Origin of the sequence: Bradyrhizobium oligotrophicum, from assembly GCF_051168495.1 — a bacterium.
Classification (GTDB): Bacteria; Pseudomonadota; Alphaproteobacteria; order Rhizobiales; family Xanthobacteraceae; genus Bradyrhizobium; species Bradyrhizobium oligotrophicum_A.
In genome coordinates this window covers 1-57671 of sequence record NZ_JBNPVB010000024.1, presented here as the reverse complement: position 1 = coordinate 57671, position 57671 = coordinate 1, and the positions used below count along the sequence as shown (strand labels likewise).

The 57671-nt window shown below is 65.9% G+C and carries 41 protein-coding genes and 1 tRNA gene (1 of these 42 running past the window's edge); 19 read left to right on the top strand and 23 right to left on the bottom strand.

Annotated elements, in window-relative coordinates:
- Positions 1–256, top strand: the 3' portion of a protein-coding gene (locus ACQR1B_RS31640) for an NUDIX domain-containing protein (protein ID WP_434836774.1). The gene continues 206 nt to the left of window position 1, outside the view; only the last 256 of its 462 coding nucleotides appear in the window; the start codon falls outside the window, past its left edge; its stop codon occupies positions 254–256.
- 27 nt (positions 257–283) lie between these two features.
- Here ACQR1B_RS31640 and ACQR1B_RS31635 read toward each other — a convergent pair whose 3' ends face one another.
- The 3 genes from ACQR1B_RS31635 to ACQR1B_RS31625 all read right to left on the bottom strand — a co-directional run bounded on the left by ACQR1B_RS31635 (position 284) and on the right by ACQR1B_RS31625 (position 5367).
- Positions 284–1981: a methyl-accepting chemotaxis protein gene (locus tag ACQR1B_RS31635; protein WP_434836775.1), complete on the bottom strand. Its 1698-nt coding sequence runs from the start codon at positions 1979–1981 to the stop codon at positions 284–286.
- Between the two features lie 865 nt (positions 1982–2846).
- Complete coding sequence (locus tag ACQR1B_RS31630; protein ID WP_434836776.1) at positions 2847–4049, bottom strand: MFS transporter; 1203 nt, start codon at positions 4047–4049, stop codon at positions 2847–2849.
- A gap of 82 nt (positions 4050–4131) precedes the next feature.
- Positions 4132–5367 (bottom strand): MFS transporter, encoded by a 1236-nt coding sequence (locus ACQR1B_RS31625; protein WP_434836777.1) that lies wholly within the window; start codon positions 5365–5367, stop codon positions 4132–4134.
- A 403-nt stretch (positions 5368–5770) separates the two neighbouring features.
- Between ACQR1B_RS31625 and ACQR1B_RS31620 the strand changes: the two genes are divergently transcribed.
- A complete protein-coding gene (locus ACQR1B_RS31620) occupies positions 5771–6271 on the top strand; it encodes a ParB N-terminal domain-containing protein (RefSeq protein WP_434836815.1) in 501 nt (166 codons plus the stop codon).
- A gap of 57 nt (positions 6272–6328) precedes the next feature.
- Here ACQR1B_RS31620 and ACQR1B_RS31615 read toward each other — a convergent pair.
- Positions 6329–6418, bottom strand: a tRNA-Ser gene (locus tag ACQR1B_RS31615).
- Positions 6419–6642: 224 nt separating this feature from the next.
- On the opposite strand from ACQR1B_RS31615, the gene ACQR1B_RS31610 reads away from it, so the two are divergent.
- Complete coding sequence (locus ACQR1B_RS31610; RefSeq protein WP_434836778.1) at positions 6643–6987, top strand: hypothetical protein; 345 nt, start codon at positions 6643–6645, stop codon at positions 6985–6987.
- A gap of 42 nt (positions 6988–7029) precedes the next feature.
- Here ACQR1B_RS31610 and ACQR1B_RS31605 read toward each other — a convergent pair whose 3' ends face one another.
- The 4 genes from ACQR1B_RS31605 to ACQR1B_RS31590 form a co-directional block, all read right to left on the bottom strand.
- Positions 7030–8490: a trehalose-6-phosphate synthase gene (locus ACQR1B_RS31605; RefSeq protein ID WP_434836779.1), complete on the bottom strand. Its 1461-nt coding sequence runs from the start codon at positions 8488–8490 to the stop codon at positions 7030–7032.
- Between the two features lie 233 nt (positions 8491–8723).
- On the bottom strand, positions 8724–9533 hold the full coding sequence (otsB, locus tag ACQR1B_RS31600; RefSeq protein ID WP_434836780.1) for a trehalose-phosphatase: 810 nt from the start codon (positions 9531–9533) through the stop codon (positions 8724–8726).
- 7 nt (positions 9534–9540) lie between these two features.
- The gene (locus ACQR1B_RS31595; protein WP_434836781.1) at positions 9541–11055 is read right to left on the bottom strand and encodes an MFS transporter; all 1515 of its coding nucleotides are present in this window, start codon (positions 11053–11055) and stop codon (positions 9541–9543) included.
- 405 nt (positions 11056–11460) lie between these two features.
- Positions 11461–13500 (bottom strand): methyl-accepting chemotaxis protein, encoded by a 2040-nt coding sequence (locus ACQR1B_RS31590; RefSeq protein WP_434836782.1) that lies wholly within the window; start codon positions 13498–13500, stop codon positions 11461–11463.
- Positions 13501–13804: 304 nt separating this feature from the next.
- On the opposite strand from ACQR1B_RS31590, the gene ACQR1B_RS31585 reads away from it, so the two are divergent.
- The 4 genes from ACQR1B_RS31585 (at position 13805) to ACQR1B_RS31570 (ending at position 18903) form a co-directional block, all read left to right on the top strand.
- The gene (locus tag ACQR1B_RS31585; protein WP_434836783.1) at positions 13805–14290 is read left to right on the top strand and encodes a (2Fe-2S)-binding protein; all 486 of its coding nucleotides are present in this window, start codon (positions 13805–13807) and stop codon (positions 14288–14290) included.
- Between the two features lie 123 nt (positions 14291–14413).
- A complete protein-coding gene (locus ACQR1B_RS31580; protein WP_434836784.1) occupies positions 14414–16759 on the top strand; it encodes a xanthine dehydrogenase family protein molybdopterin-binding subunit in 2346 nt (781 codons plus the stop codon).
- Positions 16760–16778: 19 nt separating this feature from the next.
- Positions 16779–17579 carry an FAD binding domain-containing protein gene (locus ACQR1B_RS31575; protein WP_434836785.1) on the top strand — a complete coding sequence of 267 codons (801 nt, stop codon included), beginning with the start codon at positions 16779–16781 and terminating at the stop codon, positions 17577–17579.
- Positions 17580–17790: 211 nt separating this feature from the next.
- On the top strand, positions 17791–18903 hold the full coding sequence (locus ACQR1B_RS31570) for a CaiB/BaiF CoA transferase family protein (protein ID WP_434836786.1): 1113 nt from the start codon (positions 17791–17793) through the stop codon (positions 18901–18903).
- A 316-nt stretch (positions 18904–19219) separates the two neighbouring features.
- Here the strand turns inward: ACQR1B_RS31570 and hppD are convergent, their stop codons facing one another.
- Complete coding sequence (gene hppD / locus ACQR1B_RS31565; RefSeq protein WP_434836787.1) at positions 19220–20338, bottom strand: 4-hydroxyphenylpyruvate dioxygenase; 1119 nt, start codon at positions 20336–20338, stop codon at positions 19220–19222.
- Between the two features lie 122 nt (positions 20339–20460).
- Here hppD and ACQR1B_RS31560 point away from each other — a divergent pair, with 122 nt between their 5' ends.
- Entirely contained in the window at positions 20461–20940 is a 480-nt protein-coding gene (locus ACQR1B_RS31560; protein ID WP_434836788.1) for an Lrp/AsnC family transcriptional regulator, read from the top strand.
- Positions 20941–21029: 89 nt separating this feature from the next.
- Entirely contained in the window at positions 21030–21341 is a 312-nt protein-coding gene (locus ACQR1B_RS31555) for a DUF1272 domain-containing protein (RefSeq protein ID WP_434836789.1), read from the top strand.
- 82 nt (positions 21342–21423) lie between these two features.
- Here the strand turns inward: ACQR1B_RS31555 and fahA are convergent, their stop codons facing one another.
- Positions 21424–22695: a fumarylacetoacetase gene (gene fahA, locus ACQR1B_RS31550; protein WP_434836790.1), complete on the bottom strand. Its 1272-nt coding sequence runs from the start codon at positions 22693–22695 to the stop codon at positions 21424–21426.
- Positions 22696–22791: 96 nt separating this feature from the next.
- On the opposite strand from fahA, the gene ACQR1B_RS31545 reads away from it, so the two are divergent.
- Positions 22792–22929, top strand: coding sequence for a hypothetical protein (locus ACQR1B_RS31545; RefSeq protein WP_434836791.1), 138 nt, complete (start codon positions 22792–22794; stop codon positions 22927–22929).
- Between the two features lie 3 nt (positions 22930–22932).
- On the opposite strand, the gene hmgA is transcribed toward ACQR1B_RS31545, so the two are convergent.
- The 4 genes from hmgA to ACQR1B_RS31525 are packed head-to-tail and all read right to left on the bottom strand — an operon-like array spanning position 22933 to position 27130.
- The gene (hmgA, locus tag ACQR1B_RS31540) at positions 22933–24279 is read right to left on the bottom strand and encodes a homogentisate 1,2-dioxygenase (RefSeq protein ID WP_434836792.1); all 1347 of its coding nucleotides are present in this window, start codon (positions 24277–24279) and stop codon (positions 22933–22935) included.
- Complete coding sequence (locus ACQR1B_RS31535; protein WP_434836793.1) at positions 24279–25235, bottom strand: MBL fold metallo-hydrolase; 957 nt, start codon at positions 25233–25235, stop codon at positions 24279–24281. Before ACQR1B_RS31535 ends, hmgA begins: the two co-directional genes overlap by 1 nt.
- 27 nt (positions 25236–25262) lie before the next feature.
- Positions 25263–25487, bottom strand: a complete 225-nt coding sequence (locus ACQR1B_RS31530; RefSeq protein ID WP_434836794.1) for a DUF2783 domain-containing protein — start codon at positions 25485–25487, stop codon at positions 25263–25265.
- Positions 25488–25498: 11 nt separating this feature from the next.
- Positions 25499–27130: an FAD-dependent oxidoreductase gene (locus tag ACQR1B_RS31525; RefSeq protein ID WP_434836795.1), complete on the bottom strand. Its 1632-nt coding sequence runs from the start codon at positions 27128–27130 to the stop codon at positions 25499–25501.
- Between the two features lie 172 nt (positions 27131–27302).
- Here ACQR1B_RS31525 and ACQR1B_RS31520 point away from each other — a divergent pair, with 172 nt between their 5' ends.
- On the top strand, positions 27303–27860 hold the full coding sequence (locus tag ACQR1B_RS31520) for a MarR family winged helix-turn-helix transcriptional regulator (protein WP_434836796.1): 558 nt from the start codon (positions 27303–27305) through the stop codon (positions 27858–27860).
- A gap of 167 nt (positions 27861–28027) precedes the next feature.
- Here the strand turns inward: ACQR1B_RS31520 and ACQR1B_RS31515 are convergent, their stop codons facing one another.
- Both ACQR1B_RS31515 and ACQR1B_RS31510 read right to left on the bottom strand, forming a co-directional pair.
- Positions 28028–30478, bottom strand: coding sequence for an adenylate/guanylate cyclase domain-containing protein (locus ACQR1B_RS31515; RefSeq protein WP_434836797.1), 2451 nt, complete (start codon positions 30476–30478; stop codon positions 28028–28030).
- A 265-nt stretch (positions 30479–30743) separates the two neighbouring features.
- Positions 30744–32864: an AsmA family protein gene (locus tag ACQR1B_RS31510; RefSeq protein WP_434836798.1), complete on the bottom strand. Its 2121-nt coding sequence runs from the start codon at positions 32862–32864 to the stop codon at positions 30744–30746.
- 212 nt (positions 32865–33076) lie between these two features.
- On the opposite strand from ACQR1B_RS31510, the gene ACQR1B_RS31505 reads away from it, so the two are divergent.
- Positions 33077–33751: a Crp/Fnr family transcriptional regulator gene (locus ACQR1B_RS31505; RefSeq protein ID WP_434836799.1), complete on the top strand. Its 675-nt coding sequence runs from the start codon at positions 33077–33079 to the stop codon at positions 33749–33751.
- Positions 33752–34113: 362 nt separating this feature from the next.
- Positions 34114–35748, top strand: coding sequence for a glycosyltransferase family 39 protein (locus ACQR1B_RS31500; RefSeq protein WP_434836800.1), 1635 nt, complete (start codon positions 34114–34116; stop codon positions 35746–35748).
- A 13-nt stretch (positions 35749–35761) separates the two neighbouring features.
- Here the strand turns inward: ACQR1B_RS31500 and ACQR1B_RS31495 are convergent, their stop codons facing one another.
- The 4 genes from ACQR1B_RS31495 to ACQR1B_RS31480 all read right to left on the bottom strand — a co-directional run bounded on the left by ACQR1B_RS31495 (position 35762) and on the right by ACQR1B_RS31480 (position 42337).
- Positions 35762–38911 carry an efflux RND transporter permease subunit gene (locus tag ACQR1B_RS31495; protein WP_434836801.1) on the bottom strand — a complete coding sequence of 1050 codons (3150 nt, stop codon included), beginning with the start codon at positions 38909–38911 and terminating at the stop codon, positions 35762–35764.
- The gene (locus ACQR1B_RS31490) at positions 38911–39837 is read right to left on the bottom strand and encodes an efflux RND transporter periplasmic adaptor subunit (RefSeq protein WP_434836802.1); all 927 of its coding nucleotides are present in this window, start codon (positions 39835–39837) and stop codon (positions 38911–38913) included. The genes ACQR1B_RS31495 and ACQR1B_RS31490 overlap by 1 nt, the downstream gene beginning before the upstream one ends.
- Before the next feature lie 173 nt (positions 39838–40010).
- Positions 40011–40685 carry an OmpA family protein gene (locus tag ACQR1B_RS31485; RefSeq protein WP_434836803.1) on the bottom strand — a complete coding sequence of 225 codons (675 nt, stop codon included), beginning with the start codon at positions 40683–40685 and terminating at the stop codon, positions 40011–40013.
- Positions 40686–40828: 143 nt separating this feature from the next.
- Positions 40829–42337, bottom strand: coding sequence for a caspase family protein (locus tag ACQR1B_RS31480; RefSeq protein WP_434836816.1), 1509 nt, complete (start codon positions 42335–42337; stop codon positions 40829–40831).
- Positions 42338–42658: 321 nt separating this feature from the next.
- Between ACQR1B_RS31480 and ACQR1B_RS31475 the strand changes: the two genes are divergently transcribed.
- The 4 genes from ACQR1B_RS31475 to ACQR1B_RS31460 all read left to right on the top strand — a co-directional run bounded on the left by ACQR1B_RS31475 (position 42659) and on the right by ACQR1B_RS31460 (position 50797).
- Complete coding sequence (locus ACQR1B_RS31475) at positions 42659–43465, top strand: N-acyl homoserine lactonase family protein (RefSeq protein WP_434836804.1); 807 nt, start codon at positions 42659–42661, stop codon at positions 43463–43465.
- A 618-nt stretch (positions 43466–44083) separates the two neighbouring features.
- Entirely contained in the window at positions 44084–47464 is a 3381-nt protein-coding gene (gene hsdR, locus ACQR1B_RS31470) for a type I restriction-modification system endonuclease (protein ID WP_434836805.1), read from the top strand.
- Between the two features lie 508 nt (positions 47465–47972).
- Positions 47973–49463, top strand: coding sequence for an N-6 DNA methylase (locus tag ACQR1B_RS31465; RefSeq protein WP_434836806.1), 1491 nt, complete (start codon positions 47973–47975; stop codon positions 49461–49463).
- Entirely contained in the window at positions 49460–50797 is a 1338-nt protein-coding gene (locus ACQR1B_RS31460) for a restriction endonuclease subunit S (protein WP_434836807.1), read from the top strand. Before ACQR1B_RS31465 ends, ACQR1B_RS31460 begins: the two co-directional genes overlap by 4 nt.
- Before the next feature lie 3 nt (positions 50798–50800).
- Here ACQR1B_RS31460 and ACQR1B_RS31455 read toward each other — a convergent pair whose 3' ends face one another.
- Positions 50801–51703 carry a restriction endonuclease gene (locus ACQR1B_RS31455; protein ID WP_434836808.1) on the bottom strand — a complete coding sequence of 301 codons (903 nt, stop codon included), beginning with the start codon at positions 51701–51703 and terminating at the stop codon, positions 50801–50803.
- Positions 51704–51988: 285 nt separating this feature from the next.
- Positions 51989–53095, bottom strand: a complete 1107-nt coding sequence (locus tag ACQR1B_RS31450) for a L,D-transpeptidase (protein WP_434836809.1) — start codon at positions 53093–53095, stop codon at positions 51989–51991.
- Positions 53096–53302: 207 nt separating this feature from the next.
- On the opposite strand from ACQR1B_RS31450, the gene ACQR1B_RS31445 reads away from it, so the two are divergent.
- On the top strand, positions 53303–54193 hold the full coding sequence (locus tag ACQR1B_RS31445) for an efflux RND transporter periplasmic adaptor subunit (protein ID WP_434836810.1): 891 nt from the start codon (positions 53303–53305) through the stop codon (positions 54191–54193).
- A gap of 95 nt (positions 54194–54288) precedes the next feature.
- On the opposite strand, the gene ACQR1B_RS31440 is transcribed toward ACQR1B_RS31445, so the two are convergent.
- A complete protein-coding gene (locus tag ACQR1B_RS31440; protein ID WP_434836811.1) occupies positions 54289–55149 on the bottom strand; it encodes a caspase family protein in 861 nt (286 codons plus the stop codon).
- A gap of 461 nt (positions 55150–55610) precedes the next feature.
- Here ACQR1B_RS31440 and ACQR1B_RS31435 point away from each other — a divergent pair, with 461 nt between their 5' ends.
- Positions 55611–57335 (top strand): hypothetical protein, encoded by a 1725-nt coding sequence (locus tag ACQR1B_RS31435; RefSeq protein ID WP_434836812.1) that lies wholly within the window; start codon positions 55611–55613, stop codon positions 57333–57335.
- The last annotated feature ends 336 nt before the right edge of the window (positions 57336–57671 follow it).

Sequence of the window (57671 nt, the reverse complement as noted above, 5' to 3'; positions counted from 1 at the left end):
GCCGCTCGTTGCGCTCGGCGAGATCAGGCAGCGCGGCGGCAAGGTGGTCGATGCGTTCGCCGCCGAGATCGATCTCGATGCCGATGCCATCAGCAGCAACGAATTCGAACTCGAATGGCCGCCGCGCAGCGGCCGCATGCAGCGCTTTCCCGAAGTCGACCGCGCCGCCTGGTTCGACCTCGCCGAAGCGAGAGCGCGCATCAATCCGGCGCAGGCCGCGCTGCTCGACCGTCTCGTCGGGATCAGCGGAGGGTGAGCCGTCACCTTCCGCTGTGTCCGCGCCTCAGGCGGCGCGGACGTTGCCGAGGAAGCGCCCGGTCTGGGTCTTGAGCTGATCCGACTGGCTGCCGAGTTGCGACGCCGCGCTCAGCACCTGCGCCGCGGCGGCACCGACCTGGCCGGACGCCTCGCGCACCCCGACGATGTGCTGCATGACGCCCTGGGTGCCCTGCGCCGCCTGCTGCACGCTGCGGGCGATCTCCTTGGTCGCGGCGCCCTGCTCCTCGACCGCGGCTGCGATCGCGTCGGTGATCTGGTTCATCTGGCCGATGGTCGCGCCGATCTCGCGGATCGCGACGACCGTCGAGCCGGTGGCGTCGCGGATCGCCTCGATCTGGCTGGTGATCTCCTCGGTGGCCTTGGCAGTCTGTGCCGACAGCGCCTTGACCTCGTTGGCGACCACCGCGAAGCCCTTGCCGGCCTCGCCGGCCCGCGCCGACTCGATGGTGGCGTTGAGCGCCAGCAGGTTGGTCTGGCCGGCGATGGTCTGGATCAGCGCCATCACCTCGCCGATCTTCTGCGAGGCATGCACCAGCCTGTCGACCATCGCCTCCGTCCGGCTCGCCTGCCCGACCGCATTCTGGGCGATCGAGGCGGACTGCGTGACCTGCTTGGCGATCTCCTGGATCGACGACGACAACTGCTCGGCCGATGCCGACACCATCTGCACGTTCTTGGCGGTCTGCTCGGCGGCGGCCGCCACCTTGGCGCTCTGATCACTGGTGCCCGAGACGATGCTCGACATCGACTGCGCCGAGGTCTGCAATTCGCCGGCGGCGCCCGCCGTGGTCTGGATCACGCCGCCGATCGAGCGTTCGAACTCGTCGGCAATGCGGGCCAGCACGGTGCGGCGCTCCTCGGCGGCCTGCTGCTTGGACTGCTCCTGCGCGGCCCTCATGCGCTCGCTTTCGGCGAGATGATCCTTGAATATCTGCAGGCTGCGCGCCATTCGGCCGATCTCGTTCCTGCGGTCCGTGAACGGCACCTTGATGCCGAGATTGCCCTTGGTCAGTTCGTCCATCACGGCACAGGTGCGGTCGAGCGGTACGACGACGCTGCGTCCGAGCCAGAACGCGACGACCGCGGCGACCAGCAACCCTGCGATGGCGCCGAGGCCGGCCCACAGCGCGCGCTGATAGACGGCGGCATCGATGTCGTCGATATAGACGCCGGCCTGGATCGCCAGCATCTTGTCGCCGCTGCCATAAGCGCCGACATAGGACATCTTCGGCAGCTCGTTACTCCCCCCGGCACGCGGCACCTTGTATTCGACGACGCCGCCGCCGGCGCGCGCCGCGCGCACGATGTCCTGGATCAACAGCTTGCCGGTGGAATCCGTGTAACCCCAGCGGTTGACGTTGATGTATTCCGGTTTGGCGTGGACATAGGTGACCCCGGCGTCGGATGGGCCGGTTCCGTAGACGCCGAGATAGTCGTTGTATTGTCCCCAGCGCATCGCGCCGATCGCGGCGAAGGCCTGCTGGCGGGCCTGATCAGGCGCGATCTTTCCGGCTGTCGCGGCGGCGTCATAATAGCTCAGGATCTTCACCGCGGACTCGACCAGGCCGCGGACCATGGTCTGGCGTTCCTCGAGCACGGTTCCACGCAGCATCATGATCTGCATGGCAGAGACGGCGAACAGCGCAATCGACATCACGGCAATGATCGCCGCCAGACGCTGGTAAACGGTCAGGTGTCGCATTTTCTTGTTCTCGCTGGGTGCAATATACGCACAGTAACATTCGTACATTAATTGTTTGCTATTCTTGCAGCGGCGACCATGAACTAATTAGCTTCCGGCACGCGCGTCCCGCGTGGAGGACATGGCGATCGCTCGACCGGAAGTAGCTGATATCAACCTGCGATGGCAGGTTTGTCATCATCCATCCGACCCGGGGAGCGTGAAGAGCCATGTGCCAGAGACCCATGTGCCCGTGAGGGCCGTGTGTCCATGAGGGCCCTGCGCCCGTGAAAGCGATGAGTTCGCAGCAAGGCCATGTTCGCAGCAAAGCCATCTTCGCAGCAAAGCCATGCGTTCGCAGCGTCGCGACGCATTCAGCGTCCGAGACATGTCCAGCGATCCCCTCTGAAATAGAGGGTGCAGGGAAGACCAGGCATCGGCTGATTCCTGCGGCCCCCGTGCGGAAAAGAATGCACGGGGCAGGAACCACAGGTTCAACCGGATGGCCCGGCCTTCCCTGCGCGACGGCTTTACAACTTATACGCGCTCTCCTCGGTGCACCGGGCTTGTTGGCCACCGTGTCGCACGACGCGCTCACGCGCGTCATGCTGGATACCAGCGTCGGGGTATCAGGACCACGCGACTTCGCCGTTCGCACCGGCTGCACTCGTCAGTCGCCGCCAGCACGCCCATCGCATCCCACCCCAACGCTTCTGACGATGCGCAGCGCCCCTCGTCGCCGAGGCGGGACGGGCACATCCAACCACGAATTCCGATAAAACGAAAGTCTAAAATTTGAGCAGGACGGCGCGACCGCGCCGATGTGCTTGAGGCTGCGGGCGAACTTCGTTTCTGGCCGCGACGGAGCGTGCTCGGATGTCGGCGATCAGGCCGCCGTCACTTGCGCCGGCCGGCGCCGGCGGAGCAGCAGCAGGATCACCACCGCGGCGCAGGAGCACACCAGGCTCAGCGCGAGCGGCGCGTTGCTGCCATAGCGGAGCAGCAGTTCGACGAGGATCGGCGCCGACACCGCCGAGAGCAGGTTGAGCGGCATGGCGATCTGGGCGGAGGCCCTGGCGAACGCCTCGTTGTCGTAGAACACCAGCGGCATGGTCGCGCGCGCCACGGCGAGCGCGCCGCTGCCGAGGCCATAGATCAGGATGAAGGCGGCGATGGCGGCATGCGAGCCGCCGCTCAGCATCAGCAGCAGCATCGCCACCGGCAGCGCCAGTCCGGCGACGATCGCGGTGGTGATGCCGTCCCAGCGGCCGCCGCCGAGGAAATCGATCGCGCGGGCGCTGATCTGGATCACCCCCAGCATCGAGCCGAAGCCGATCGCCTCGGCGGTGGACAAGCCTTCCGCCTTCAAGAGCTCGATCAGCACCGCGCCGAGGCCGAACGCCACGAAGGCGTTGAGTCCGGAGGCGCCGACCAGCAGATAGAAGGTGCTGCGCGCCGGCATTGCCGCGGGGATCGTCGCCGGCGCGTCCGACGACGGCGGCAGATGATCATGGACGCGACGCGGCAGCAGGAACACGAACAGCGGCAGCGACACCAGGAGCAGCAGGCCGGCATAGACGAGACAGGTGCTGCGCCAGCCGATCTGCGCCGACAGCGCCGAGGTGAGCGGCCAGAAGATGCTGCTCGACAGGCCCGTGACCAGCATCAGCGCGCCGATGGCGCTGCGGGCGCGCAGGCCCGCGATCTCGTTGAGCACGATGTAGGACGCGGTCGAGAGCGTCGCGCTGCCGGCGATGCCGAGCAGCAGCCAGGCCGCAAAATAGGAGAGCGGCCCCTGCGCGGCCGCCAGCAGCGCATAGCCGGGCGCCGCCAGCACGGTGCCGGCGATCATCACCCGCCGGCCGCCATGCTTGACGAACGGCCGCGCCAACAGCGGCGAGCACAGGCCCATCGACATGTAAAGCACCGACGTGCTGGCGAAGATCGCGGTCAGGTCCATCGCCAGATCGGCCGCCATGGCGCGGCCGATCACCGCCGGCAGGCTGAGCGTGCCCCAGGCGATCAGCTGGGTAATGGCCAGGACGATCAGGACGCGCAACAGGGAGGGGTCGGCGATGACGGGCGGCATTTCGGGGGGATGGCACGGCAGGACGGATGGCGCCTGGACGCGACGCACGGCGCGACCTTGCTTTTAGAGCATTCCGGCCGGGTCAGCCCCGCTGTTTCGGAATTGCCGCCAGCCACGGATGGGAGGCTCGCGGCGATGCGCCGGGCGCCGGCCGCCGACGCCGGAGCAGCAGCAGCATGAGCAGCGCCGCTGAGGAGCACAGCAGCGTCACACCCAGCAGCGCGTTGCTGCCGTAGCGGGTGAGCAGCGCGACCAGGATCGGCGCGGAGACGGCCGAGAGCAGGTTGAGCGGCAGCGCCATCCGGGCGGATGCCTTGGCGAACGCCGCCTTGTCATAGAAGACGAGCGGCATCGTGGCTCGCGCCACGGCCAGCGCGCCGCTGCCGAGGCCATAGATCAGGATGAAGACCGCGGCCACCGCATAGGATCCGCCGGCCACGATCAGGAGCAGCATGGCCACCGGCAATGCGCCGCCGGCGGCGAGCGCGGTGGTGATGCCGTCCCAGCGGCCGCCACCCAGCAGATCGAGGGCGCGGGCGCTGATCTGAACGACGCCCAGCATCGATCCGAGACCGATCGCTTCCACGGCCGTGAGTCCCTCGGCCTTCAGCAGTTCGATCAGCACCGCGCTCAGCCCCATCGATACGAAGGCGTTGAGACCGATCGCCACGACCAGGAGATGGAACGTGCCCGGCGAGGGTGCCTCCCCCGGGAGCCCCGCGGCGCTGGCCGGAGCCAGCCCATGATCGGGCCGCCCCTGCGGCAACACGAAGATCAGCAGAGGTAGCGAAACGAGCAGCAGCAGGCCGGCATAGACGAGGCATGTGCCGCGCCAGCCGATATGGGCCGCGATGACCGAGCCGACCGGCCAGAAAATGCTGCTCGACAGGCCGGTCACCAGCATCAGCGCGCCGATCGCGCTACGCGCCCGCGATCCGGCGACCTCGTTCAGCACGATGTAGGCAGCCGTCGACAGCGTCGCGCTCCCGGAGATGCCGAGCAGCAGCCAGGCTGCAAAATAGGCGATAGGTCCGTGCGCTGCCGCCAGCAACGCATAGCCGGGCGCGGCCAGCAGCGTGCCCGCGATCATCACAAGCCGGCCGCCATAGCGGACGAACGGACGCGCCAGCAGCGGTGAGCACAGGCCCATCGCCATGTACAGGACCGAGCTGCCGGCGAAGACCGCGGTCAGGTCCATCTCGAGATCGGCCGCCATGTCGCGGCCGAGCACCGCCGGCAGACCGAGCGTGCCCCAGCCGATCAATTGCGTGATGGCCAGCACGCCGAGAGCCGTCAGGACTTTTCGTTCTGAGATCAACGTTCGGCACCGCAATGTCACGATCCTGCCCGGGCGACACTAAGCAGAGATCATGACAGTCGAAGCGACCTGGACCGTTCCCGCATTGGAATGCTTCAAGATGGCCGGGGGTACGGCGGCACGACCAGCTGGCATGAGGTGGCGCAGCGTCGCCGGACGGCCTTGCAAGGAGAGCAGCGACACCCGACGCCGCATCCGGCAGGCGCGAAGCGAGACCCGCTGTCTGCACTGTCCCATAGCGGGATCGGCGGATGGCCGCTCTTGCGGCACGTGAGGGAATGTTACTACTGTGCGGGCTCGTGCCTTGGGGGTCCCGTCCTTCGCGATGACCGGTTGTGGACTGGATCCATTGCGAGTTTCGTCGGCTTCACGGGACAGGCCCGATCGTTACGGAGCAGAAGCTGTGTCGAAACCGGAAAGCTTCCCGATCGAAAAGATCTACGTCCCCGAGAAGAGAAGGAAGGCCCTCAAACCCGACGTGGTGCAGGAACTGGCGGAGAGCATTCTGGACATCGGACAGCAGGACCCGATCGTCGTTCGGCGCGAGAAGGACCGCTTCGTCCTGGTCGAAGGGCTGCACCGGCTGGAAGCGTGCAAGGCGCTCGGGGAACGCGCCATCACCGGACTGCTGGTCTCGGCCGAGGAGGCACGTCAGAAGCCATCGTCGCAGGATGACGACCCGGAACGGCAGAAGATGGAGCGGCTGCGAAAGCTCCGTCTCGAAAAGGAGGCGGCGGAGAAGCTGGCCGCAGCTGCGCCGCGTCCGCGAGAACTCCAGGACAGGAGCGTCCGCAGCAACGTGACAGCAACCTCCAAACCACCACGCGGCGACCGTGCGGCATCGACACCCAGGACGTTGTCGGATTGGATCAAGCAACAGGAGCGCAGCGGCGGCCGCTACTGACGAGCCAGCGGGCGCCAGCTCCGACCGACGATCGTAGCCCGCATGTTGCGCGCCGACTGGCGGAGAGAGTGGGATTCGAACCCACGGTACGGTTTCCCGCACACACGCTTTCCAAGCGTGCGCCTTAAGCCACTCGGCCATCTCTCCGGCGGCCTTCTCTTGGCGGGGTCGGCCGCGTTTTGCAAGCCGGGCGGAGCGCTTTCGGCCAAATTTCCTCCAAATCGTTGATAAGGATCGAAAATTGGCTGTGTCCCCGGGGCGATTCGGGGCCGTTTCAGGGCTCCGGACGCGGCGGGTGAACCAACCGTTGCGGTGTCACGACCACTGATTTGCGGCTCCCGATCGGGGCCGCCCCACGAGGGACCGCCGCCATGCCGTCATTCACCCCTGCCCGCCTCGCCATTCTGCTGACGGCGGTCGTGAGCCTCGCCGCTACCAGCGCGGCGCGGGCCGATCAATGCACCAAGCAGGGTGTCGACGTGACCTGCGACGACGGACGCAAGGGGATCTGGCAGGGCGACGCCATCCTGTGGCCAGACGGGACCAAGTCCAGCCTGAAGCCGCATCCGTCCGTCATCGTCGGCAACAAGGCGTCGGTGGTCGTCGGGCCCGGCGTGTTCGTCGGCCAGGGCAAGGGCATGGTCCCGATGGACAATCCGAGTTCGCCGAACAAGCTGCGCTGCGCCGTGCTCGACGGCGTCTCCTACTGCCACTGAACGCCGCCGCAACCCGCTGCAGCGACGATCAGCGCCATGCGTTCAATGGTAGCGCTGCCCGGGCGACAGCATGCGACCGCTCAGCAATCCCGCAGGCGCCGCCGGCAGCGGCTCGATCTCGACCTCGGCGGCGTCACCGTCCTGCAGCGCTTCGACGAAATCGGCAAACCATTGCTGGATCGAACGGCCGCGCAGCTTCGTCATCATGACCTCATGGCGCATGCGCCGCTCGTTGAGCGGCATCGACAGCGCCATCGCGATCGTCCGCGCCATTCCGTCGATGTCATGCGGATTGACCAGCAGCGCCGTGTCGAGCTCGTTGGCGGCGCCGGCAAATTTCGACAACACCAGCACGCCGGGATCGACCGCACTCTGTGCGGCGACATATTCCTTCGCCACCAGGTTCATGCCGTCGTGCAGCGGCGTCACGACGCCGACCTGCGCGCTGCGATAGAGGCCGGCCAGCACACCCTGGCCGTAGCCCTTGTTGAGATAGCGGATCGGCGTCCAGTCGACCTCGCCGTGGCGGCCGTTGACGTCGCTGACAAGGCGCGCCATTTCGCTCTGCAGATTGCCATAAGCCTCGATCGATTCGCGCGACGGCGTTGCGATCTGCAGCAGCGACACCGCGCGCAACAGCGTCGGATGCATCGTCCACATCCGGTCGAAGGCATTGATGCGGTTGACGAGGCCCTTGGAATAATCGAGCCGGTCGACGCCGATGGCGAGCTTCTCGCCATGCAGGCTGCGGCGCAGCCGCGACACGTCGGGATGCGATGCCGCCTTCGCGGCGGCGGCGGCGAACTTTTCGGCGTCGATGCCGATCGGAAATACGTCCAGCCGGGTGCGGCCGTGACGCGATTTGACGATCCCGTCGCGCACCTGCAGGCCGAGATCGGCGCGCAGACAGGCGATGAAATTCTCGCGGTCGTCCTCGGTCTGAAAGCCGATGAGATCATAGGCGAGCATCGCGGTGACGAGATCGCGGTGATTCGGGACGCTGTCGATGACGCTGCGTGCGGGCCACGGCGTATGCAGGAAGAACCCGATCGGGCTCTTGATGCCGAGCGCTCGCAATTCCGCGCCAAGTGACAGGAAGTGATAGTCCTGAATCCAGAACAACGTATCCGGCTTGTGGAACCGCAGCAGCGCGCGCGCCACGAAGCCGTTGACCTCGCGATAGGAGCGATAGTCGTCGTGCGAGACGCTGATCAGATCACTGCGCGAATGCAGCGCCGGCCACAGCGCCGAATTGGCGAAGCCTTCATAATAGCCGGCATAGTGCGCAGCCGGCAGATCCAGCAGCGTCACGGCGCCTTTGCCCAATTGTTCGATCTGCGCGATCGGTTCCCGCTGCGCGCCGTCGCGCACACGGCCCGATGAACCCACCCAGACTGCCCCTGAATTTTCCACAACAGGCAGCAGAGCTGCCGCAAGTCCGCCGGTCATTGGCTCGTTGGCCTTGCCACGCGCCACCCGATTCGAAACCACGACGAGGTTCACAGCTCCCTCCTGTTGGTCATGTCGGTTAACAGCTGTTCATCTATATGGTTCCGGGCCACCCTTTCAACCAATTGAAACCAAATTCGGGCAACTGCGCGGTGCAATCACAGCGCAGTTGGGATCAGAGCATTTCTAATCAAGAACAGCGCACATCTTCGCTGAGAACGACACGCAGATGGAACTAACAATGGAACTATGATCGTGCTGCAGCGGCGCGGCAGCGTTGATGCATCTCAGTTCCCCGTGAGCCTTGCCAGGAACGCGCGAACGTCGTCCGGTGCGTCGAAATGTCCATCGACGCCGAGCGCGCGGCGGCCGACAGAGAACGACAGGCCCGCGAAATCGGGCATGATCGCAAAGACGGTCTCATCGGTGACGTCGTCGCCAATGAAGAACGGTCTGCGTCCCTTGAACGGCGCGTGCTGCATCAGTTCGCGCACGCCGGTCGCCTTGGTGAAGCCGGCATGCTTGATCTCGCAGACGCATTTGCCGGGCAGCACCTCGATCGCCGCACCCGGCAGCTCGGCGCGAATGCGTGACACCTCTTCGTAGATCGCCTTCTCGGCCTGCGGCGCGAGGCGATAGTGCAGCGCCAGCGAGTAGCCTTTGTCTTCGAGCAGAATGCCGGGACTGAGTTTGGCGATCGCAGCCAGCCTGCGCTTCAGCTCCTTGTCCATCGGCGGGGCCTGGATGGCATCGGCCTCGCCGGCAATGGCCAACCGCATTTCCGCGCCGTGGCCGCCCACGGCCGGATAGACGGCCGGCGCGAAGATCAGATCGATATCGTTGAGCGAGCGACCGCTGACCAGCGCCAGCGCGCCCGAGGTGCGTTCAAGCAGTGCAGTCAACGTCTCCGTCAATGCCGGCGGCACCCACACCTCGCGCGGTGTCGGCGCGAGATCGAGCAAGGTGCCGTCGATGTCGAGCAGGATCGCGACCTCGCGAAGATGCGGCACGAGGCTCAGGGGTGCCGGGACTGCGGCGGGCGCGTCGTTGGATGGCGCGGACATTTGTCGTGCGATCAGTTCGGAATTCTCGGACATTGCCAGTCTACTCCATGACGGCGAGCGGACGCGCCACCTCTTCGAGCGACTTGCGCTCGGCCGCGATCGCATACAACCAGGCGACGACCGCCGCCACCACCATCAGCGCCGCACCGGACAGATAGCCGGCGAAGACGGCGCCGCGCGCGCCACTGTCGAGCAGGACGCCGAACAGCGCCGGCCCCGCGACGCCACCGATGCCGGTGCCGATGGCATAGAACAGCGCGATCGCGAGCGCCCGCACTTCGAGTGGAAAATTCTCCGACACCGTGAGATAGGCCGCGCTCGCCGCCGGTGACGCGAAGAAGAAGATGACCATCCATGCGGCGGTCTGCGTCTGCGCGCTCAGGACCCCGATCGAGAACAGATAGCCGGTCAGCGCCAGCAGCACGCCGGAGGCGCCGTAAGTGAAGGTGATCATGGCGCGGCGCCCGAGCGTATCGAACAGGCGGCCGAGCAGCAGCGGCCCGAGCACGTTGCCGGCTGCGAACGGCAGGATGTACCAGCCGACATGATCGGATTTGATGCCATAAAAATCGGTGAGCACCAGCGCGAAGGTGAAGAAGATCGCGTTGTAGAAGAACGCCTGCGCGATCATCAAGGTGAGGCCGACCAGCGAGCGTTGGCGGTAGACCGAGAACAGCGTGTGTGCCACCTCCCGCAACGGCGTGTGGTCGCGCATGCGCAGCCGCATCGTCGGCAATTCCTTGGCGCGCGCCTCGCGGTCATGGCCGGTGACGTCGCGTTCGATCTCGGCCACGATCCGATGCGCCTCTTCGGGATGCCCGTGAATCATCAGCCAGCGCGGACTTTCTGGAATCCACATCCGCATCACCAGCACGACGAGGCCGAGACCGGCGCCGATGCCGTAAGCCAGCCGCCAGCCGAGATCGGGGCCTGCAATGTCGGGATCGAGCAGCACGATGGCGCCGACGGCGCCGAGGGCGGCGCCCAGCCAGAAGCTGCCATTGATTAGGAGATCGGTCCAGCCGCGATAGCGCGCCGGCACAAGTTCCTGGATGGTGGAGTTGATCGCGGTGTATTCGCCGCCGATCCCGGCACCGGTGAGGAAGCGAAACAGCGCGTAGGTCGCGACGTTCCAGGACAGCGCGGTCGCCGCCGTCGCGGACAGATAGAGCGCCAAGGTGATGAAGAACAGCTTCCGTCGACCGATGCGGTCGGTGAGCCAACCGAAGCCGAGCGCGCCGATGACGGCGCCGGCGAGATAGGCGCTGTTGGCAAGGCCGATGTCGAGATTCGAGAAGCGCAGCGCAGGGCTCTGCTTCAGCGCGCCCGACAAGGCGCCGGCCAAGGTCACCTCGAGCCCGTCGAGCACCCAGGTGATACCGAGCGCGAGCACGACGCGGGTATGGAACGGGCTCCAGCGGAGATCGTCGAGCCGGGCGGGAATATTGGTCTCGATGACCCGGTCGCTGGCGAGCGCGTCACGCGGCGTCTCGCCGGATTGCGGCGCTGACGTGACGACACGGAGATTGGGTGCGGATACCTGCCGGGGTGCCATGGAATCCCAATGCGACGGCGCAGGTCGCACCGCATGTTTGACCAGAGAGGATGAAGCAAATGCGGCGGCAAAGCGCTGCCACTGCGACTCAACGTCTCGCAGGGTGCGGGGTTCCCGGGAATGCGGCGCGGGAACTATACTCGATCTTCCGGTAACGGGTCTCGTTCGTGACGTATCCCGGTGGAGCCTCAATCAAAGTGTCGTCCCGGGCAAGTGAGCGCAGCGAGCGCGACCCGGATCCACACCGCGTGATCCCTGATTGAGCCGCGCAACTGATACCGTCCGCCAAACCACTGCTGCGGCCTAGGGTCCCCGCGTTCGCGGGGACGACAGCGAATGCCGGGTGGGCTGATGCCACCTCGCAGGCATTTGCGGCCCGACCAGCCTAACTCCGTCCCGGCAAGCCTACGCCGCGCGGATGTTCGACATGAAGCGGTTGAGCTCTTCGCGCAGGCGGGCGCTCTCCGACGACAGCGACTGGGCCGAACGCAGCACATTCTCCGAGGCCACGCCGGTCTGGGTCGCACCGTGATTGACCTCCGTGAGGTCGGACGCCGCCTCCTGCGTGCCCGCGGCGACGCTCTGCACGTTCTTCGCGATTTCCTCGGTCGCGCCGCCCTGCTGCTGGACCGCGGTCGCAATCGAGGACGCGATGGTCGAGATCTGGCGGATGGTGCCGCCGATCTGCTTGATCGCCGTGACCGACTCCTGGGTGGCCGCCTGCATGCCGGAGATGTGGTTGGAGATGTCGTCGGTGGCCTTGGCGGTCTGCTCCGCCAGCGACTTGACCTCGGAGGCAACGACCGCGAAACCACGGCCGGCATCGCCGGCACGTGCGGCCTCGATGGTGGCATTCAGCGCCAGCAGATTGGTCTGCTCGGCGATCGCGGTGATCAGCTTGACGACGTCGCCGATCTCCTGCGCGGCGCGCGACAACTTGCCGATGCGGCCGTCGGTCTCCTCGGCCTGCGCCACGGCGGATTCCGCGATCCGGCTGGACTCGCGAACCTGGCGGCCGATCTCATTGACCGAAGCCGACAGCTCCTCGGTCGCGCTCGCCACCGAATGAATGCGGCCGGTGGCCTGGTCGGACGTACCGCTGACCCGGCTCGCGAGCGTCTGGGTGGTTTCGGCCGTCCGCGTGAGGGTGGAGGCGGCATGCTCGAGCTGCTGCGCCGAGGTCGACACGTTGGAGACGATCGAGCCCACCGCAGATTCGAATTCGTCGGCGAAGCGGATCAGCTCGGCCCGGCGCGCCGCGCCAGCCGCCTGGCTCTGGGCATCCTGAGCCGCGGCGTCGCGCTCCGCCTTGGCGACCGCCTGCAACTTGAACTCCTCGACGGCAGCGGCCATCTCGCCGACCTCGTCGGCGCGGCCGAGACCCGGCAGCCGAACGTCGAAATTGCCGGAGGCAAGCTCGCGCATGGCCTTGCACATCGTGATCATCGGCCTGGAGATGCCGTTGCCGAGCATCAGCGCCAGCGCGGCGCCGAGCGCCAGGCCGCCGACAGCCAGGATCGCGATCAGCCGCTCGATCTCGGCGATGGTAGCATGGGTGGACAGCTCGATGCGCTGCTGGTCGGACGCGAGGTCGGACCGCAGGCCGTTTGAGAGGCTGAGAATCTCGGTCGCCGCACCGCCCATGTCCTGCACCAGCTTCGCCAGTGCCTTGGAATTGTCCGAGAACTTGATGAAGGCGGCGCGATACTGCTTGATCAGGTCGCCGAGTTCGGTGACGCGCTGCGTGATCTTTTCGTCGCTGGAATAGATCGTCACCAGCGACGTCTCCAGGAATCGCGTCCGGGCAATGGCGCCATCGGCCGTCTTCGGATCCGGCTTGGCCAGGAAGGTGCCGATCAGGGCCGAGGCGGTCAGATACTGGCCGGTGAGGTCCTTGGCGGTGGTCTGTACCGCCGGAAGGCCCGCCAGCGCCGCCGTATCGGCCAGATCGTCGAACTTGAAGCGAATCTTGTTGCCGATGATCCCGATCTGGTCGGTTGCCACCTTGGCGTTGTCGCGGGTCAAGGTGACGATTTCGGAGAATATCCTGGCGAAGGTCTGAAACTGCGCCTGCAGCTTGCCGAGCTGCGCGCGGCGGTCCGCCGCGCGGGTCGCCGCCATGGCCTTGTCGATCGCCGCCTGCAACGATTGCTGGGCTGCGGTGGCGGCCGCTTCGTCCTCCGGCTTGCCGGTCAAGGCAAAATAGCGCGCCAGCGCCTGATAGGAGCCGAGCTCGCGGTCGATCGTCCTGGCGGCATCGGCTTCGGTCACGCTGACCCGATAGGAGTCGACGGCGGCGGCCACCTTCTCGAACCCGAGATAGGCGAAGCCGATGCTGGCGGCGGAAATCGCCAGCACGACGGCAAAGCCGAGAAAGATCTTGGCGCGGAAGCGCAGGGTCAGAAAATCGACACGCCGCGGCTGCGGCGCCAGATGCGCGGACATTCCCACCCCCGATAGCAGTCTTTATCGATTGAAGATCGCGTGAAGCCATCCGGCCGGCGGCTACGCACCCAGCCGTGATCAAAACTAGGCCACAATGGCTAAGGCGCGGTAAATGACCGGCACCGGATACTCTCTGCGCGCACGGTCGGGCCGGTGCCCGTTCGTGCAGCAGCGGCAGCTGCGACCGAATCGCCGCAGACCCGCGCAAGACGTCGCAATGACAACGGGGACGAAAATTCGAGTTGCAAAGTCCTGAGGGCGCTGTTTCTAATCAGAATAAGAATAATTCATCGGGAGGTTACTCGTGTCGACAGTCAAACTGACGGTGAACGGCAAGGCGGTCTCGGTCGAGGCCGAGGATCGCACCCTGCTGGTTCACCTGTTGCGGGACCATTTGAACCTGACCGGCACCCATGTCGGCTGCGACACCAGCCAATGCGGTGCCTGCGTCGTCCATATCGACGGCCGCGCCGTGAAGTCCTGCACCGTGCTGGCCGGACAGGCGGCGGGCGCCAACGTCACCACCATCGAAGGCATTGCCAAGGGCGACGAGCTGCATCCGATGCAGGCCGCCTTCCGTGACAATCACGGCCTGCAATGCGGCTATTGCACGCCGGGCATGATCATGTCGGCCATCGATATTGTGCACCGCCACGGGGGCGAGCTCGACGAGGCCACGGTGCGTGAGGAGCTGGAAGGCAACATCTGCCGCTGCACCGGCTATCATAACATCGTCAGGGCCGTGCTCGACGCGGCGGGCCGCATGAAGGTCGCCCAGGCCGCCGAGTAAGTCTGCCGAGTCCGGCCGCCGGATCAGCCGGCCGCAGACGTCTTTCAATCAAATACCGAGACCACGACCGCTGCGCGCGATGGCCGCCGCGGGACAACAGAACTCCGGTAGGGAGAGATTCGCATGGGTATGGAAGGCATTGGCGCGAGCGTCGTCCGCAAGGAAGACAAGCGTTTCATCACCGGCAAGGGCCGGTATGTCGACGACATCAAGCTTCTGGGCATGACCTATGCCCATTTCATCCGCAGCCCGCACGCGCACGCCAAGGTCAAGAGCATCGACGCCTCGGCCGCCGAAGCGATGCCGGGCGTGGTCGCGGTGCTGACCGGCAAGCAGATCGTCGACGACAAGGTCGGCAACCTGATCTGCGGCTGGGCCATCACCTCCAAGGACGGCTCGCCGATGAAGATGGGCGCATGGCCGGCGATGGCGCCGGAGACCGTGCGCTTCGTCGGCCAGGCCGTCGCCGTCGTGATCGCCGACAGCAAGAACCTCGCGCGCGACGCCGCCGAAGCGGTCGTGGTCGATTATGAGGAGCTGCCGGCGGTGGCCGACATGCCCTCCGCACTGAAGCCCGGCGCACCGCAGCTGCATCCGGAAGCGCCCGGCAACGTCGTCTATGACTGGCATATCGGCGACGAAGCCGCGGTCAACGCCGCCTTTTCCAAGGCCGCCAACGTCGTGACCCTCGAACTTACCAACAACCGGCTGGCCCCCAACGCGATGGAGCCGCGCGCGGCCATCGCCGACTATGACGCCGCCGAGGAGCATTTCACGCTCTACACGACGTCGCAGAACCCGCACGTCGCCCGCCTCGTGCTGTCGGCGTTCTACAACATCGCGCCCGAGCACAAGCTGCGCGTGATCGCGCCCGACGTCGGCGGCGGCTTCGGCTCCAAGATCTTCATTTATCCGGAAGAGATGGTGGCGCTGTGGGCCTCCAAGAAGGTCGGACGCCCGGTGAAGTGGACCGGCGACCGCACCGAGGCGTTCCTGACCGACGCGCACGGCCGCGACCACATCTCCAAGGCAGAGATGGCGTTCGACGCCGACCACAAGATCCTTGGTTTGCGGGTCAAGACCCACGCCAATTTCGGCGCCTACATGTCGTTGTTCTCGTCGTCGGTGCCGACCTATCTGTACGCGACCCTGCTGTCGGGGCAGTACAACATCCCGGCGATCTATGCCGAGGTGATGGGCGTCTACACCAACACCACACCGGTCGACGCCTATCGCGGCGCGGGCCGCCCCGAGGCGAGCTACCTGCTGGAGCGTCTGGTCGAGACCGCGGCACGTCAGTTCAAGATGGATCCGGCCGAGCTGCGGCGGAAGAACTTCATCACCCAGTTCCCGCACCAGACCCCGGTGATCATGGCCTACGACACCGGCGACTTCAACGCTTCGCTCGACGCGGCGATGAAGGCGATCGACTATGCCGGCTTCGCAGGCCGCAAGGAGGCCGCCAAGGCGCAGGGCAAGCTGCGCGGCATCGGCCTGTCCTGCTACATCGAGGCCTGCGGCATCGCGCCGTCGAAGGCGGTCGGCAGCCTCGGCGCCGGCGTCGGCCTGTGGGAATCGGCCGAGATCCGCGTCAACCCAGTCGGCACGATCGAGGTGCTCACGGGCTCGCACAGCCACGGCCAGGGGCACGAGACCACCTTCTGCCAGCTGATCGCTGACCGCCTGGGCGTGCCGATCAGCCAGGTCTCGATCGTCCACGGCGACACCGACAAGGTGCAGTTCGGCATGGGCACCTACGGCTCGCGCTCGGCCGCCGTCGGTCTCACGGCGATCCTGAAGGCGATGGAGAAGGTCGAGGCCAAGGCCAAGAAGATCGCGGCCCATGCGCTCGAAGCCTCGGAAGGCGACATCGTCATCGAGAACGGCGAGTTCAAGGTGACCGGTACCGACAAGTCGATCGCGCTGCCGATGGTCGCGCTGGCGGCCTACACCGCGCACAATCTGCCCGACGGGATGGAGCCCGGACTGAAGGAGACCGCCTTCTACGATCCGACCAACTTCACCTTCCCGGCCGGCACCTACATCTGCGAGCTCGAGGTCGACGAGGCCACCGGCAAGACGTCGTTCGTCAATTTCGTCGCGGCGGACGATTTCGGCCGGCTGATCAACCCGATGATCGTCGAGGGCCAGGTCCATGGCGGTCTCGTCCAGGGCATCGGCCAGGCGCTGCTCGAGCACGCGATCTACGACAGCAACGGCCAGCCGGTCACCGCGTCCTTCATGGACTATGCGATGCCGCGCGCCGACGACGTGCCGTCGTTCAAGCTCAGCCACACCACGACCCTCTGCCCGGGCAATCCGCTCGGCGTGAAGGGCTGCGGCGAGGCTGGCGCGATCGGCGCGTCCGCCGCCGTGATCAACGCGATCACGGATGCGATCGGCAACAACAAGCTGGAAATGCCGGCGACGCCGGACCGCGTCTGGCACGCGATCCACGGCAACGCCTGATCCAACGGGAGGAGCAACCATGTACCAGACGACTTATCATCGCGCCTCCTCGGTCGACGAAGCCGCGGCGCTGTTCTCCAAGGGCAGTGAGGCCAAGTTCCTCGCCGGCGGTCACACCCTGATCCCGGTGATGAAGCAGCGCCTCGCCAGCCCGTCCGATGTCATCGACATCGGCAAGATCAAGGATCTGATCGGCGTGCAGCTGTCGGGCGACACGCTCGTGATCAAGGCGGCGACCACCTACTACGACATCATGACCAATGCCGATGTGAAGAAGGCAATCCCCGCGATCGCCCATCTCACCTCGGTGCTCGGCGATCCCGCGGTGCGCGCCCGCGGCACGATCGGCGGCTCGATCGCCAACAACGATCCGGCGGCGGATTTCCCGGCGGCACTGATCTCGCTCGGCGCCACCGTGAAGACCAACAAGCGGTCGATCGCGGCGGAGGATTTCTTCAAGGGCCTGTTCACGACGGCGCTCGAGGACGGCGAGATCATCACCGAGGTGACGTTCCCGGTGCCGGAGAAGGCCGGCTACGCCAAGATGCGCCACCCGGCCTCGCGCTTCGCGCTGACCGGCGTGTTCGTCACCAAGACCAAGGGCGGCGATGTGCGTGTCGCGGCCACCGGCGCGTCGCAGAGCGGCGTGATGCGCGTCTCGGCGATCGAGGCGGCGCTGAAGTCGAACTGGTCGGCCGCGGCGATCGACGGCGTGGCCGTGTCGGCGTCGGGCCTGCTCAGCGACATTCACGGCTCCGCCGACTACCGCGCCAATCTGGTGAAGGTGATGGCGCAGCGCGCGGTGCAAGCGGCGGGCTGAGTGCACGACGCGGATCATTCCGCATCGCGGCAGAACAAATTCCACACGGCGCGCAGCGATGCGCGCCGTTTTGCTTTGCGGCATACGGCGCGCTTGCGTTGGCCTGATACAAGCGGGACAATTGGGCCATCAGGAAACGCCTTCGACGTGCGACGAGATCGAGCCGGTCTCGTCATGACAGCGCGATGAAAGAAGCCAAGGACACAACGACGTGCTCGACAAGACCGCACCCCAGACCGAGACCCGCGCCACCGGCCCTCTCGCCGGCTTCCGCATCGTCGAGTTCGCGGGCATCGGGCCGGGACCGTTCGCCTGCATGCTGCTGGCCGACATGGGTGCGGAAGTGGTGACGCTCGATCGCGTCGGCGCGCGAAAGACGATGAAGTCGGTCGCCGCCCGCGGCCGCAAGGTGATCGAGCTCGACCTGAAGGACAAGGCCGTCATCTCTGATGTGCTCGATCTTCTCGCCGGCGCCGATGCGCTGATCGAAGGTTTCCGCCCCGGCGTGATGGAGCGCCTCGGCCTCGGTCCCGATGTCGTGCTCGCGCGCAATCCAAGACTGGTCTACGGCCGCATGACCGGATGGGGCCAGGAAGGACCGCTGGCGCAAGCCGCCGGCCACGACATCAACTACATCTCGATCACTGGCGCACTCGCCGCGATCGGCCCGAAGGAGCGGCCGGTGCCGCCGCTCAACCTCGTCGGCGATTTCGGCGGCGGCGCGCTCTATCTCGTCGTCGGCGTGCTCGCCGCACTTCTGGAGGCGTCGAAGTCCGGCAAGGGCCAAGTGGTGGACACCGCGATGTGCGATGGCGCGGCGTCACTGCTCGCGATGTTCTTCGACCTCACCGCGATGGGCCGCTGGACCGAGGGACGCGAGCGCAACTTCCTCGACGGCGGCGCGCATTTCTATGGCGTCTACGAATGCGCCTGCGGCAACTTCATCTCAATCGGCTCGATCGAGCCGCAGTTCTACGCGCTGTTGCGCCAGCACGCCGACCTCTCCGATCCCGCCTTCGAGGCGCAGATGGATCCGCGCGCCTGGCCGGCGCTGAAGGAGAAGCTGGTGACGGTGTTCAAGAGCAAGACGCGCGAGGAATGGTGCGCCATCATGGAGGGCACCGACATCTGCTTCGCTCCGGTGCTCACGATGGCGGAAGCGCCCAAGCACGCGCACATGGCGGCGCGCGGTGTGTTCGTCGAGCGCCACGGCGTGACGCAGCCGGCACCCGCCCCGCGGTTCTCGCGCACGCCGTCGACCATCCGCGAGCCGGAGGTGGCGGAGATCGGAGCGGTAGTGAATGCGTGGCAGGCGGGACGATAAGCTCGATAGCCGCGATGCTGCCGACGCCGTGGCGTCAAATTCGGTGTCGTCCCTGCGAACGCAGGGACCCATAACCACCGACCGTTGTTTGGCGAAGACTGTCGACCACCGGAGCCGAACGATACATCACGCGGTATGGGTCCCGGGTCGGCGCCCGACGCCGCTGGCGCGACGCCGGGCTTGCCCGGGACGACAGCGGTTGTTGGGCAGCGTCTTGCCATCCATCACGCCGTCATTGCGAGCGAAGCGACGCAATCCAGTGGCCCTGATGGGAATCTGGATTGCTTCGTCGCTACGCTCCTCGCAATGACGGGCCCTACTCCGCCGCCTCGACCTTCAGCACGCCGCGGCGGATCTGGTCCTCCTCGATCGATTCGAACAGCGCCTTGAAGTTGCCCTCGCCAAAACCATCGTCGCCCTTGCGCTGGATGAACTCGAAGAAGATCGGGCCGATCGCGTTGGCCGAGAAGATCTGCAGCAGCACCTTGGTGTGGCCGCCATCGACGACGCCTTCGCCGTCGATCAGGATGCCGTTCGTTTTCAGGCGTGCCACATCCTCGCCATGCCCGGGCAGGCGCGCTGCGATGCGCTCGAAATAGGTCTCGGGCGGCGACGGCATGAACGGCAGGCCTGATGCGCGCAGGCCCTCGACGGTCGCGTAGATGTCGCGCGCGCCGCAGGCGATGTGCTGGATGCCCTCGCCGCGATAGATCGTCAGATACTCCTCGATCTGACCGGACTCGCCGGCATCCTCGTTGATCGGAATCCGGATCTTGCCGTCGGGGCTGGTCAGCGCGCGCGAGAACAGGCCGGAGGCGCGGCCCTCGATGTCGAAGAAGCGGATCTGGCGGAAGTTGAACAGTTTCTCATAGAAGCCGGTCCACACATCCATGCGGCCGCGATGCACGTTGTGCGTCAAATGATCGATGTAATAGAGACCGGAGCCCGCGGGGCGCGGGTCGCGCGCGCCGATCCACTCGAATTCGTGATCGTAAGCAGAGCCCTTGGCGCCGTAGCGGTCGACCAGATACAGCAGGCTGCCGCCGATGCCCTTCAGCGCGGGCACGTCGAGCGTATTCTGCTGCGGCGGCAGATCGGCCGGCTCGGCGCCGAGCGCGATCGCGCGCGCATAGGCCTTCTTGGCGTCGACGACGCGGAACGCCATCGACGGCGCGCACGGTCCGTGCGCGGCGACGAAGTCGTGCCCGTGAGTGCCGGGCTCCTCGTTGACGAGATAGTTGATGTCGCCCTGGCGATACAGCGTGATCGCCTTGGTCCGGTGGCGCGCGACCGCGGCAAACCCCATCAGCTCGAACAGCGCGTGCAGCTCGCTTGCGTTGGGGTGCGCATATTCGACGAACTCGAAGCCGTCGGTGCCCATGGGGTTGTCGGCGGAGATTGTGGCAGGCGGCGCATCGTGCGGAAACGGACCCATGGGCGGCAGCTCCTTTGGCTTGACCTGGAGATCATCGCCCAGATTCCCCGCATGAGGCATGCAAACCATTGTCATTTTCGCCTGAATATGCACGATCCGTGCACAATCGGGGGAATTGACGCATGATTTCGGTCGACAGCTTCGATCTCAAGATCCTGTCCGCGCTGCAGGATGACGGCCGGCTCACCAACCAGGAACTGGCCGATCTCGCCGGCCTGTCCGCCTCGCAATGCTCGCGGCGGCGGATGCGGCTGGAGGAGGACGGCGTCATCGCCGGCTATCGCGCCCAACTGGCCAGCCAGGCGCTCGGCTTCGAGCTGATCGCCTTCATCCAGATCACGCTGGCGACGCATTCGCCGGACAACGCCGAGAGGTTCCGCGCCCTGGTGAACCGCGTCGACGACATCCAGGAGGCTTATGCGCTGACCGGCGATTCCGACTATCTGCTCAAGGTGGTGCTGCGCGACCTGAAGAGCCTGTCCGACATCGTCAACAACGTGCTGATGCCGCACCAGAGCGTCGCGCATGTCCGCTCCTCGATCGTGCTCGACCGGCTCAAGGAGAGCGCCAAGCTGCCGCTGGGATCGCTGTCGGCCAGCTGACGGCATGGCGCGAATCGAGGGAATTCGGCCATTCAACAACGTGCCGGCTTCTGCGACACTCACGGCGTTCCAACATCTGCGAGACGACCATGGCGCTGCAGCTTCGCCCGAACTGCGAATATTGCGACAAGGACCTGCAGCCGTCGGCCACGGACGCGCGCATCTGCTCCTATGAGTGCACCTTCTGCACCGACTGCGTCGAGACCAGGCTGTTCAACGTCTGCCCGAACTGCGGCGGCGGCTTTGCGCCGCGGCCGATTCGGCCCGCGCACGAATGGCGGCCGGGCGTATGCACCCTACGCCAAGTGCCATCCGACCAGCGCGTACACCTGAAATATGCGGCCGAGGACGTCGCAGCATTCGTGGCAGGCGTCCGGAACGTGGTGCCGGAGGAGCGTTAGTCCTTCGTCATTGCGGGCGTAGCAAAGCAATCCAGGGCTGCGCACATGATTCTGGATTGCTTCGCTGCGCTCGCAATGACGCCTATTCCGCGGCCACGATCGTGCCCTCGACCTCACCGAAGCCGACGCGATAGCCGCTGCCCTGGCACCAGCCGCGCATCACGAGTGAATCGCCGTCTTCCAGGAAGGTGCGCTTCACGTCGCCGGGGAGCTCGAGCGGCTCGGTGCCGTTCCAGCTGATCTCCAGCAGGCTGCCGCGCTGATCCTTGCCCGGACCGGAGATGGTGCCCGAGCCCAGGAGATCACCGACGCTCATCGCGCAGCCGCTCGAGGCATGATGCATCAACTGCTGCACGCTCGACCAGTACATGTATTTGAAGTTCGTCTGCGAGATACGCAGCGATGCGTTGCTGCCGGCGGCGCGCAAGGATACGTCGAGCGCGAGATCGTAGTTCTGTGCATGCACCTGTTGCAGATAGGGCAGCGGTGCCGGGTCCTGCACCGGCCCCGGCACGCGGAACGGCTCCAACGCCTCCCGCGTCACCACCCAGGGGCTGAGCGAGGTCGCGAACGCCTTGGATTGGAACGGGCCGAGCGGCACATATTCCCATTGCTGAATGTCGCGCGCGCTCCAGTCGTTGAGCAGCACGAAGCCGAAGATCATCGCTTCCGCCTGCGCTTCGCTCAGCATCGCGCCGAGCGGCGACGACTGGCCGATGACGACGCCCATTTCCAGCTCGAAATCGAGCCGCTTGCACGGACCGAAGCTCGGCCCCTCGGCGCTCGGCGGCTTCAATTGCCCACGCGGCCGGCGCACCTTCGTGCCCGACACCACGACGGTCGAGGCACGGCCGTTGTAGCCGATCGGCATGTGCAGCCAGTTCGGCTGCAGCGCGTTGTCCTTGCCGCGGAACATGACGCCGACATTGGTGGCGTGCTCCTTCGACGAATAGAAATCGGTGTAGCCCGCGACATGGAATGGCAGAAGCAGCGTCACGTCCTGGCGCGGCAGCAGCGCGCGGCTGCGCAGCGGCTTGTCGTCGCGCAGCCGCGGATCGTCATCGCGCAGCAGCGCGCTGATCGCAGCGCGGGTCTTGGACCACACGGCGGGACCGAGCGCCATGAAGGCGTTGAGCGAGGGCTGTGCGAACACCTCGTAGGCGGGCGACAGGTCGAGCAGGCCTTCGTCCTCCAGCACGGCGAGATCGAGCACGAAGTCACCGATGGCGACACCGACGCGCGGCTTCGGGGAGTCGGCGGCGGAGAACACGCCGTAGGGCAGGTTCTGAATCGGGAAGTCGGACGACGGATCGACCGGGATGAAGGAGCGGAGTGAGGGGTCGTTGGGGTGCATGACGGATGCGAGCCTGTTCGAGATTCACGCTCCGCGGGAGGGACAGAGCGACCTGCATAGGGTGATGAGGGGCCGTTGCAACGAACGAGCCTGGCAATGAGTTACTCCGTCATGCCCGGGCTCGTCCCGGGCATCCACGCGGTTCTCAGCGCGCTGAACGACGTGGATGGCCGGGACAAGCCCGGCCATGACGACGTGGAGGAAGCTGCGCGCACCACTCTGATCGTCATATGAAGCCTACGGCCGGTTCGGATCGAAGCGCTTCTCCAGTCCGTTCCAGCAATCCGCGTAGTCCGGCTGCAACGTGCCGGACTCCGCGGCGTGCTTCGTGATCCGCTGCGGGAAGCGCGTCTCGAACATGAAGGCCATGGTGCCGGTGAGCTTCACCGGTTTCAGCTCGCCATTGCTGGCGTGATCGAACGCCTCGCGATCCGGACCGTGCGGCAGCATGCAATTGTGCAAGGACATTCCGCCCGGCACAAAGCCCTGCGGCTTGGCGTCATAGACGCCGTAGATCAGGCCCATGAACTCGGACATGATGTTCAGGTGATACCACGGCGGGCGGAAGGTGTTGTCAGCCACCATCCAGCGCTCGGGAAAGATCACGAAGTCGATGTTGGCGGTGCCGGCGGTCTCCGATGGCGAGGTCAGCACGGTGAAGATTGACGGATCGGGATGATCGAAGCCGATGGCGCCGACCGGAGAGAAGGTGCGCAGATCGTATTTGTACGGCGCGTAGTTGCCGTGCCAGGCCACGACGTCGATCGGCGAATGCTTGAGCTCGGTCTTGAACAGCGCCCCGCCCCATTTGACGTAGAGCTCGGTTGGCGTGTCCTTGTCCTCGTAGGAGGCCACCGGCGTCAGGAAGTCGCGGGCATTGGCGAGACAGTTGGCGCCGATCGGGCCACGCTCCGGCAGGGTGAAGGCGCCGCCATAGTTTTCGCAGAGATAGCCGCGCGCCGGCCCCGCCGGAATCTCGACCCGGAACTTCACCCCGCGCGGGATCACGACGATCTCGCCGGGCTCGGCATCGATGCGGCCAAACTCGGTGACGAATTTGAGCATGCCCTGCTGCAGCACGAACATCAGCTCGCCGTCGGCATCATAGAAGTGCTGGTCGACCATCGACTTAGTGATGACATAGACATGCGTCGCCATGCCGGCCTGCGTGGCTGCATCGCCCGCCGTCGTCATGGTCTGCACGCCCTGCAGGAACGTGACCTCGCCTGCCGGAATCAGCGTCGGATCCCAGCGCAGCTGCTGCACCGTGATCTCCTGCTCGTGGCACGGCGCGGTGCGCCACAGTCCCGCATCGGCCTTCGTGAAGCGGCCGGAATGCTTGACCGAGGGCCGGATGCGATACAGCCAGGAGCGCTCGTTGGAGCCGCGCGGCGCGGTGAACGGCGAGCCGGAGAGCTGCTCGGCATAGAGGCCGTAGGCGCAGCGTTGCGGCGAGTTGCGCCCGATCGGCAGCGCCCCTGGCAGCGCCTCGGTCTCGAATGAATTGCCGAAGCCCGACATGTAGCCCGGCGTGACCTGCCCGGTCGCGCGGCTGAGCTGGTCAGGCGATGTGTTGATGTTCATCATCCTTCTCCTTGCAGGCGGGCCCACATCTCGCGGTCGCGCTCGGCGGTCCAGATCACGGGATCGTCGATGCCGCTGGCTTCGTCATAGGCGCGCGACACGTTGAACGGCAGGCAGTGCTCGTAGATCGCGAAGCTCGAGAATTTCGGATCCATCACCTCGCGCGTCGCCGCCATCGATTCCTTGAGGCTGCGGCCCTTGGCGACCGAGACCTCGGCAGCGCCGTAGAGCGAGGTGACGAAATCGCGCGTCATCGCGATCGCCTCGCGCACAGTGGCCTCGCCCTTCAGCGCATCGCCGCGGCCGGGCGCGATCGCCTTGGGATTGAAGTCGCGGATTTCGTTCAAGGTCGACGGCCATTCGCGCAAATAGGCATCGCCGCAATAGCAGGCCGAGTGATATTCGATGAGGTCGCCGGAGAACATCACTTCGGCATCCGGCACCCAGGCGACGATGTCGCCCGAGGTGTGGCCGGCGCCGAGCTGGATCAGTTGCACCTCGCGCTTGCCAAGATGGATCGTCATCTCGCCTTCGAACGTCAGCGTCGGCCAGGTCAGGCCGGGAATGCTCTCGGCATCCTGGAACAGCCGCGGGAAGCGGCCATACTCCGAGTCCCAATCCTGCTGGCCGCGCTCGACGATCAGTCGGTGCGTTTCCTGCGAGGCGACGACCCCCTGCGCATGATAGGCCGAGGCGCCGAGCACGCGCACCGCGTGATAGTGCGACAGCACGACATATTTGATCGGCTTGTCGGTGACCGTCTTGACCCGCTCGATCACCTTGTTGGCCATCGCCGGCGTCGCCTGCGCGTCGAACACGATGCAGCCGTCGTCGCCGACGATCACGGCCGAGTTCGGATCGCCCTCCGCCGTGAACGCATAGAGATCCGGACCGATCTCGGAGAAGGTGACCTTCTTTTCGGCCATGTCCGTGGTGGATGCGAAACCCTTCGCCATCAATTCATTCCCTGTACCTGCAGCGCCCTATTGCTGCTGTTGTTGCTGTTGACTGGACTCGATCATGCGCCGCTTCGCGAGCGTGATCGCCTCGCGCAACACGCCGATGTCGCCAATGTGATTGGCGAGGATGAGGACCAACGCCGCATCGAGATCGGCGCTGTCCTTCTCGGAAAGTCCACGATGCGCCTCGACGATGGCGCGGAACGCGTCATCGGGCCTGGCGAAATTCGAAGTGGTAGAGAGCGGCATCGTGCGGCTCCTCAGTTCAGGCCGGACGCGCGCGCCACGGCCGCCGCGATGTCGACGCGTGTCGGATGGCGAAAGCGCGCCGCGACATAGCCGTCCGGACGTAACAAATAGGAGGTGCCTGGCTCGGCGCCGTAGCGCTTGCCAGCAAAGCCTTCCGCATCCGCAAGACCGTCGCCGCCGATCCGGATGACGCCGACATCGTCGGGCGCGTCGACATCCTCGCCATTGGTGAACGACAGCAGCGTGAAGCGCCGGCCCTCGGCGTTGAACGCGTCCGTCAAATGAAGCTGCCGTCCGTCGACCGCCTTGAGCGGCGCATCGAGCATCGACGTGCCCGGACACGGCCCGCTGGGCCAAGCCTCGGCATCGGCGGTCGACAACGGCGTCTCGTACACCGACGGCACCGAGAGACGGCCGCCATTGACCATGCGCTTGCCGAACTCGGTTTCCTTGGCTAGCGACAGCACCGCCTTGCGCAGCCGCGCCTCCTGCGCGCTGATCGGCGCCATGAAATCGGTCGACCGCGTCGATTCGCGGATGTTCTCGTCGGCCGCGGCGCTGCGCTCGACGTGATAGGTCTCGAGCAGGTCGGACGGCGACGTCCCGCGCAGCACGCGATCGAGCTTCCAGGACAGGTTCTCCGCATCCTCCAACCCGGAATTGGCGCCGCGCGCACCGAACGGCGACACCTGATGCGCGGAGTCGCCGGCGAAGATCACGCGGCCATGGATGAAGCGCTCCATGCGCCGGCACTGGAATTTGTAGAGCGAGATCCATTCGAATTCGAACTTGTCATGGCCGAGCATGCGCGCGATGCGCGGGCGCACGTTCTCCGGCTGCTTCTCGACCTGCGGATCGCAATCCGGCGTCAGCTGCAGGTCGATGCGCCAGACGTCGTCAGGCTGGCGATGCAGCAGCGCCGAGCGGCCCGCATGGAACGGCGGGTCGAACCAGAACCAGCGCTCGGTCGGAAACTCCGCCGTCATCTTGACGTCGGCGATCAGGAACTGATCCTCGAACACTTTCCCCGAGAAGCCCGCGCCGACCATCTGGCGCAGCGACGAGCGGGCGCCGTCACAGGCGATGACATATTGCGCCGACAGGCGATAGGGACCGTCCGGCGTCTCGATGGTCAGCACGGCGCGATCGTTGCGGCTTTCCAGCGCCGTCACCTTGTTGCGCCAGCGCAGCGAGATCGAAGGCAGTTGGGTGACGCGATCGACCAGATAGGCCTCGGCATAGAACTGCTGCAAATTGATGAAGGCCGGCCGCTTGTGGCCGGGCTCCGGCAGCAGGTTGAACTGATAGAGTTCCGATGGTCCGTGGAAGATGCGGCCGACATTCCACACCACGCCCTTGTCGACCATGCGGTCGCCGACGCCGAGCCGGTCCCAATATTCCAGCGAGCGCTTGGAGAAACAGATCGCGCGCGAGCCCTCGCCGATGCGGTCGGCATCATCCAGCACCACCACCGCGTGGCCGCGCTGCGCCAGATCGATCGCAAACGATAGTCCGACGGGGCCCGCCCCCACCACCACGACCGGGTGCTCGGCCGGCGTGGCCTGATCCTGATCGCCATGGCGATGATAGCCGAACTGCACCTTTGCCCCGCTCGTGCTCTGACCTGGATTGGCCTGCGCCATGGCTCGTCTGCCCTGCTCGCGTGATCGCGGTTGGATGGCCGAACGTTGTCGACCGAAGCTGTTGGCATTTCCCCGGAGGAGACCCAACCGGCCACTTGCCAGATAGTCTCACCTGCAACTATTCTACACCGGACGGCCTCGGCCGCGTCAACTCAAAAATCGGAGCGCGATCGTGGCCACCTCACCGGCGAGCGAATCCAGGCGGCAGGGCAAGCCCGCCGAAGACAGGCGCGATGCGGCAGCGCAGCACGACACCGAGCGCCTGGACCTGTTCAAGTTCGCACCGTTCCGGCTCAATCGCCTGGCCGCCGAGGTGAGCGCCGCGCTGGCCAGCGAGTATCGCGAGCGCTACGGGCTCGACATTCCGGAATGGCGCTTGCTGGCGACGCTCGGTTTCCGCCGCGACGCCTGCAGCGCGCAATATGTCGCGGCCTGCACCCGCACCCACAAATCGACCATCAGCCGCGCCGTGACGTCATTGCTGGAGCGCAAGCTGATCGAACGCGTCGAGAACGCCGACGACCGCCGCGAATTCCGCCTGCGGCTGACGCGCAAGGGCAAGACGCTGTATGAGGAGCTGATCCCGCGGCTGCAGCAGCGCGAGCGCGCAATCATGGCCTGCCTGTCCGCCGACGAGCGCAGGACCTTCGACCGCCTGATCGGCAAGATCGAGGCGAGCCTCGACCTGATCCAGACCAGCGAAGAAGCCGACGCCAAGCAGGCGTATTAGTTGAGAAAGTGTAGGGTGGGCAACGGCGCCAGGCACGCTCTCCGTGATCGATGGCGGTCTCGCGCGCCGTGCCCACCGTTCTTCGTCAAACGACGGCGGTGGGCACGGCGCGCGACGCTGCCGTCAACAAGGAGCACAGCGCCAAGCGCCTTTGCCCACCCGACTGATCAGGTCGCAGACGAACGCCGCCGCTCCTCCGTGACTTCAACCACATCGGCGCTCTCCTCGCGCCAGCGCAGGATTTCCATCGCCAGCACCGGATGATTGAAGCCCTTCAGATGCAGGTCGTCGATCGGCCTCGCATCGACCGACGGTTCGACCACGCCGAACACGCGGCGTGACACGATCACCTGCCCGGCCTTGGCCTCGTCGCAGAGACGCGAGGCGAGATTGGTGACGCTGCCGATCGCGGCATATTCCAGCCGGTGCTCGAAGCCGACCTGGCCGAGCGTGGCATAGCCGAGCGCAATGCCGACGCCGAAGCCCAGGCTGTGGCCGCGATTTTTCCAGCGCTCGGTCAGCTGGCCGATCTCCTCGCGCATCTCCATCGCCATCTTGACCGCGCGGGCCGTGTGATCCTCGAACGGGATCGGCGCGTTGAACAGGATCATCACGCCGTCGCCGGCATAGCGGTCGAGGGTGCCCTCATACTTGAAGATGTGCTTGCCGAGCGCGGCGTGATATTCGCGCAGCACGTTCATGGCCTCTTCCGGCTCGGTCGTCTCCGTGAACGAGGTAAAGCCGCGCAGGTCGCAGAACACGACGGTCACCTCGCGGCGGTGGCTCTCCAGCAGTGCATCATGACCGTCCGAGGACGCGATGATCTGCGCGACCTGCGGGGCCAGGAAACGTTCGAGCCGGCGGATGCGCTCGATCTCGGCGAGCTGCTTCTCGACGCGATCCTCGAGCGACTTGTTCCATTCGCGCAGCTGCTCGGTCTGCTCCGTGAGCTTGACGGCCTGCTGCTGCACCGTGGCATGGGTCAGAGCCAGCTCCCGGCCCTTGTGGTCGACCTCGGTGAACAGCCGCGCATTGCGCATGGCGAGCACGGCCTGATGGGCGAAGGTGCGCATCACTCCGATCAGGTTCGGCGGGAATGCGCCGGCTGATCGCCTGAGCACCACGAGCGCACCCAGCACGCCCTGCTGGTCGACCAGGGGCGTGAACAGCACCGCGTGAAATCCGGCCGCGATCGCGACGTCGCGCAGCGGATGATCCGGCGCGGTTGCGAGCTCGGCGATCGCGATCGGCTCGCCGCTGCGCACGGACTCCGACAGCAGGCTCGTCTGTTCGTCGAGTACGTCGTGCGCACCGTTTCGGTCGACGCCCTTGGCTTCCACCAGCCTGAAGCGGCGTTCGGCGGCGTCATAGGAGTAGATCAGAACGGCGTCGGCCTGCGTGATCTCCAGGGCGCGCGCCGCGACCGTCGGCAGCACGGCGTCGAGATCGAGCGAGGAGGCCACCGCGCGGCCGACCTCCTCCAGCACCTTCAGCTCGTTGATCGACTGCGCGAGATCGCGGGTGCGCTCCTCGACCTTGGCCTCGAGCACGGCATAGGACTGCGCGAGCTGGCCGGCCATGCTGTTGAACTGGTCGGCAAGCTCCTCCAGCTCGTCATGCGTCTTCACTTCGATGCGCTGGGCGAAATCTCCGGCGCCGAGCTTGCGCGCGCCGGCGCGCAACGCCGTGATCGGGACCAGCATGCGGCGCGCCAGCAGCGACCCCGCGAGGATCGCAACGGCGAGGCCGAGCGCGATCAGCAGCGCGCCGCGCAAGAGCTGGTCGCGGATCGGCGCCAGCGCGTGCGCGGTGGACTGCTCGAAGAACACCGCCCAGCCGAGCTTGGGCAAGGTCGCGACCGCCGAGAGCACGGCGTGCCCCTCGCTGTCGGTGCCGGAGGCCAGCGGCTGCCCGTCGGGCGTGAGCACCGCCGCGACCTGCGGCAGCTTGGCGAGCTCCTGACCGACGGCCGGCCCCTTCGCCGAACTCGCCAGCACCTGGCCGCGGGGATCGACGACATAGGCAGTGCCGACCTTGCCGATCTGGGCCTCGGTCATGAAGTCTTCGAGGAAGTCGAGATCGATGTCGGCCACGGTCACGCCGGCGTTGAAGCCGGAATGCGCGACCGAGATCGACATCATCGGCTGCGCGCCCTTGAAGGTCACGGCCGAGAAGTTGCTGCCGTGGGTGACGGTCTCGGTGAAGCGCAGATCGCGCGACAGGTCGTTGCCCGACGAGAACGAGATCGAGGTGCGCGACACCCGGAGCTGCTCGCGGCCCTGGCCGTCGAGCTGATAGAGCTGTCGCACCGCCGGCGCCTGGCTCAGCAACTGCACGTAATCGGCGCGCCGCAGCTCCAGCGTATTGGCGCTCGCCCGCGTCACCCAGCTGATCTGGCGCTGCAGGTCCGAGATCGCCTGATCGATGCGCCGGGCGCTGGCATCGGCCTTCTCGGCCATGGCGGCAGTCAGGCTCGCCTTGGTGGACTGATAGCTGATCCATGTTTCGGTCGCGCCGTTCACGGCTAGCACGAACACCACGAGCCCGACCAGCGACACGACATATTTGGCGAACAAGCCCTGCCGCAACGACCAGCCCTTGTTGTCGACCTCGTTCATCCGAACCCCTTACGCGCATCATCTCCGAGGACAAACCCCGGACGGGCGCGTCCGCTGTCGTCCTGCCACGACAGCGACACCACACAGACGGGACCGCTCGGTGCCGAGATGGTCCTTCGCCATCCTCCGTTTAGCACAGAATGGCAGGCCGGACGGGCAGCACGCGGAGGTCAGTCATGCCTGACCGATCGTGGCGCAGACGGCAGTCAACGTCCTCCACCATGGGGAAGAGGTCACGGCGGATGTCCGTGTTTTCGGTTTTATGTTACCTGTTGAAGATGCGCTTCATGACATCGTTCATGGGCTGACTGTCCTGGACGCCGTCCTGCAAGGGCTGGTCCAGCGACCTGCCGGCGGCGCCCTGCCCGGGATCGGCCGAAGGTGCCGCCTCATTGGCTGGCGGGGCCTGAAGCAGCGAAGCCGCACCTTCGGTGGGATTGAGCGTCCGGCCGCGGCTTCTCGGCTGTGGCTGCGGTTGCGCCTGTGTACCCTGCTGCAGCCCCTGCTGGATGAGATTGCCGATGGCCGCGCCGAGCTGGCCGCCCAGCAGATCGGACTGGCCCGCCGCGGGCGCCTGCGCGCTCGGCGCGGCGACCGAAGGCACGCCGCTCGCACCGGCGGCGCCGTTGGGCCCGGCGTTTCCGATCAAGCCGCCGATGCCGTTGATCAGGTTGTTGAGCCCAGCGCCGTCCTTGCCGAACAGGCCCTGCCCCATCTGCTTGAGCTTGGCATAGGCCGCATCGGGATTGTCGAGAATGCCCGCCATGTCGGGATAGAACCGCGGCTGGCTCCAGGGGCCGTCGATCATGACGGGAATGCCGAGACCGATCGGATCGGAGACGCGGCCCTGCCCTTCGGTGGTCATCACGAGCTTCGGCTCGACCCGCATCGCCAATGCGCGGTTGCCGAGATCGATCGTGCCCGCGCCGGTAACCTTCACCAGCGGTCCGACCAGATTGAAGTCGCTCGTCACTGCCTGGCCGCGCTCGACCTGAAACGAGGCCGAGAGCTGGGTGAGATCGGTCGTCAACTCCTTCGAGTCCTGCCATCCGGCGAGCGGATTGGTCGTCAGCGAGCGGATCATCTGCGCGACGTTGATGCCGCGGATGGTGCCATCCTGGAGCAGCAGGAACGCCGAGCCGCTGAGATTGCTCATGATCGCCTGCTGGCTGGCGCCGCCCGAGCGCAACGCCAGCTTGCCCTGCAGACGCGCATCGAGCTTGTCGAAATCAGCGAGGTTTTGCAGCAGCGGCAGCGCCCGGACGCCGACGAGATCGCAGTGCATCGCGTAGGCCGGATTGCCGGTAGAGGCGTCGATCACGACCTCGCCACTGGCCTGGCCGCCATAGGCACTGAGATTGGCGATGGTCGCCTTCAGCAGACCGCCCGCCAGCGATGCCTCGACGTCCAGCGGCCCCAGGCGCGCGCCGGAGAAACCGACGTCCGTTGCCGACAGCTTCACCCGTGCATCGACGTAGTTGAGACCACGCAGATCGATCGCTGCCGTGCTCCACCCCGGAGAGGCGGCCGAACCTTGCGACGCCGAACTGCCGAGATCGAGGCGGCGAACATCGAGATCGACCTTCACCAGCGGCTTGCTGGCGAAATCGATCGAAGCCCAGCCGTTGAAATCGCCATCGCCAAGCGTGCCGCTGAGGCCATTGATCATCATGACCGGCCCATTCAGCCGGATGTCGGCGCGCCCGGTCAGAACGCCGCGAAACACGCTGGCCATGCCGATCTTGAAGTCGACCGGCAGGGTCTGCCGATCGATCGGCAGCGCGGGCGCGGCCGCCGCGAGGTCGAACGTCATTGGGCGGTCACCGGCCCGGGCCGAACCCGCGATCTTGATCTTGTCACCATCGATCGAGGCCGTCGCAGCGATGCCGTCGAGACGATTTTCGACACGGTCACGCGGATTGGAAAGGATGACGGCGCCGTCGCTGACGGTGACGCGTTCGATCCTGACCGAGGGTGCGGCTTCGGGCTTTGCGGCGCGGTTGCGCGGCGCATTGTCCCGCAGCCGTTCGCGCAGCAGCGGAAGATAGAGCGTCGGCTTGTCGATGACGATCTCGCCGATGTCCGGCCGGCCCGACCACAGGCTCAACAGCGCGACGTCGGCCTGCAGCCTGGCGATCGTCAGTCGATTGTTGCCGTCCCGATCCTTCGGATCCTGCAGCGTGATATCTGTCAGCGTCGCATGCAGGGACGGCCACAGGCTGACGCTCGCCGAACCGGCCATACTCAAGCGATAGCCGGTGTCGCGTTCGACCCGGTCCTGGATGGCCACGGTCAGGAAGCTCGCCGGAAGACCGAAGGCAAGCGCAAGGGCGAGCACGACGATGACGGCGCCAACCAGACCGCCTGCGATCTTCAATGCTTTCATGTCGATGTCCCAATCGCGACGCGCAAGCGGTCTCCACGGGTTAGCATGCGGCAACGCTGCCCCGGTTCAATCCAATTTTTTCCGGAACGTAAGCCGCCCCGAGAGCGACCAAAATAGGCGTAAGCCCGTGCGTCGTTATGTGACTTATGACACACTTCTGCCCGGGCGGCTTCTGTAACTAGGGCTTCGAAACCATTGCCGAAGGTATAGTGATGAGCAAGCAGGCCGAATTTGCGGTCATCCTGAAGATGAACCCGATGTTCGCCGATCTCGGCACGGACGAACTGCAGCGCATCTCCGGCCTGTGCCACACCCAGCATCTCGCTTCGGGCGAGGTACTGTTCCAGAAGGGCGATCCCGGCAATGCGCTGTTCGGGGTGCGGCGCGGCCAGATCCGCATCGAGACCGGCGCCACCGATGGCAGCCGGCTCACGCTCAACTTCATGGGTCCCGGCGATCTGTTCGGCGAGGTCGCGGTGCTCGATGGCCAGGAGCGCACCGCCGACGCCACGGCCGGCGAGGTCACCGAGTTGTTCGTGCTCCGGCGCGAGGATTTCCTGAGCTTCCTCGAGCGCGAACCCAAGGTCGCGATCAAGATCATTCAGCTCTTGTGCCAGCGCATCCGCTGGCAGAGCGAGCGCATGGAAGAGTCGGTGTTGCAGCCGCTGCCGGTCCGGCTCGCGCGACGGCTGTGCGCGCTCGCCGAGGATTTCGGGTCCGAGGTGCACATCTCGCAGGAACAGCTCGGCGTCTTCGTCGGCGCCGCGCGTGAGAGCGTCAACCGTCAGCTCCAGGCGTGGCGCAAGGACAAGATCCTGGACCTGCAGCGCGGCCGCATCCTGCTGCATGACCTGACAAGACTGAACACGATCGCGCGCAACGAATAGCTGAGGGACTGTGGAGCCTGCTACGCCGCACGCCGAAAGCGGCAGCCTGAAATCGCAGGCCGCGGTCGCTGGCCCTGGTATCGCCGATTGAACTTGATCGCCGCGAATTTGTCGATTGCGGGTCCGGCGCATGGCGGCAACCGCCGGCCGTGCATCCATTTGTATCGACATCGGCCAAACATGATCGCAATTGGGCCATCGCACCTCACAATTTGCGACATGAACTGTTTTTAACAGTTCTAAAAGAGCCACCCCGGGCAAATCCGTCGCCTCGGCAAATGTCCATGTCCCCCGTTGCCTGCGCGCTGACGCGTGCGTGATGGGACGTGCCTTGCCAGAACAACGTCGTTGGAAGTGACATCATGAGTCTTGCGTTGCCTGCGATCGCGTTTCCGACCCACGGTTCGGCCGCTCGCTGGCGCAGAGTTGTTGCGATCTGGATCGACGCCGCCGAAGACGGCTGGGCCGTGCCGGTGCTGATCGCAGGTTTCATTGCGGTCTGGATGGCGTATTTCTCGGTCGCCTATCTGGCGGGCGATCTCCACCAGGACGTGATCGAGACCTGGTCGCTCGGCCGCAGCTTCGACTGGGGCTCCACCAAGCACCCGCCGTTGATGGGCTGGGCCGCGCGGGCCTGGACCACCGTCTTCCCGCTGACGAACTGGTCGTTCAATCTGCTCGCCCTGACCAACGCGGCGGTCGGATTGTGGGCCGTCGACCTGATCACCCGGCGTTTCGCCCGCGGCGACAAACGCATCGTCGTGCTGCTCCTGCTGATGCTGCTGCCGATCTATCAGCTGCACGCACAACGCTTCAACGCCAATGCGGTGCTGCTGTCGAGCTGGCCACTGGCGACCTGGTGCTTCCTGCGCTCGTTCCAGACGCGCACCATGGGCTGGGCCATCGCGGCCGGCCTGACCGCCGCGCTCGCCATGCTCGGCAAATATTACTCGATCTTCCTGATCGCAAGCTTCGCGATCGCCGCACTGTGTCACCGCGAGCGGCATGCCTATTTCACCTCCCGCGCTCCCTGGATCGCCGCGCTCGCCGGCCTCGCTGCGCTCGCACCTCATCTGGTCTGGCTCGCATCGACCGGCGCCCAGCCGTTCGCGCATGCGATCCACCATCACGTCGGCAAGACCGCTGCGGCCGCCCTGGTCGAGGGCGGCGGGTTTTTGCTCGCAATGGCGGGCATCGTCGGCATCCCTGGCCTGATATGGCTCGCCATGACGCGTCCCCGTCCGGGCCGCGTGCTGAACGACGCGCTCAGTCTCGACTCCGGCCTCCGGCTGCTGGCGATGATCAGCCTCGGCACCGTGATCTTCCCCGCCCTGGTCTCCGCAACCGTCGGCACCGACATGCCGCCGCTGTGGGGCCTGCAGGCCGTATTCCTGTTCGTCGTCGTCATCGTGTGCGGCGCGAGCTACCAGCCCCCGCGCGAGTTGACGATCAACCTCGCCGCGACCGCGATCGCCATCGCGGCATTCGCCGCTATCATCGTTGCGCCGTTGCATGCGCTGTATCGGAACTACGTTCCACTCAACGAGGGCCGCAACTTCTATGCGCCGGCGGTGGCCGAGCTCGATCGCCTGTGGCAGACTGAGTCGAACACGCCTCTTCCGGCGGTGGGCGGCGATGACGGGCTGGCCTTTGCCGCCGCATTCTACAGCCCCGATCATCCGCACTATCAGATGAGCCTCGTGCATCCGCGTGAGCTGCAGCTCCCGAGCGAGGCGCTGACCGCGCGAGGCTGGGCGGCGCTGTGCTACGACACCGACATCTCCTGCATCACGGGCATGCAGGCCGCAGCGGCCCGAACCGGCCGCTCGGTTCGTGCCGACTTCACGCTGCGGACCAACCTGTTCGGCTGGCAGGGTGCCAGCCAGGGCTTCGTCGCGCTGATCGTGCCGCCGGGGGCCACCGCGCCAGAGGAGACCTCGCCGGGGATGGCCGAGGATCTGAGCGCTCGACGGCGACTGCCGCCGACGGCGAACTGAGCTCACGTCCAGATCATTCCGCAGCCGGCGAGATCACTGACGGCGGCGTCTGCGCATGCCCCGCGCCCGGCGCGTGATCCGATTGCGGCACGTCCGCTGCATCGCCCGACGACACGATCAGCTTGCGGCCGAGCCGCGCGAACAGCGCGCCGAGATCGTCCATCACCAGGAACATCGCCGGCACGAACAGCAGCGACAGCACGGTCGAGAACACCAGGCCGCCGATCACCGCCAGCGCCATCGGCGAGCGGAACTCGCCGCCGGCGCCGACCGCGAGCGCGCTCGGCATCATGCCTGCGACCATCGCGATCGTGGTCATCACGATCGGACGCGCCCGCTTCATGCCGGCATCGATGATCGCCTCGTCGCGCTTGATACCGGCATGGATCGCCTCGACCGCGAACTCCACCAGCATGATCGCGTTCTTGGTGACGATGCCCATCAGCATCATCATGCCGATATAGACCGGGATCGTCAGCTGCTTGCCGGTCAGCATCAGCGCACCGATCGCACCGCCGATCGAGAGCGGCAGCGAGAACAGAATCGTGATCGGCTGCAGGAAGGTGCCGAACAGCAGCACCAGCACCGCGTAGACGATCATCAGACCCGCCGTGATCGCGCTGATGAAGCCCGAGGCCAGTTCGTTGAGGCTTTCGGCATCATCGGACGGGATTAGCTTGACACTGCTCGGCATGTTCTTCCTGACCGGCAACTCGTCGATCTGCCTGGTGGCGTCGCCCAGCGCAGCGAATCCGACGAGATCGGCCGCGATCGTGGCCTGGCGCCCGCGGTCGTAACGGCTGATGCTGGTCGGCCCCTGGTCAAGCTTGATGTCGGCGACCACCGCCAGCGGCACGCCGCCCTTTTCACCATACTGGCCGAGCGGCACCCGCAACTGTTCGAGGACCTTCACGTCGCTGCGCGCCGCGTCTTCCAGCTGGACCCGTATCGGGACCAGCCGGCCACCGACATCGTACTTCGCCAGCGCAGGCCCGACATCGCCGATCGTGGCGACACGGATCGTCTGCGACAGGCTTTCCGTCGACACGCCCAGACGCGCAGCCAGATCGGCGCGCGGTTGCACCCGCAATTCAGGCCGGTCGAGCGAGGTATCCGAGACCACGTTGGTGATGATCGGGATCCGCTTCATCTGGGACGCCAGCTCGCTCGCCACGTTGTCGACCAGCTTGGGATCCGAGCCGGTCAGAACCAGCTTGATCGGACGCAGACCGTTCTCGTCCATGAACCAGAACCGGATATCGGGGATGCCTTCGAGATCCTTGGTGATCGCGAGCTCGAGGTCCTTCTGGGCGATGCTGCGGTCGGCCTTCGGCGTGTAGTTGACGATCATGCCGGCGCGGCGAACCTCCATCGCGCCCTGCAGCCTGCCGCCGTCGACGAAGACGCTGCGCACCTCGGGCCGCTTGCGCAGCCGCGCCACGATGTCTTCGGTGACCTTCTCGGTGTAGGCGAGCTGCGCGCCGGGCGGCAGCTCGATCGCGAGCAGGGATCGCGCGGCGTCCTGAGCCGGCAGGAATCCTTGCGACAGCAGGGTCGTGCTCCAGATCGATGCAACGAAGATCCCGATGCCCAGCAGAACCGTGATGAAATAGTGCTTCACCGACCACGTCACGATGCGCTGATACGCCCGCAGGATGAATCCCGGCGGCGGATCGTCATGATCGTGAGGCTTGAGGAAATAGGCGGCCAGCATCGGCGTGACGAAACGTGCCGCCAGCAGCGAGAAGAACACCTGGACCGAAACGGTGATGCCGAACTGCTTGAAGAACTGGCCGGCGATGCCAGACATGAAGCTGGCCGGCGCGAAGATCGCGATGATGGTGAGGCTGATCGCGATGACGGCGAGCCCAATCTCGTCGGCGGCGTCGAGCGCCGCGCGATAGGGCGACTTGCCCATTCGCATGTGGCGGACGATGTTCTCGATCTCGACGATGGCGTCGTCGACGAGAATGCCGGTCGACAGCGTGATCGCCAGGAAAGAGACCATATTCAGCGAGAAGCCGAGCAGGTCCATCGCCCAGAAGGCCGGGAAGATCGAAAGCGGCAGCGAGATCGCCGCGATCACCGTGGCCCTGAAGTCCCGCAGGAACAGCAGCACGATGATGACGGCGAGGATCGCGCCCTCGAACAGCGTCGAAATCGCGGCTTCGTAGTTGCCCTTGGTGAAATCGACCGAGGTGTCGATCAGCCGCAGATCGACGTCGGGATGAGCGGCCTTGACCTGGTCGATGCGCTTCTGCACGGCGGCGGCGACCACGACGTCGCTGGCGCCCTTGGAGCGCTTGATGCCCAGCGCCACCACGGGCTCGCCGTTGAAGCGCGCGAAGGTGCGGCGATCGGCGATGGTGTCGGTGACGGTGCCGAGATCGGCGAGCCGAACCTCGCCGCCGCCGAACAGCGGGATCATGGTGTTGGACAGCTCGTTCAGCGTCTTCGCGCCAGCGAGCGTGCGGATCGCCTGGTCGTTCTTGCCGATCTCGGCGCGGCCGCCGGCAACGTCGACATTGGTGCCGCGCAGGCTCTGGCTGACATTGACCGCGGTGAGGCCCATCGCCTGTAATCGATCGGGATCGAGCGAGACCAGGATCTCGCGCTCGACACCGCCGATGCGCTCGACCTGGCTGACACCGCGCACGCCCTGCAGCTCGCGCTTGACGACGTCGTCGACGAAGAAGGACAGCTGCTCCGGCGTCTTGCCGGGCGAGATCGCCGCATAGGTCACGATCGGCAGGCCGATCTTGTCGACGCGCGAGATCAACGGCTCGGTGACGTTCTGCGGCAGGTCGGAGCGCACCCGCGTCACGGCGTCCTTGACGTCGTTGATGGCGCGATCGGTGTTGGTCTCGAGCGCGAAGGTGATCGTCGTGACCGACAGGCCGTCAGTGATCAGCGACTGGATGTGGCGCGCCCCCTCCACGCCTGAGACGCCGTCCTCGATGATCTTGGTGACCTGCGATTCCAGCTCCGACGGCGCCGCCCCGAATTGCGCCACCGCGACCGAGATCACCGGAATGTCGGCATTCGGCAGCCGCGTCACCGCGAGCTTGGTGAAGCTCATCCAGCCGAGGATCAGCAGGATGATGGAAAAGAGGATCGACGGCAGCGGATTGCGGATCGACCATGCCGAAATATTCAGTGCCATCAGCGTACCCGCGTGCGATCGATGTCTTCGGCGAACATGGTCTTGATCTGGTCGCCGTCATGCAGCGAGCTGCCGGCGTCGGCGACCACGATTTCACCCTCGGCCAGACCTTCGAGGATTTCGGTCGATGTATCGGACACCAGCCCGACCCGGACCCTGCGGGTCTCGACTACATCGCCCTTTACGACCTGGACCGTGAGATGATCGATCGCCGTATTGGGAACGGCGACGCCGCAGCTGCGTCTTGCATCGATGTTGGCGCGCGCAAACATGCCGGGCTTGAGCGCGGGATTGCTGGTCAGCGCAATGCGGACATGGCCGAGCTGGGTGGTGCGGTCGACCTGGGGCGAGACCACGCGCACCCGGCCGTTGAGGTCGGGCGTGTTGTCGCGGCTGATCCGCGCCGGCGCGCCGGCGGTGAGCTTCAGCAGATGGATGCTCGGCACCTCGGCGTCGAGCTCGAGGTCGTTGTTGACGGCGATGCGGAACATCGGGCCGGCCTGCGGCGAGGCCGGCGCGCCGGCGATGGTGCGCACCTCGGTCACCAGCCCGGCGGCGGGCGCGCGCAGCGACACCGGCCGGCCAGCCGCGGCGGCCGGCGTGCCCGGCTGCGGCGGAGGCGGCGTGAGCCGTGCGAGCTCCTGGTTCTCGGTCACCGTATCGCCTTCCTTCACCAGCACGTCGGTGACCCGCGATCCCTCCTGATCGGCGCCGACCACGGCCTCGCGGCGGGGGACGACGAAACCGGTGACGCGGACGAGATCGGAGAAGCAGGCCTTGCCGGCCTTGGTGACCAGCACCTGGGCCTGCATGCGCGGCTCCTCGGCGGCATTGTGCGGGCGGTGCTCGTACCAATAATAGCCCGCGAACAGGGCCACGAAGACGACCACGCTGGCGACGGTTTTGAGGGATTTTGGCAGCGTCATCGGGGAACGGATCCGGTCGGCGCGAGAGGCGGTTTCACGATGGAGCGGGCGCTCCTGAGGACATCAGACGGCACGTTCCGATGAGACGATGCGCCCCGCAAGCCTGCGAGACGCATCCGGTCACCTCGATGTTTCGCCACGCGACCCCCGACGGCGCTCGTGCAGACGCAACGCTACTTGGCGGCCGCCGTCTTGCTCTGCATGTTGACGACCTGGACGCGGCGGTTCACCTCGGCCAGCGGCTGCGCCGGATCCTTCAATTTGCTCTTGCCGTAGCCGACCGTGACGAGGTCCGCGCCGGCGATGCCGAACTTCTCGACCAGATAGCGCTTGATCGAATCGGCGCGGCGCTCCGAGAGATCCTGATTATAGCCGTCGCCGCCGGCGGCGTCGGTGTGGCCGGCGACGACGAAGGTCGATCCCTTCAGGTCGGGGCTCGTCAGCGCCCGGCCGAGCGCCTGCACCGAGGGCAGCGATTTCTGGCTGATGGTGGCGGAATTGTAGTCGAAGGTGATCTCGAGATCGATGTTCGGCCTGGTCTTGGCGACCGCCGCGATCTCCTCACGCTCCGCAGTCGACAGCGAGCGGGTCGAGCGACCGCGGATGCTCTGCAGGAACTTGTCCTGCTCCGGCGCGACCGCGGGCGCCGCATCGGACGGCGGCGACATCGACAGCCCGCGGGTCAGCGGCTTCTTCGGTCCGGCCAGCGCCCGGACGATCTGGTCTTCCGTCACATCCTCGGCAGCGAAAGCCTGCGCCACGCCGAGCGACGCGAACGCGACGAGGCTCGCGGCCAGCAGCGTACCCGCCAGGCCGGCGGCGTTGGTCGAATTGATCTTTGCGGTCATTGCCATCCCTCCTCGCGCACAACTCACGCGAACTCGTCGGACCGGTCCCGCCGCGAAGGCCCGCTCGCGGCTCCGGTGGTTCGCTGATATGTCGGCCCGGCCCGCCGCATGGTTCGAGGCCGCCGGCCCTCGCGCGCCAGAAATCAGCGCACGCCGTAGCCCTCGAACTCGCGGGCGATGTTCGGATCCATCGCCTTGGCGTTGGCGATGTCGACCGCGCCGTCCTGAGCGGCGCCGTTGCGCTGCTTGGCGAGGCCGCGGCCGTACAAGGATGACGTCAGCCGCGGATTGATCTTCAGCGCCGCATCGAAATCCGCGATCGCGTTCTTGGCCGCGCCGCTCTTGAGGTTGACGAGGCCGCGGCTGTCGAGCGCGTCGACGAAATTCGGCCGCAGCCGCAGCGCCTCGTTGCAGTCGCGCAGCGCGGCCTGCAGCTCGCCGACCACGGTGCGGGCCCAGCAGCGGTTGTTGAGCGCCTCGACGTCCTTCGGATTGATCCGGAGGGTGTCGTCGAAATCGCGGATCGCCTGCGCATAGGCGCCCTTGCTGGCATAGACCTGGCCGCGCCGGTACAGCGCGCTGGTGTCGTCCGGATTCTTGGCGAGCTTCTCGTTCAACCCCTTGATGACGGGATCATCGGCAAACGGGTCCGGCGAAGGGACGGCGGGTGCGGTCGGCGCCGCATTGGCGACCGGTGGTGCCGGGGCCGGCGGCACCGGGAGAGCCGGCGCGGCGGGCGGCGTGTCGGCCTTCTCGATCGGCGCGGGCGGCGGTGGCGGCGACGGGACCGGCGGCACGACGGCCTGCTGTTGGGGTGTCGGTGCCGGAGACGGGGCCGCCGGCGGCACCACGCTGCTGTCCACCGGCGGGTTCGGACGTGCGCCGCCTGAGCCCGGCACGAAGGAGAAATCTTCCGCGAGCGAAGACGAGATCCACGGCACCTGCTCGCTGCGCGAGGCGCGGGTGACGCCGACGCGGGTGCGGTTCAGCGTCTCCTCGGCGGTCAGGTCGGGAACACGGATCTCCTTCAGCAGCTCCTGCACGAACAGGCTGCGGTCGCGGCCGGTATCCGAGATGACCGAGGACAGCGCCGCCGAATACATCACCAAGGTACCGCTCGGCGCGATGACCGGCGCGAGGCCGGTGGAGGCGGTGCGGAAGCGGCGCTCATAGGGATTGCGCCGGGACGCGTCGAGCAGCGCGATCTTCACCCCGGCGCCGCGGCTGTTGATCTCGCTGAGCACCTGCTCGAGGCTGATGCCGTCGCGCTTGACGTCGGTCTCCTGCCAGATCTGCGCATCGACCGGAATCATGTAGCTGGTGCGGCCCGACTGGATGCCGAAGCCGGAGAAGAACACCAGAGCCACCGAGCCCGGCTTGATCTTGCCATAGAGCCGGTCCAGCCCGCGGCGCATCGCCTCTCCGGTGGCGTTCTCCAGCGTCTCGACGGCAAAGCCGTCGCGCTTCAATTCGTCGCTGAGGTCGCGGGCGTCGTTGATGGGTTCCTTCAGCGGCGCGTCGGCATCCGGATACTTCGCATTGCCGATGACGAGCGCGAACCGGTCGCCGGCCGCATGAGCGGGCCGAGGGACCACGGCCGACGACGCGACGCAGAGCATCAAACCGAACAGCAACAGCAGGCGGAAAGTCATCACGATGGCGGTCCAGCGTCCAGCAAACAGGCGCCGTCCAGCTTGCGCCGCGGCGACCTTATCCCACGCGTCAGGCATTATCAAATCGCCGTGACGACCCGTCAACCGCTTGCCGCAGTTGGAGAATCGCCACGTCGCGCGGATTTCGCCGCCGTCCTTCGATCGCTGCGCAGCAAACCATGCAACGCCGCGCTGCGGACGACGGTGAGCCGCCTCACACTGTGTCGGGCGGCATGGCGATCCGGTTCGCGTCATCGCGATTGACCGCGCGGCGCGGCGGTGGCTCGATGCCGGCCCAACGGCAGCAACGAGACCAGCATCATGGGGAACGCCACCGAAATCTACGCCTTGCGCTACGCGACGATGTCGCCGCGCACGCCGCACATGAACTTCCTGCAGCCCGACCCGCACGACACGACCGCACAGGATCTCGACTATTTCGTGTGGCTGATCCGCGACCAGGGCCGCGACATCCTGGTCGACACCGGCTTTGATGCCGAGGAGGCCGAGATCCGCCACCGCCGGCTGACGCGAGATCCGATCGATGCGCTGGCCGCGTTCGGTGTCGAGGCGGGAACGATCCGCGACGTCATCGTCACGCATCTGCACTACGATCATGCCGGCAATCTCGACCGCTTCCCGAACGCGCGCTTCCATCTGCAGGAGCGCGAGATGGCCTATGCGACGGGCCGCTGCATGTGCAACGGCATGCTGCGCTACCCGTTCTCGGTCGAGCACGTCACCACCATGGTGCGTCACGTCTATGGCGAGCGCGTCACGTTCCACAATGGCGACGGCGAGGTCGCGCCCGGCGTCACCGTGCACCGGGTCGGCGGCCATTCCGACGGGCTCCAGGTGGTGCGCGTCGCCACCGCGCGCGGCCCGGTCGTGCTCGCCTCCGATGCGGCGCATTACTACGCCAATCTGCAGCGCCGGAGTCCGTTTCCGATCGTGCTCGACATCGGCGACATGGCGCAGGGCTGGGAGACCATCGAGCGCCTCGCCGGCCATCCGGACCGCTTCATTCCGGGGCACGATCCGCTGGTCACCGAACTCTATCCGCGCGTCAGCCCAGAACTCGATGTCTACGCGCTGCATGTCGCGCCGTCGCGCTCGTTTGCGAGGTAGGCGGCGAAGACCTGTCGTCTGATGTGAATGTCAAACAGCCCGCGCGGCTGTGCGACCGCGCTCTCGCGGCGCGTTTCGCGTCCGAGCTGTGCTCATCGGGACGCCCTCTCCAATCAGAGGGCGCAGGGAGGACCAGGCCTCGGCTGAGGCCTGCGGTCCGCGTGCAGCAAACAAGCACGCGGCAGAACCACAGGTCAGCCGGACGACCCGGCCCTCCCTGCGCGACGGCTTTACGATTTATACGCAGTCTCCTCGGTGACCGGCTTGTTTGCCACCGTGGCGACAACGCGCGCATCACGCACGTTGCGCGGACCTCAGCGTCGGGAGGCCAGGACCCTGCGACTTCACCGTCCGCGACACGACGTACGTCGGCATGCAGAGCACGCTGCGCCCCATCGCGGCCATCGCATCCCACCCCAACGCGTCGTGACGTTCGCGAAGCGCCCCTCTTCAGTGAGGCGGGACGGGCGCAAATCTCCACCCGATTTGCCCGACGCCGCAAGCGATTTCTTTTTTACAGAAGATCTGGACAGGGCAAATCAGCTTGAAACGACTGGACAAATTCGTCTTTTGCGACCAAGGATTGAACGGTATTTTCGATGAGACGATTTGGCCGCGATGGGGGCATCCAGCAATTTCGATTTTCTGAGCAGCCAGGACGAGCGGCTGGCCCGGCTGGGTGCGCTCGCCGAACGCTATTTCTTCGATGACGCGCCGTCGACGCTGATCAAGCTGCGTCAACTCGCCGAATTCTTGTCCAAGGAGGTTGCCGCCCGCCACGGGCTCCTCCCCTCCAGCAATGTCACCTTCGACGAGGTGCTGCGCACCTTGCGGCTGCGCGCGATCCTGCCGCGCGAGATCGCCGATCTCTTGTTCAACCTGAAGCGGCTCGGCAACGAGGCCGTCCACGAGGACGTCGGCACGCCAGCCAACGCGCTGTTTGCCCTGAAGATCGCCCGCAGCGCCGCGGTCTGGTTTCACCAGAGCTATGGCGGCAACCCGAACTTCAAGGCGGGACCGTTCGTGCCGCCGCGGCCGCCGGTCGACGCCACCGCCGCGCTCACGGCCGAGCTCAACGAATTGCGCAAGCAGGTCGGCGCCAGCTCCGACGAAGCTGCCAAGACTCGGCTCGAGCTGCGTGATGCGGAGGAGGCGCGGCTGAAGGCGCTGTCCGAGGCCGAAGCCATCCGGCAGGACAAGGAATTCTGGGAGACCTACGCCGCCGAGACCGAGGCCGGCCTGCGCAAGACCGAAGCCGCCTTGAAGGCGGCCCAGGCCGCGGCGGAAGCCGCGCCCCCACAGCAGCTCGATCTGCTGGCGCAGCTCGCCAACCGGCAGGCGCAACAGGTCGAGCTCGACGAGGCGACGACGCGTCTCCTGATCGACGAGCATCTCCGCGCCGCCGGCTGGACCGTCGACACCCCGACGCTGCGCCATGCCGCAGGGACACGCCCGCAACCGGGTCAGGCGATCGCGATCGCCGAATGGCCGACCGACAGCGGCCCGGTCGACTACGCCCTGTTCATCGACGGCCGCTGCGTCGGCGTCATCGAGGCCAAGCGGGGCATCGCCGACGTTCCCGGCCGGCTCGGCCAGGCCAAGCGTTATGCCCGCGACATCCGCCTGCTGCCGGACGAGACCCTTCCGGGTAGTCCGTGGCTGCACGGGCTCGACCGCTTCCGGGTGCCGTTCCTGTTCGTCACCAACGGCCGGCCCTATGTGAAGCAGTTCGAGACCAAATCAGGCATCTGGTTCTGGGATGCGCGCCCGACCGGCGGCAATCCGCGCGCGCTGCCGGAATGGTTCTCGCCGCAGGACCTCACCGAACGGCTGGAGCAGACCGAGGATTTCGACGCGCTCGCCGAGCGCGAGCTCGGCGTCACCGGCCTGCGTCCCTATCAGGCCGACGCCATCACTGCGGTGGAGAGCGCGATCGCCGCGGGCCAGACGAACATCCTGCTGGCGATGGCGACGGGCACCGGCAAGACCCGGCTCGCCATCGCCCTGATGTACGAGTTGCTGCGGCGAAAGCGCTTTCGCCGCATCCTGTTCCTGGTCGATCGCAACGCGCTCGGACGCCAGACGCTGGACGCCATGAGCACGACCGACACCGCGGGCTTCCTGAAGTTCGACCAGGTGTTTCCGGTCGCTGATCTCGGCAAGAAGTTTCCCGAGGCCACCGATCGAGTCCAGGTCGCGACCGTGCAGGCCATGATCCGTCGCGTCTTCGACGACCCCGACGTCAACAGGCCGACGCCCGGCACCTATGACCTCATCATCGTCGACGAGGCGCATCGCGGCTACACGCTCGATGCCGAGCTGCGCGAAGACGATCTCGGCTTCCGCAATCTCGACGATTATCTCTCGGCCTATCGCCGCGTGCTCGACTATTTCGACGCCACCAGGATCGCGCTCACCGCCACGCCGGCCCTGCACACCCGCGAGATCTTCGGCCCCGCCGTGTTCCACTACGGCTACCGGCAGGCGGTGATCGACGGCTACCTGATCGATCACCGGCCGCCGCGCCGCATCACCACGGCGCTGAGCCAGACCGGCATCAGCTTCGAGGCCGGCGAGGACGTCAACATCATCGATCCCCGCACCGGCCAGATCGATCTTTTCAACCTGGAAGACCAGGTCGATTTCGAGGTCGCCGAGTTCAACAAGAAGGTGCTGACCACGGCCTTCAACCGCGCCGTGGCCGACGCGATCGCGCGCGAATGTCCGCCCAGCGACCGCGGCAAGACCTTGATCTTCGCCAGCCGCGACGATCACGCCAACACGCTGGTCAAGGCGCTCCAGGATGCGCTGACCGAGGAATACGGCCCGCAGCCGCACGACATGGTCGAGAAGATCACCGGCTCCATCGACAGGCCGCTCGATCGCATCAAGGCCTTCAAGAACGATCCTCGGCCGAAATACGTCGTCACCGTCGATCTGCTGACCACCGGCATCGACGTGCCCGCCATCACCAACCTCGTCTTCGTCCGCCGCGTCAACAGCCGCATCCTCTATGACCAGATGATCGGCCGCGCCACGCGGCGCTGCGACGAGATCGGCAAGGAGTACTTTCGAATTTTCGATGCGGTCGACATCTATGCCAATCTGCAGGAGGTCAGCGACATGCGGCCGGTGGTGGTCAACCCCGCGCTGTCGTTCGCGACCCTCCTCAGTGATCTCGAACGCGCCGCGACCGACGACGATCGCGCCTTCGTGCGCGACCAGATCGTGGTCAAGCTGCGCCAGCGGCTGAAATATGTCGAAGGCAACACGCGCGAGACCTTGGAGACGGTGCTCGGACCGCTGACGGCGCTGCCCAACCGGCTGCGCGATGCGCCGCCGGCCGAGACGCTGGCGCTGTTCAAGCAGCACCCGCTGCTCGCCGGCATTCTCGACAATGCCAGCCCAAACCGCCCGCGCGACGGCACTTACATTTCGGAGCATCCGGACGAGTTGGTCAGCGTCGAGGATGATTTCGGCGACCGCGCAAGCCCGGCCGACTATATCGAGAGTTTCGAGACCTTCGTGAAGGCCAACATGAACGTGGCGCCGGCGCTGATCGCCGCTACGCAGAAGCCGCGCGAGCTGACCCGCAGGGAGCTCAAGGAACTCGCCGTGCTGCTCGACGCCAACGGCTTCTCCGAGGCCAATCTGCGCCAGGCCTACGGCCGCGCGCGCAACGCCGACATCGCCGCCCACATCATCGGCTTCGTGCGCCAGGCCGCGCTCGGCGATCCCCTGGTGCCCTACGCCGCCCGCGTCGAGAACGGCGTTCAGCGCATCCTCGCCAGCCGTCCCTGGACGGCGGCGCAGAGACAATGGCTGATCCGCATCGGCCGTGCGCTGAAGGCGCAGCCGGTCGGCGACCCCGCCCTTCTCGGCGATCCGCTGTTTGCACAGCATGGTGGCTTCGAGGTCATTGATCAGGCCTTCGATCACGGGCTAGGTGACATCCTGAAGGACCTCAACGGCGCGATCTGGGACCACCACGTCGCCTAGCGCCCGACATGTTCGCGGACGTCCGACAGCGGAGCGATAGCGGAAGATGGAATTGGTTCGAGCCGTGGCCAGGCGGGAGGCCCACCTCTCCCTTCGAGAGACAGGGCTATCGCATATGACGATCGGCGTTTTGTGCTCGTCTCTCTCAACGTCGTCATGGCCGGGCCTGTCCCGGCCATCCACGTCGTCCGACATGCCGAGAACGACGTGGATGCCCGGGACAAGCCCGGGCATGACGGAGAAAATCATCGGCAGCATCGTTTGCCGAGAAAGCTCCGCATTTCCATGTGCGATAGCCCTGCTTCGGGAGAGGCCGGCTTGCATCACGAGATGCCGGACGGGTGAGGGATTCCGGTCGATCATATCGAGAGCAGCGCCCGCTCACCCGCGCCGACCGACGAAGCCGGCGCATCGTCCGCTCTGCGCGACCTCTCCCCGCCGGGGAGAGGTGACGCGAGCCTCCGGCTTGCGCCCATCCACCCAACCCACCACGCCGTAGGCGATCGACATGAATCCAGCGACCGATCTCGTCAACAAGCTCTGGCGTCTGTGCGCGATGCTGCGCAAGGACGGCGTCACCTACCAGCAATACGTCACCGAGCTGACGTACCTGCTGTTCCTGAAGATGGCCTCGGAGCAGAAGGACGAGAGCCGGATTCCGGAAAAATATCGCTGGGGCGCGCTGAAATCGGCGCCGGAGACCGAGGTGCTGCAGCGTTACCGCGAGGCTCTGATCGACCTCGGAAACCCAAAAAAGGTTGCCGACCTCTCGGTTGTTGCGATCTTCCAGAACGCCGCGACGGTCGTGCGCGAGCCGGTCAATCTGCGCCGGCTGATCGACGCGATCGACGGCCTGCACTGGTTCAGCAAGGAGCGCGACGCCTTCGGCGACACCTATGAAGGCCTGCTCCAGAAGATGGCCGAAGAGACCAAGCGCGGCGCCGGCCAGTATTTCACCCCGCGCGTGCTGATCGAGGTAATGGTCCGGCTGATGCAGCCCAAGATCGGTGAAGTGATCCAGGACCCGGCCGCCGGCACCGGCGGCTTCCTGATCGCCGCTGATCACATGATGCGTGCAGACAACGACGACTATCATGATCTGGCAGATAACCCGCGCAAGGCAGCGTTCCAGCTCCGCCAGGCGCTGCGCGGCATCGAGAATGTGCAGGATACTTACCGCCTGCTGCTGATGAATCTGCATCTCCATAAGATCGATCCGGAGCATCTCGATCTCGGCGATACGCTGTCGCCACGTGGCGCAGAGCCGCAGTTCAAGAACGCCGACCTGATCCTGACCAATCCGCCGTTCGGCCCGGCCGGCGGCCCGCCGACCCGCGACGACCTCACCATCACCGACCGCGTCTCGTCCTATCAGCTCCCGTTCGTCGAGCACTGCATCCGCGCCCTCAAGCCCGGCGGCCGCGCCGCGATCGTGGTGCCCGACAACGTGCTGTTCGACGATGGCAAGGGCAGGCAACTCCGCCAGCGCCTGATGAACTGGTGCGACCTGCACACCATCCTGCGGCTGCCGACCGGCATCTTCTATGCCCAGGGCGTCAAGACCAACGTGCTGTTCTTCACGCGGAGCAAGGAGGAGGCGCCGGCGAAGGACGCGACGGAGGCGGTGTGGATCTATGACATGCGGTCGGGGGCGCCGGCTTATGGCAAGACGAATCCGCTGAAGCTATCGGATTTCGACGATTTCGTCGTCGCGTTCGGCGATGATCCTAACGGCCATGCCGCGCGGTTGGACCAGGGTGGGCAGGGGCGTTTCCGCCGTTTCACGCGCGCCGAAATCGCAGGGCGTGGCGATAATCTCGACATCACTTGGTTGAAGGACGAAAGTAGTTCTGCCGAGGACGGGCTCGAAGCACCGGAGGATATTGCGGCAGCAATCGAAGTTCATTTATCGGCCGCACTGGAAGAAATCAGAGCGCTGTCGGAGCAACTGAGCGCCGAGACGACTGTCCCCCCCGAGGTTGAGGAGGCGGCGGAGTGACTTTGCCGATTGGGTGGGCTCGATCGACGATCTCAGCGTTTGCCGATACGAAACTTGGAAAAATGCTGGATGCAGCCAAGAACAAGGGAGAGTCGGTTCAGTATCTGCGAAACATTAACGTTCGCTGGGGAGCGTTTGATCTCTCTGACCTCTTGGAAATGAGGGCATCATCAACTGAGTTATCTGACCTAGAAGTTAGAAACGGCGACATTTTTGTCTGCGAGGGCGGAGAACCCGGCCGATGCGCGGTGTGGCTTGAAGGCAAACGTAGCCTGATCTTTCAAAAGGCACTTCATCGAGTGCGAGTTCTTGATGATATTCAGCCAGAGTATGTTGCTAAGTACATTCAACATTTTGCATCTAAGCACGAATTTTCAGAATTCTTGACAGGAACAACAATCAAGCACTTGCCCCAGGTGGCGCTTCAAAGGATAGCTGTGGAATTGCCTCCTGCGGCCGAGCAGCGCCGCATCGTCGCCAAGCTGGATGCGCTGTTCGCGCGCTTGGCCCGCGCGCGGGCGGAGCTGGACCGGATTCCCGTACTTGCGCACCGATTGCGAGCAGCAACCCTTGCCGATGCATTTTGCGAGCACGAAGCCGCTTCGGTGCTACTCAGTGATGTGTTAGAGGACGTCCAAGCCGGAAAAAATCTAAAGTGTGATGAACGGGCGCCCTTGCCGTGCGAGAGCGGCGTCATCAAAGTGAGCGCAGTTAGCTCGGAAGTGTTCCGAGCGTCAGAAGCGAAAACGCTGCCGACCGCCTACGCTCCACCGTCTCGGGATTTGATTAGAAAGGGCGACTTGCTCATAGCGCGAGCAAGCGGATCGCTGCGGCTTGTCGGCAAGGTGGCTCTCGTTGAAGACGACCCGAGGAATCTCTACCTGAGTGACAAAGTACTCAGGCTGGTCATCAAAGATGACCTAAAGCTTTGGGTCTATTGGTTCCTACGTTCTCCGCTGGGACGGCAGCAGATAGAAGATGCCGCCAGTGGCATCTCGATGCACAATATAACTCAATCTTCGCTTGGGAAGCTTCGTATTCCTCTCCCGGACGAGGATACGCGGCGATCGACAATCGTTACTATTGTGTCAGCCTTCGCCCGCGCCGATCGCCTCGAAGCCGAAGCGGCGCGCGCTCGCGCGCTGCTCGACCGGCTGGAGGCGGCGATCCTGACCAAGGCGTTCAAGGGCGCGCTGGTGCCGCAGGACCCGAACGACGAGCCGGCCAGCGTCCTGCTGGAGCGCATCCGCGCGCAGCGTGCGGCGGCGGAGCCAAGAGCAAGAGCGAAGCGAGAGCGGGCCGGTGCTGTCAAGGCGGCGTCCAACAAGGGCTAGCGCTCAGTCTTCGGGCGTCAGAAAGTAGATCGGTGACAGCGGCAGGCGCTGCCGCGACTTCTGGTCGAGCTTGTCATAGGCCTCGATCCAGAGGTTCACCAGGCGCTCATCGTCGATCAGCGTGACCTTTCGGCTCGTCTGCTTGCGCGCGGAATCCTCTGCGTCCCGCGTGAAACCTCCCACCGAGACGTAGAGGCCGACGTCGCCGCTGTCGACCACGGCAAGAAACGAATTCAAGGTCTGCAGGTCGATCCGTTGCGAGCCGCCCTTCACCTGAACCTTGATTCGCGGCGTCTGTGTTCCCAGCGGATCGGTGTGCGCGATGATGTCGATGCCGCCGTCCTTGCCCGGAGGAGAGACCCACGCGATATGATATCCCAGCGCCTTCAGGAGGCCGGCCACCAGATCCTGCAAGTCATAGGGCGGCATCGCGCGCAGGTGGGCCTCGATCTCGCTCCACGCCTGTTCATCAGCCTTCTCGTAGGTGATGCTGGCATCGACATTTGCGGATTCTGCCGGCGTCAGCTCTTCCAGACTCTTTGCCTGGGGAGCCGTCGGGGCGCTGGCCTTCCACTCGCGATACAATTGCAAGGCCTTGCGATAGAAGGCCTCCGGATCAGGGAAGTCCTTGAATGCCTTCTTTCCGGCTTCCGTGACCGACCAGATGCCCCTGTTCTTGACGAGCCAGCCGGCCTTGACGCAATCGATCGTGGCGAAGCGGACGATCTTTTCAAACCGGGGCGTGCCGACCGTCTCGTACAATCCCGCCTCGTACGGGGTTAGATTGACGGACGCTGCGAGCTGTTTGAGGGCCGTCCCGGCCTGCAGGCCTTCCGGATGAGCTTGAAGGATCTCGAACAGCTTGCGCAGGTGCGAGCCGGTCCGAGGAATCGTGATCTCAGGCATTTCGCTTCCCGTTGATGAACGCACCAGCGACTGACAGGTCTAATGCCGGCTGGGTCGTTCTTCAAACGTGGATCATGCCACTATTGAATGCAACTTATTGAAGCCGTGTCGCCTGCGCAATGCCGATAGCGATCGTCAACCGTTTGGCGAGCATTCGACGACGAATGCGCCTCAAACCGCTCCCTGTGGTTATGGGTCCCGGCTCAAGGCCGGGACGACAGCGGAGGTTGCCGATGCGACGTGGGTCCATTGAAGGCCGGTGAAATCGCAGTAGCAACGCCAGACTCAATGCATCTCCACGACCGCCTTCCTGGCGAGGTGCTCGCCGATGAAGCGGGCGTCCCAGTTGGTCATGCGCACGCAGCCATGCGATTCGGACTTGCCGACCTTGGACGGCTCGGCGGTGCCGTGGATGCCGTAGCCGTTGCCGATCGACAGGCCAATCCAGTAGGAGCCGACCGGACCGTTCGGACCCGGCTTGATCGTGAACGGCTTCGAGGACTTGACGCCGTGGAATTCATAGTCGGGGTTGTAGCGATAGGTCGGATCGGCATCGCGCGAGGTGACCTTGAAGGTGCCCTCGGGCGTCGGCTTCTCCTCGCTGCCGACCGTCGCCGGGAAGAATGCCACCAGATGATTGTCCTTGTCGAAGGCCTGCACCGTGCCCTCGTCCTTGTTGACGGCAAGCCTCGTGATCTCCGCGAGCTTCGGCTTGGACGGGTCCTGCTTGTCCTTCGTCTCTGATTTGGCCTTTGACTCTGACTTGGCCTCTGCCTTGACCTCCGGTTTGGATTTGGACTCCGGCTTCGACTCCGCCTTGGATTTGTCCTTGCCGCCATCGCCAGCGGGCGCGACGTTGGCGACGAAGATCTCCTCGTCGGCCTTGTCGAACGCCTTGCCGGGGTTGAGCGCGGCGAGCAGGTCCTCGCTCATGTGGAATTTCTCCGCCAGCGCCTCGCGCGGCGTCGCATAGCCGATGGCCGGCAGGTCCTTCATCGCCTCCAGCTTCTTCGGCACCGGATTGAGGAACGGCCCCTTCACGTCCTGCTTCGTGATCTTGTAGCTGACGATCGCCGGCTCCTGGTCCTGCTGGGTCAGCGCGGCCCACAGCTCAGGCGTCAGCTTGGCGCCGCTCTTCAGGCCCTTGGCGGCGGCAAAGGCGGCGAGCGCCTTCTGGGCGTTGTCGCCGAACCGGCCGTCGATCTCGCCCGGCGAGACGTGGGCGCGGTCGAGCAGCACCTGGGCGCGGATCGCAACGGGATCGGTCTTGTCCTCGGCCGGCGGCCGCTTGCGCAGTTCGGCCCCGTTGACGGCATCCGCCGTGAGCTCGGCGGAGACTGCGGGCGTGATGAGGGCGACGCAAGTGACAAGCGGTATCCAGAGCCGAAGCATGATCGTGATCCCAGATGAAAGACGGCCGGCGTTCGGCAGCGACAACGTCGCCGTGACCGAGAAGTTCGGCGCGGTCAGGGCTGCCGGCTGAACGTCGCGGCGCCCTGGCGCGACTACCGGGGACGCGGGTCGGCTGGCCCGGCGGCGGTGCGTCTGCTATCTCCGGCACACAGCCGTTCGATGAATGGGGTCGAGGACCGGTTTCGCATGGGACATGCCGCAATTGCCAAGATGCGCCGGATGCCGATGCTGGCCGCCGCCGGCCTGCTGGCCGTGGTCCAGGCCACGGTCCAAGCCGCGGCGGCCGACGGTGGCGATGCGCCGAAGGGCGCGGCGGTCAGCGTGCTCAAGGCGACCAAGGCCTGCTTCGACAACACCGTCGAGGTGTCCGGCATCGTGCTGGCGCGGGACGAGACCGCGGTCAGGCCCGATCGTCCGGGACTGAAGGTGGCGGAGGTGATGGTCGATGCCGGTGACACCGTCACGGCCGGTCAGGCCCTGGCGCGGCTGACGCCGCCGGAGGGCGGCGCGATCACGATCCAGGCGCCGGTCGCCGGCACCATCCTGTCGTCCACCGCCACCATCGGCGCCTTCGCCTCAGGCCGCGGCGAGGCGCTGTTCTCGATCGTCGCCCGCAACGAATTCGATCTCGTCGGGCTGGTGCCATCGGCGCAGATCGGCAAGCTCGCGGTCAACCAGACGGCGCGGCTCCGCATCGTCGGCGCCGGCGAGCTCGACGGCAAGATCCGCCGCGTGGCGCCGACCGTCGAGCCGAACAGCCAGCTCGGCCAGGCCTTCATCGGCATCACCGGCACGGCGCGGCTCTTGGTGAATTCCTTCGGCCGCGCGGTGATCAAGATCGGCCAGAGCTGCGGCGTCACGGTGCCGCTGACCGCGATCCTCTACGATCCCGACGGCACCGTGGTGCAGGTGGTCCGTGCCCAGCGCATCGAGACCAAGCGGGTCGAGATCGGCCTGATGGCCGGCGGCCAGGTCGAGATCAAGGAAGGCCTCACCGAGGGCGACGTCGTCGTCGCCCGCGCCGGCGCCCTGCTGCGCGAGGGCGATCCGGTGCGCCCGGTGGTGGCGAGCAACTGAGGGCAACGCAAGGCTGGCACCGGCCCACCCTCCCCCTCCAGGGGAAAGTGGGAGGCCGCTGCGCAGATAAATAATAGCCGAGAGGAGACCGAAGCTCAGCTGCCCGCGTTGGCGTCGGCGTTGAGGCGGATGTCTTCGACCAGGGACGACGACACCATCGGCACCTGCTCGCCATCGGAGCTGCGCGCGATCGCGTTCCTGGTCTTGGTGAACACGGCCTCTGCGCTCGGCGTCCGGCCGAGCTGATGCAGCAGCTCCGACACCAGCACGCTGTTGGTCCGGTCCTGCGGATCGTCCAGCACCTTGCCGGGGGTGGCCGATGACAGGATCAGCGCGTTGGCGGGGGCGTTGATCGGCGCCAGGCCATGCGAATAGGCGCGGAAGCGGCGTTCATAGGGATTGCGGCGCGAGGCATCGACCACGACGAGCTTGGCGCGCGCGCCCCGCTCGCGCACCGTGTCGAGCATGCGCTCGATGCTGGTACCCTCGCGGCGCACGTCGGCCTCCTTCCAGATCCTGGCATCGACCGGGATCATGTAGCTCTCGCGGCCGGCCTGGATGGCGTAGCCGCCGAAGAACAGCATCACCACGGAGTCCGGCCTGATCCGGGATTTCAGCCGCTCGATCGCGCGCTCCATGTCGTCCCGGGTCGCATCCTCGACGACATCGACGTCGAAGCCGCCGCGGCGCAGCGCGCCGGTCAGCGCGCGGGCGTCGTTGATCGGCTGGGCCAGCGGCGCATTGGCGTCGGGATAATGGGCATTGCCGACGACCAGCGCGAGGCGCGTGCCGTTGCCGGCCACGCTGGCGGCCTGCTCCGTCGCGGCGGCATTGCCGGCCTCCGGCGGGCGCTTGTTCAGGGCAGCATGTGCGCCGAGCGCGAGCGACACCGTGCAGAGCAGCGCGGCGGCGGTCACGGCCGACCGGCGGGAGAAGGAAGGCTGACTTGCGGTCATCACGTCAATCCTGGTCCGAGCCTGCACAACCGTGGCCAAAGGGGCGCACCCTTTGGTCGCGCTGGCGCCTCTGAGGTTTGAGGGGTTGCGAGACGATGTGTCGTCGAATTGCGCGCAATTTGCGGCACCGCAACGAAGAAAGCCTTAACCCGAACCCGCAGGCGGAGCAACATGGGAACACCGTTGACTTTTCAAGCGCTTGGAAATTAAGGCGAATTTAACCATGGCGCGGATCTCCAAACGGCCCCGGCGGGACCGCCCGGGAGCCACATTGCCGCCAGATCCACCGCCGCCGCAGTGAGCCCGGTCACGTTGTCTTTGGCCGCGCCCCATGTCAGTTTGTCTCACGTCAGTTTGTCTCACGTCAGTTTGACCGATGCATGCGCGTGGCGAGCCGTTGGCCGGACGTCTCGAGCCGCACATGCCGTTCGTCCTGCCCCGCCAACCCGCGAGTCCCGACGTTGAGTTTGCAATATTTCGCCGCAGCCGCCTGTCGCGCGCTGACGGCTCGGAAGGATGGCCCCTCGCTGTACGAGGTCTGCGATCCCATCCTGCGCCAGCCCGGCGGCGGCGACCCTCATCTGTCCAAATTCTACCGGACCGCACTCGGTAACCCGGCGCTGCGCGCGCTGCTGCGCCGCGCCGGCCTGCCCGAACTGAACGATCCGGCGCGCCTCAATGCGCTGCGCCAGGCGCTGGTTCTCGCCCGCGACAATCCGACGCCGGACTGGGAGGCGGTGGGCGGGCCGGTCGCCGCGCTGGTCGACGGCGTCGCGCTGCATCATCCGGCGCCGCCGCGCCGCAGCGCCGCGGTCGCGATGCCCGGGGCTGCCGAGATCGACCGCGTGATCCGCGCCTGCGGCGCCGACCTGCTCGGCTCGTTCAGCCGCAACGGCTTCATCCCGACCTACGCAGCGTTCAACCTGATCGGCGACCCCGACATCAAGGGCCGCGAGGTCAAGATGGCGCTGCAGGGGCTCGACGCCCGCGGCTACAAGAACTCGACGCTGATGTTCAACCTCGCCCGCGTCTTCATCGCGCGCTCAGCGGCGGCGGCGGTGATCAACCCGCCGTGGCGCGGCATCGCCGAGCCGATGTGGGAGCCGGTGCAGATCCGCCACCGCTCGGCCTATTACGATGCGTTCTTCACCGAGGCGCTGCTGAGCTTCGTCGAGACCGGCCTCGCCGCGCCCGAGCAGACGGCGGCCGCGCGCGGCGCGATTGCGGCGATGGTCGGGTTCTGCCTGAACACCAGCCGCGAGGAGGTGCGTGGCGCCGACGGCAAGAGCTACCATGTCGTCACCGCGCTGGCGCCGCCGCCGCATCCGCGGTTCTCGCGCTTCTTCACCCAGATCAAGCAGGACCTTGGCTTCGGCGTCTACGTGCCCGATTGCGACACCACCGCGTGCTCGTTCTCGGCCGCGACGCAGGCGGGATCGGACGATCCGATCCTCGACCAGCCGCTGGTCGATTTCTACGCCGGCTACCAGGTGCGGGCCGGCGGCAACGAGCCGCGCGTGACCGTGCCGATCAACGACAATGTCGACTATGAAGGCGGCATCGCCACCTGGATCGACAGCTTGGCCGGCGAGCGGCCCTACGGCAACGACCTCGATCCAACCCTGAACCTCGACGTGCTCGAAGTGTCGTTCCGCAACCTCAAGCGCTGGCAGATCCTGGAAACCAAGGGCCGGCTCGACGTCGTCAGGCGCATCATCGGCTTCCAGCAGCGGCTGGTGCTGAGCGGCGCCTTCGCCGACCCGCGGTCACACATCTACTATCTGCCGGAGCTGTACTGCGCCTATTTCGGCCGCTGCTATCACGCCTTCATGGCGCTGCCACAGGCCGCGCGGCAGGCGCTCGATCCCGCCGGCGCGTTCGAGCTGATCCGGCTGCGCGTGCTCGCCTATGTCGAGGACGAACTGATCGGCCGCGAGATGAACCCGTTCGACGCGGCGCTCGCGCTGATCGCGCTCGGCCATCTCGGCGGCGAGCCCGCGAGCTTCGCACCGGCCGTGCATTGCATCGTGGCGAGCTTCGGCGAAGGCGGCCGGCGGCATCCGTACCGCGCCTATGAGTGGAACAAGATGAAGACCCCGACCCGCATCCTCGTCGGCGGCCCCGAGGTCACCTCCGCCTTCGTGCTGATGGGCCTGGCGCTGGCAAGGCGCGCCGTGGTGCGGTGACGGAAGAGAAAGCCCGGGTGGACAGCGCCTCCGCGCTGCCGACACGGCGCCCATGACTGCGCCCTCGCCCCTTGCGGGAGAGGGCTACACGGACGCCAGCGTCATATTCACTCGGGTGAGGGGTTGTCTCTCCAAGCTCGACTGTCTGCGTGGAGAGAGACCCCTCACCCGGCGTGACCGCGCTGCGCGCGATCACGCCACCCTCTCCCCTTGCGGGCTACCGTATTCACACATCGATGTTGAATACGGGAAGAACCTTTGATTCCCTGTCGGCCTTTGACGGAGGATGCCGGCATGGAGCTTGGGCTGGGACGGTTTGGCGACCGTCGCCTGGAA

Excerpts from the sequence above, each read along its gene's own strand:
- ACQR1B_RS31455 (WP_434836808.1), bottom strand. The coding sequence starts at position 51,703 with ATGCCTGAGATCACGATTCCTCGGACCGGCTCGCACCTGCGCAAGCTG.
- ACQR1B_RS31465 (WP_434836806.1), top strand. The coding sequence starts at position 47,973 with ATGAATCCAGCGACCGATCTCGTCAACAAGCTCTGGCGTCTGTGCGCG.
- ACQR1B_RS31505 (WP_434836799.1), top strand. The coding sequence starts at position 33,077 with ATGAGCAAGCAGGCCGAATTTGCGGTCATCCTGAAGATGAACCCGATG.
- fahA (WP_434836790.1), bottom strand. The coding sequence starts at position 22,695 with ATGCACCCCAACGACCCCTCACTCCGCTCCTTCATCCCGGTCGATCCG.
- ACQR1B_RS31485 (WP_434836803.1), bottom strand. The coding sequence starts at position 40,685 with ATGACCGCAAAGATCAATTCGACCAACGCCGCCGGCCTGGCGGGTACG.
- ACQR1B_RS31545 (WP_434836791.1), top strand. The coding sequence starts at position 22,792 with ATGAGTTACTCCGTCATGCCCGGGCTCGTCCCGGGCATCCACGCGGTT.
- ACQR1B_RS31495 (WP_434836801.1), bottom strand. The coding sequence starts at position 38,911 with ATGGCACTGAATATTTCGGCATGGTCGATCCGCAATCCGCTGCCGTCG.
- ACQR1B_RS31560 (WP_434836788.1), top strand. The coding sequence starts at position 20,461 with ATGATTTCGGTCGACAGCTTCGATCTCAAGATCCTGTCCGCGCTGCAG.
- ACQR1B_RS31535 (WP_434836793.1), bottom strand. The coding sequence starts at position 25,235 with ATGGCGAAGGGTTTCGCATCCACCACGGACATGGCCGAAAAGAAGGTC.
- ACQR1B_RS31510 (WP_434836798.1), bottom strand. The coding sequence starts at position 32,864 with ATGAAAGCATTGAAGATCGCAGGCGGTCTGGTTGGCGCCGTCATCGTC.
- hsdR (WP_434836805.1), top strand. The coding sequence starts at position 44,084 with ATGGGGGCATCCAGCAATTTCGATTTTCTGAGCAGCCAGGACGAGCGG.
- ACQR1B_RS31530 (WP_434836794.1), bottom strand. The coding sequence starts at position 25,487 with ATGCCGCTCTCTACCACTTCGAATTTCGCCAGGCCCGATGACGCGTTC.
- hppD (WP_434836787.1), bottom strand. The coding sequence starts at position 20,338 with ATGGGTCCGTTTCCGCACGATGCGCCGCCTGCCACAATCTCCGCCGAC.
- ACQR1B_RS31525 (WP_434836795.1), bottom strand. The coding sequence starts at position 27,130 with ATGGCGCAGGCCAATCCAGGTCAGAGCACGAGCGGGGCAAAGGTGCAG.
- ACQR1B_RS31500 (WP_434836800.1), top strand. The coding sequence starts at position 34,114 with ATGAGTCTTGCGTTGCCTGCGATCGCGTTTCCGACCCACGGTTCGGCC.
- ACQR1B_RS31630 (WP_434836776.1), bottom strand. The coding sequence starts at position 4,049 with ATGCCGCCCGTCATCGCCGACCCCTCCCTGTTGCGCGTCCTGATCGTC.
- ACQR1B_RS31475 (WP_434836804.1), top strand. The coding sequence starts at position 42,659 with ATGGGGAACGCCACCGAAATCTACGCCTTGCGCTACGCGACGATGTCG.
- ACQR1B_RS31445 (WP_434836810.1), top strand. The coding sequence starts at position 53,303 with ATGGGACATGCCGCAATTGCCAAGATGCGCCGGATGCCGATGCTGGCC.
- ACQR1B_RS31610 (WP_434836778.1), top strand. The coding sequence starts at position 6,643 with ATGCCGTCATTCACCCCTGCCCGCCTCGCCATTCTGCTGACGGCGGTC.
- ACQR1B_RS31450 (WP_434836809.1), bottom strand. The coding sequence starts at position 53,095 with ATGCTTCGGCTCTGGATACCGCTTGTCACTTGCGTCGCCCTCATCACG.
- ACQR1B_RS31595 (WP_434836781.1), bottom strand. The coding sequence starts at position 11,055 with ATGGCACCCCGGCAGGTATCCGCACCCAATCTCCGTGTCGTCACGTCA.
- ACQR1B_RS31515 (WP_434836797.1), bottom strand. The coding sequence starts at position 30,478 with ATGAACGAGGTCGACAACAAGGGCTGGTCGTTGCGGCAGGGCTTGTTC.
- ACQR1B_RS31635 (WP_434836775.1), bottom strand. The coding sequence starts at position 1,981 with ATGCGACACCTGACCGTTTACCAGCGTCTGGCGGCGATCATTGCCGTG.
- otsB (WP_434836780.1), bottom strand. The coding sequence starts at position 9,533 with ATGTCCGAGAATTCCGAACTGATCGCACGACAAATGTCCGCGCCATCC.
- ACQR1B_RS31490 (WP_434836802.1), bottom strand. The coding sequence starts at position 39,837 with ATGACGCTGCCAAAATCCCTCAAAACCGTCGCCAGCGTGGTCGTCTTC.
- ACQR1B_RS31440 (WP_434836811.1), bottom strand. The coding sequence starts at position 55,149 with ATGACCGCAAGTCAGCCTTCCTTCTCCCGCCGGTCGGCCGTGACCGCC.
- ACQR1B_RS31480 (WP_434836816.1), bottom strand. The coding sequence starts at position 42,337 with ATGACTTTCCGCCTGCTGTTGCTGTTCGGTTTGATGCTCTGCGTCGCG.
- ACQR1B_RS31555 (WP_434836789.1), top strand. The coding sequence starts at position 21,030 with ATGGCGCTGCAGCTTCGCCCGAACTGCGAATATTGCGACAAGGACCTG.
- hmgA (WP_434836792.1), bottom strand. The coding sequence starts at position 24,279 with ATGAACATCAACACATCGCCTGACCAGCTCAGCCGCGCGACCGGGCAG.
- ACQR1B_RS31590 (WP_434836782.1), bottom strand. The coding sequence starts at position 13,500 with ATGTCCGCGCATCTGGCGCCGCAGCCGCGGCGTGTCGATTTTCTGACC.
- ACQR1B_RS31575 (WP_434836785.1), top strand. The coding sequence starts at position 16,779 with ATGTACCAGACGACTTATCATCGCGCCTCCTCGGTCGACGAAGCCGCG.
- ACQR1B_RS31580 (WP_434836784.1), top strand. The coding sequence starts at position 14,414 with ATGGGTATGGAAGGCATTGGCGCGAGCGTCGTCCGCAAGGAAGACAAG.